This is a genomic window from Dietzia sp. IBK-p2-15D (genome assembly GCF_057773105.1).
On the sequence record NZ_JBYMTK010000002.1, the window covers coordinates 112,492 to 168,172 of the forward strand.

A 55,681-nucleotide genomic window follows, 5' to 3' on the forward strand; every position below is an offset into this window, starting at 1 on the left:
TCGACGTCCGAGGGCTGCAGCCCGGCGTCGGCGACGGCCGCCTGCACGGCCTCGGCGGCCAGCCGCAGCTCGGAGCGGCCGGAGTCCTTGGAGAAGTCGGTGGCGCCGATGCCGACGATCGCAGCCTTGTCTGCCAGGGTGCTCACTGCGGGTCTCCGTTCATGTAGAGGGTGGCCGTCGAGGTGACGTGCGCGCCCAGTGAGTCCGTGCCGACGATCTTCAGCGTGACCAGCCCGTCGTCGTCGACCCCGGTCACCTCGCCGGTGAGGGTGAGGGAGTCGTAGGCGTACCAGGGCACGCCCAGGCGCAGCTTGATGGACGTGATGCGCGCCCGCTGGCCCGCCCAGTCGGTGACGAACCGCTGCACCAGACCGGTGTCGGTGAGGATGTTGACGAAGATGTCCTTCGAGCCCTTCTGATGGGCCAGGTCGCGGTCGTGGTGGACGTCCTGGAAGTCCCGCGTCGCCAGGGCGGACGCCACGATGAACGTCGGCGTGCCCTCGATGGTCAGCTCGGGGAGCCGGTCCCCCACCGCCACGGCGGGCGGGGTGGCCGGACAGACGGTACGGTTCTCGCTCACTTGACGGCCCCTTCGGTTCTTGCGGGTGACCCCGCGGATTCCTGACGGTCGACAGGGCGTGCCCCGGCCGGGCGCCAGGCGTACAGCGTCCACGGGTCGGTGCCGAACGCGGCGTCGGCGGAGGAGTCGCCGGGCATGTCGAGGAACTCCACCTCGACCTCCATGCCGATCCGGACCTCCGCCGGCTCGACGTCGCGCAGCTCGCCGAGCATGCGCACGCCCTCCTCCAGCTCCACCAGCGCGATCACGAACGGGAACCTGGTGCGGCCCGGCACGCGCGGGGCGTGATGGACCACGAAGCTGTACACGGTGCCGCGGCCCGAGGAGACCACGTAGTCGGTCTGCTCGGACCTGTCCTTCCACAGCGCCGGGACGGGCGGGTGCTGCAGCGAGCCGTCCTCGCGGGTCTGGATGCGCAGCTCGTGGGCGGCGACGCCGTCCCAGAAGAACTGCGTGTCGTGCGAGACCGAGGGGCGCAGGACCTTGCCCACCACCAGGTCGTCGGTGGCCGAGCCGGAGCTGGCCACGATCTGGTCGGCGGGCGCCGGCTCGGGCTCGGCGGGCTTCGCCGCGGGGCGGAACTTGAGGATGCGGAAGTCCATCTCCGCGACGACCTCGTCACCGACGCGCCAGTAGTTGCGGGTGGTGAAGAACCAGCCCTCCCCCAGGCCCGTGGTCTTGGGGCCGACCACGTCCACCAGGACGGACTCGATGGTCACCTCCTCGCCCGGGCGGGTGTACCGGTGGTAGGTGGAGTCGCAGTTGGTCGCGACGACCGAGGTGAAGCCCTCGGCGTCGAGGAGGTCGGTCATCCGACCCAGCGGGTCGTCGGCCTCACGGGTCTTACCGAGCCCGCGCATGGTCCACACCTGCGCCATGGCCGGCGGTGCGACCGGTCCGCCGTGTCCGGCCGCGCGTGCGGCCTCCTCGGAGGAGTAGATGGGGTTGGTGTCACCGATCGCCTCGGTCCAGTTGCGGATCATCGGCGTGTTGATCGGGTCGCGGCCCGCACGGCGGGCGCTGCCGCCGGAGGCGCGGACCTCCTCGGCGGCGGCGAGGATACGGGCGGCCTGCTCGTCACTCATGGGTACCTTCTCGGTGGATCAGGGGGATGGTCTCTAGCGGGCGGTGCGGGGCATGCCGAGGCCACCCATGCAGGTCAGTTCCCGCATGACCTCGTTGACACCGCCGCCGAAGGTGATCACCACGTTGCGCTTGTTCATCATGTCGAACCAGCGCTGCAGCGCGGCGGTGTCGGGATCGGTGGGGTCGCCGAAACGGCCGAGCAGCTCCTCGACGATCCGGCCGACGTGCTGGATCTCCTCCGTGGAGAACACCTTCGAGGCCGCGGAGTCGCCCATCGACGGGTTCTCACCCATCGAGGAGACCTTCCAGTTGAGCAGCTCGTTGAGCCGGACGATCGCGAAGATCTCCGCGAGTCCGCGCCGCACCTCGGGCCGGTCCAGGTGGCGGACCCCGTCCGGGCCCGTGCCGCGGGCCCAGGCGGCCAGCTCGTCGTAGTACCCGCCCGGACGCCCGGACGGCGCGAGCATGACGCGCTCGTGGTTGAGCTGGGTGGTGAGCATCTTCCAGCCGCCGTCGACCTCGCCGACCACCATGTCCGCCGGGACGCGCACGTCGGAGTAGTAGGTGGCGTTGACGTGGTGGGCACCGTCGCAGGTGATGATCGGGGTGAACGAGAAGCCCGGGTCGGTGGTGTCGACGATGAAGATCGTCAGGCCGCGGTGCCGCGAGTCCGGGGTCCCGGTGCGGGCGGCCAACCAGATGTAGTCGGCGTGGTGACCGCCGGTGGTCCACATCTTCTGGCCGTTGATGACCCAGTCGCCGGTGGCCTCGTCGCGCTTGGCGGTGGTGCGCAGGGCGGCCAGGTCGGTGCCGGCGTCGGGCTCGGAGTAGCCGATCGCGAAGTGGATCGACCCGTCGAGGATGCCGGGGAGGAACTTCGCCTTCTGCGCCTCGCTGCCGTACTTCTGCAGGGTCGGACCCACGGTCTGCAGCGTCACCGACGGCAGCGGCACGTCCGCGCGCGTGGCCTCGTTGGTGAAGATCTGCTGCTCGATGTGGCCGAAGCCCTTCCCTCCGTACTCGGCGGGCCAGCCCACGCCCAGCCAGCCGTCGCGGCCCATGCGCTTGATGATCTCGGCGTACGTGTCGCCGTGGCGGGTGGTGGCGATGTCCGCCGCCTCCTCCGGCGAGATGAGCGTCGAGAAGTACTCGCGCAGCTCGGCCTGCAGTGCGCGCTGTTCGGGCGTGAGGTCGATGAACGCGCCGTCCCCCGCGGCAGCCGCGTCGGTGGCGGCGGGGGCCACACCGCCTGTCTCGATACTGTCGACCGGGTCCGCGGCGACCGCGGCACCGAGCGCGTCGAGGTGCAGCTGCGGGCCGCCGACGAACCGTGCCAGGTCCTTGACCGCCGAGGAGTACCGGAACATCGGGTAGGTGACGTCCACGCCCACCCCGCCGTGCAGGTGGTGCAGGATCTGGACGGCCCGCGGGCCCTCTGCCGCCAGCCAGTAGGCGCCGATCGTCGGGTCGGACTCGTAGCGGTCCCCGGACCCGGCCAGGCCCTCCGAGATCCGCCAGGACACGGACTGCGCGATCACGTGGAGCGTCTGCGAGACGATGTACACGTCCGCGAGCTCCTGTTGGACCGCCTGGAACGACCCCAGCGCCTTGCCGAACTGCTGGCGCTCCTTGAGGTAGCCGGCGGTCATGTCCAGCGCGCCGCCGACGAGACCGTCCCCGTGCGCGATACAGGCGGACAGGACGAGACGTCGGAACACCTCGAGGACGGGCTCCGATCCCGAGCCGCGCAGGACGTCGTCGTCGTCGACCTCGGTGGCCTCGAACCGCATCGCGTACTCGGGCACCCCCAGGGAGCCGAGGGTGGGCGTCAGGGTGACGCCCGGGGCGTCGGGGGCGACGACGACGAGTGCGGCGCCCTCGGACGTGGACACCGGCACGAGTACCGAACGGGCCTGGGCCGCATACCGCACCGACGTGGCGGTCCCGGTGAGCTTCCCACCGTCGAGTCGCACGGTGGGCTCGAGCGGCAGTGGGCGTCCGGGCTCGGCGACGGCGGCGGTGAGGATGCGGCCGTCCTCGATGCCCTCGAGAAGCCGGGCCTGCTGGTCGGGGGTGCCCAGCGCGACGATCGGAGCCACGCCGAAGCCCAGGGTCTCCAGGACGGGGATCACCACTCCGGCGCGGCCGACCTCCTCGAGCACCACCGCGATGTCGGCGGGCGTGAGGTCGTCCCCGCCGAGGGCGGAGGGCAGGCCCAGGGAGAGCAGACCGGACTCGGCGAACGCGGCCCACAGCCGCTCGTCGAAGCCGGCGTCGTCCACGCCCCGGCTGGGTAGCGCGGTGAGCAGTTCCTCGGCCGGGGCGGCCGTCGACAGTGCGCCGGCCACCGCCTCGGCGACGGCGGCCTGGGTCTCGGTACGGGTGAAGTCCACTGGGTCAGTCCTTAATCGGGAGGGGGTCGGTCACGTGCTCGAACTAGTCCCTGGGCAGGCCGAGGATGCGCTCGCCGACGACGTTGAGCAGGACCTGCTCGGTGCCACCGGCGATCGACAGGCAGCGGACCATGAGGAACTTGCGTCCCTGCTCGGTGAACTCGACGCCGCCGGTGCCGGTGAGCTGCAGGCCGAACTCGGCGATGTCCTGACGGTGGCGCACGCCCACGATCTTGCGGACCGAGGACTCGGCGCCCGGGCCCGAGCCTGCGAGGCTGCGCAGCGCGGTGCGCAGGTCGAGGAGGTTTCCGACGACGCCGTCGGCGACGTGCTTGCCGAACTCGTCGAGCACGAGAGCGTCGTCGGCCACACCGGCGGCGTTGATCAGCCCGATGATCTCCTCCGCCGCGTCGCCGAGCGACGAGCCACCGCCCATGGCCACGCGCTCGTTGGCCAGGGTGGTGCGGGCGATCTTCCACCCGTCGTTGACCGTGCCCACCTGGAACTCGTCGGGGACGAAGAGGTCCTCGAGGTAGACCTCGTTGAACAGCGCCTCACCGGTGATCTCGCGCAGGGGTCGCGTGCGGATGCCCTCGGAGCGCATGTCCACGAGGAAGTAGGTGATGCCCTTGTGCTTGGGGGCGTCCTTGTCCGTCCGGGCCAGGCACATCGCCCAGTCGGCCTCGCGGGCCAGGGAGGTCCACACCTTCTGTCCGTTGAGCTTCCAGCCGCCGTCGACCTTCTCGGCGGTGGTGCGCAGGGCGGCCAGGTCGGAGCCGGCGCCGGGCTCGGAGAACAGCTGACACCACCTGATCGCCCCGGCCATGGTGTCGCGCACGAGCAGGTCGGCGTGCTCGGGGGCCGCCTGGAGGATGGTCGGCACCGCCCAGCCACCGATGGTGATGTCGTGGCGGGTCACGCCGGCGGCCCCGAGCTCCTCGTCGATGAGGAGCTGCACGGCCGGGCTGGCACCGAGGCCCCACGGCTCGGGCAGGTGGGGCATGAACAGGCCCGTGTCGGCGAGGGCACGCTTGCGCTCGTCACCCTCGACCGCCGCGACCTTCGCCACCAACGCGCGGATGTCCTCCCGCTTGGCGTCGAGGCCCTCGATCTCCGACAGGTCGATGTCCAGGTGACGACGCTTACCCGCCAGCGTGAGCTCGGCCAGGGATCGCCGCCAGCGGGCGGAGCCGCCGATCGCCTGGCGCAGTGCGCCCGCCCGGCGCATGTAGAAGTGGGCGTCGTGCTCGAAGGTGAAGCCGATGCCGCCGAGGATCTGGATACAGTCCTGGGAGTTGCGCACGGCGTTGTCGAAGGCCAGGGCGCCGGCCACGGCCGCTGCGACGGGCAGCTCAGAGTCGCCGGCGAGCAGGTCCTCCGCGGCCGCGGCGGCGTCCCACGCCAGCGCACGGACCTGCTCGGTGCGGCACAGCATGTCGGCGGCGAGGTGCTTGATGGACTGGAACGAGCCGATCGTGCGCCCGAACTGCTCGCGGATCTTGGCGTAGTCGACCGCGGTGGCGAGCGTGTAGTCGGCGACGCCCGCGGCCTCGGCGGCGGCCAGGGTGACGAACAGCTGGTGGACGTGCTCGGTGGTGACGCCCGCGAGGACGCGGTCGGCCGGGATCGTCACGCCCTGCAGGCTGACGTGGCCGATCGACGCCGAGATGTCGTACGGGGTCGCCGGGGTGACGGTGAGCCCCGGCGTGCCCGCCTCGAGAAGCGCCCAGCGGGTGGCGCCGTCCACCTCGACGGGCAGCAGCAGCCCTCCGCCGGAGGTGCCGCCGTAGGCGACGCCGGGATCGCCGGTGATCTCCCCCGACCCGTCCAGGGTCGCGGTGCCGATGCCCAGGCACACCCCCACGGGCAGGCCGCCCTCGGCGATCGTCTCACCCAGCGCGCGGGCGACGGCTCCGCCTGCGCGCGAGACCAGGACACCGGTCAGCGCGGTGGACAGGACCGGGCCCGGCGCCATCCTCGCGGCGGCCTCCTCGAGCATGCACGCCAGGTCGACGATCTCGGCGCCGGCGCCACCGTGCTCCTCCGCGATCGCGACGCCGAACAGTCCGAGTTCGGCGAGCTGGGGCCACAAGGCCGTCCAGGCTTCCGGATCGTCTTCCTGGGCGCGTACCGTGGCCACGGGATCGGCGGACCTGGCCCAGGCCTTGATCGAGTTCTGGATCTCGGTCTGATCCGGGGTGGTGGCGATACTCACTGCTGGGCTCCTCGGGCGCTACGGGGGATCCGTACTCGTCGCGGGCCCGCTGACCCGCGCACTGCACGCCATAATAGAACGTGTTCTAGGTAACGTGTTCTAGAATGCACCAGCGGGGTCCCGAACGCACACCCGGGTCCCGCCCCAGACCGCCGGAATGCCCCGCCGACCCGATCCGACCAGCGCAGAAGGTGCCGCTTCCATGACCAAGAGCTCAGCCGAGACCGGTTCCGCCGCAGCCGCGTCGGATCCCGCCCCCCGGAGTGACGAGCCCAGCACGTCGTCGCAACGCGAGCGCCGTCGGCGGATCCTGGACGCGACCCTCGCCCTGGCCGCCAAGGGCGGCTACGAGGCCGTGCAGATGCGTGCCGTCGCCGAGAAGGCGGAGGTCGCGGTGGGCACCCTCTACCGGTATTTCCCGTCCAAGGTGCACCTGCTGGTCTCGGCGCTCGCCCGCGAGTTCCGTCGGCTCGACCAGCGCACCGAGCGGTCCGCCCCGCCCGGCGACACCGCGCAGGAGCGGATGAAGGTCGTGGTGGAGATGATCACCAAGTCCATGCAGCGCGACCCGAACCTCACCGAGGCGATGACGCGCGCCTTCATGTTCGCCGACGCCTCTGTGGCCAACGAGGTCGAGGAGGTCGGCTTCTACATGGACCGGATCCTCGCCCGCGCGATGGCCCAGGGCACCCCGGACGAGGTGCAGCTCTCGATCGCCCGGGTCGTCTCCGATGTGTGGATGTCCAACCTCGTGTCGTGGCTGACCCGCAGGTCGTCGGCCGCCGAGGTCGCCACCAGGCTCGGTCTCACCATTGATCTGCTGCTGGGCAGCGACGACTCTCCCCGCCGGGCCCGGATGCACACCGCGATCGGCAACGGCCACGACACAGACTCGGACTCCGACCCCGACGAGATCGGCGAGGGCAGAGACTCAGCCGTCTGACAGCCCGCCCAGAGCGGCACCGCAACCGCTCCCGCGGCTGGCGTCCCGCTCCCGCGCCTGACCGCCAAGACGGCCGCCGCTCCCGACGATGGCGTCTCGCCTGCCCATCGGGGCACGCGAGACGCCATGTCGAGGGGCGACGGGCCCGGGCGGTTGCGTCAGGGGCGGTCAGGGCACGACGACCGGCGGCACCGTCCGGACCGGCCCGGAGACGTCGGCGATCCACCGCAGCGGGCCCCGGCTCGGGTCCCAGCCGGTGAGCAGGTCGGCGACCTTGGCGGTCATCTCGCGGCCCAGGCGGAGGAACGAGCTCTCGGGCTGGTCGTCGACCTCCCCGAGGATCAGCCACCACGCCCAGGCCACCGCCCCGGCGTTGGCGACGAAGTCCGGCAGCACCGCGATCCCGCGGGCCGTGAGGTCGAGTTCCGCGTCGGCCGTGGTGGCGGCGTTGGCCGCCTCGACCACGATCGGTGCGGTGACCTCGGTGCAGTTGTCCGCGGTGATGGCGTACGAGACGGCGGCGGGCACGAGCACGTCCACGTCCATGCCGAGGATCCGGTCGCGGTCCAGCCGCTGCACCCGGGCGGGGACGGCCGAGCGGTCGATCTCCCCGAAGCGGTCGCGGGTCGCCAGCAGCGCCGGGACGTCGAGTCCCGCCGGGTCGTAGAGGGTGCCGGCGGCGTCGGCCAGTGCGACGACGCGCATGCCGGCCTCGTGGAGGTACCACGCGGCGCCGCCCCCCATCGTGCCCACGCCCTGGACGGCCACCGAGGTGCGCTCGATGTCCCAGCCCCGGACGTACGCCGCCGCGAGGCACGCCTGCGCGACCCCGTAGCCACCGATCACATCGCCGAGCAGCCCGCCCGGAACCCCGGCGTTCAGCCCGCGGAAGATCCGGTCGGCGGTGGCGGCGGGATCGGCCGACCGCTCGATCGCCGCGTGGTAGGACTGCCGCATCCCCAGTCGGGCGAACACCTCGTCGATCAGGTGCTGCGGGACGCCCAGATCCTCGGCGGTGACCCAGTGTCGGTCGAGGAACGGCCGCATGGCCTCGCAGAACCGGCCGAGCACGTCGATGGCGCGGGGGTCCTTGGGGTCGAAGTCGATGCCGCCCTTGGCCCCGCCGATGGGCAGGTCGAACGCCGCTGTCTTGCGGGTCATTCCGCGGGCCAGGTCCTCGACCTCGCGGAGGGTGCACCCGGCGCGCATACGGGTCCCGCCGGTGGCCAGACCGCCGACGAGGGTGTCGACCACGAGGTAACCCCGCGCCCCGGTCTCGTCGTCCTCCCAGTGCAGTCGCAGGTAGGGCTCACGGCTCGGCCGGGTGGCCCTCTCCGGAGCGGCGGGCACGGTCTGGGGGGCTGACCCGGTATGACCGGTGGTGCCCGGGATCTCGATGGACGTCATGGTGCTCGCCTCCTCGGCGACCTCGTCCGCCGGCGGGTCCGGCGGGGATGTCCCCAGCATGCGAGCAGGCGCCCCGGGGGTCCAGCGAGACTTCGTGGACCTGACCGTTCACTTTTCCTGCACGATGCGTCCGCGCGCTCCTACGCTCGGGGAATGGAGCCGTCACTGCACCGGCTACGGCTGCTCGCCGAGTTGGAGCGCCGCAGCACCGTCACCGCGGTCGCGGCCGCGCTGGGGTACACCGTCTCGGCCGTGTCGCAGCAACTCTCGTTGCTCGAGCGGGAGGCGGGGACCCCGCTGTTCGAGAAGCGGGGTCGCGGGCTCGCGCTGACCGAGGCGGGGCTCATACTGGCCGGGCACGCGCGGACGATCCTGTCCGCCGTGGAGGACGCCGGTCACGCCATGGAATCGGCCCGTGCGGGCGTCGGCACGAACCTCACCGCCGGGGTGTGGGCGTCGGTGGCCGTCACACTGCTGCCCGCCGGGATGCGGATCCTGGCCCGTGACCACCCGGGCATCGTGGTGCGGACCCGGGAGCTCGCCCCGGAGGACACCACCGGCGCGGTCCGGGACGGCTCGCTCGATCTGTCGTTCGTGCTGGACTACTCCAGCTACGTGATGGCGGACGTGACCGACCTGGTGCGGGTGCCCATCGCGAGGGAGGCACTGCACGCGGTCGTCCCCCGCGGCTTCGTGGACTCGACCCGCCTGTCGCTGGCCGACCTCGCCGACGCGCCGTGGGTCGTCGCGCACCCGCGGTCGCACTTCGGTCGCGCGGTGCGGATCGCCTGTCGCGAGGCGGGGTTCGAACCCGACGTGCGGCACGAGGCGGGCGAGCAGTCCACGGCGCTGTCCCTGGTCGCCGCGGGCCTCGGGGTCACCCTGGCCTCCGACCTCGGGCTGAGCACCTTCGGCGCGGACGTGGAGGTGATCCCCCTGACCGACGAGCTCACCAGGACGGTGTCGATCACCTATCGCCGTCGGGACGCCCGGCGGCGACCGCTGCAGGCGTTCGTCGAGGCGTTCACCGAAGGGGCGCGCGAGGTCGGCCTGGACCCCGCCTGACTCCGGCGCACCGATGCCGGGCCCCGCGCCCGCGGGACCCGGCATCAGTGCCCGGCTCAGGGCCGGCGCGCGAGGAAGTCCGGCCGCGGCGGGGTGCCCGCGAACGGCTCGGTCAACTCGTTCTCGACACTGTTGAACACGATGAACACATTCGCCCGGGGCAGCGGCGTGATGTTGCCGCCCGAGGCGTGCAGGGCGTTGCAGTCGAACATCGTCATCGACCCCGCCCCGCCCGTGAGCACGTCGAGACCGTGGCGCTCGTACATCTCGGAGATGTGCTCCTCGGACGGAACGCCGATCTTCGGCGACGTCGAGACGAGCGATTCCTTGTAGTAGTCCTCCGGCGTCTCCCCAGCGCACTGCACGTAGTACTTGTGCGTGCCCGGCATGATCATCAGGGGACCGTTGTAGGTCTCGTTGGGTGTGAGCGCCAGGGAGGCGCTGCACGCACGCGGCCGCGGCATCCCGTCCTCGGCGTGCCAGGTCTCGAAGTCCGAGTGCCAGTAGAAGGCGCCGCCGGCGAATCCGGGCTTGTAGTTGAGCCGGCTCTGGTGGACGTAGACGTCCGAGCCGAGGATCTGCCGGGCCAGGTCGATCGCGCCGGATCGCTCGACCGCCTCCCACACGACCTCACTCAGGTCGTGGACGTCGAAGATCGAACGGACGGCCTCGCTGCCGGCCTCGCGGATGATCCGGGGGTCGCCGGCCATCTGTGGATCGGATCCGATGCGGTCGATCTCGGCCAGGCAGGCGTCGATCCGCTGCCGGTCGAGTGCGCCCTCACGCTGGATGTAGCCGCGCTCGCCGAACTGGAGGACCTCGGGATCCTCGCTGCGTCCCCACAGGACGGGGTCACGGCGCTCGACGATCTCCGGTCGCCCGCTCACGCGGGACTGGTAGTCATCTACGGCAATGGTCATTACGACTCCTTTCTCTCCTCAGCCTGAAAACCCCGGCTGACTCGGGAAAAGCGAGGGGTGCCACCCCTCGCGGAGCCGACCGTATCCGTCGAGATGACCCCGGACAACCGCTCAGCCGCTGACGTATCCTCGACCTTTATCCACAATCGGGCCGGGGGTCCCGCCGCCGACCCACGTGCGCAGGTGGTCGAGGAACTGCCCGGACAGTGTGTCCCGCCACCCCACGACGTCGCCGGACATGTGGGGACTGATGTGCGCGCCGTCGAGGGTCCAGAGCACGTCACCGTCGGGGAGGGGTTCGACGACGAGGACGTCCAGGTGCGCCGAGAGCCTGCCCGTCCCGATCTCGCGCGTGAGGGCCTCCTGATCGACCAGCTCTCCGCGACCGACGTTCACCACGTGGGCGCCGTCGGGCAGGGCGGCCAGTTCCGCGGGGCCGAGCAGCCCCCGTGTGGCGTCGGTCAGCGGCGCCACCATGACGAGATGGTCCACGTCGCCGAGATGCTCGGACAGGTGCGCGGAATCCAGGACGCGGCCGAAGTCCTCGTCGTCGTCGCGCGGTCGACGTCCGGCCCCGCTGACGTCGAGCCCGACCGCCCGCAGTAGCCGCGCGGTGGCCCGTCCGATGCCGCCGGTGCCCACCACCAGGGCGCGCCGGCCGGCCACCCGGGTGGTCTCGCGGTGGCGCCACTGACCCGCGCGCTGCAGCGCCTCGGTCTCGTGGAGCCGTTTGTCGTGGGCCAGGACGCAGGCCAGGACGTACTCGGCGATCGGCCCGTCGAAGACCCCGCGGGCGTTGGTGACCAGCACGTCGGAGTCGCGCAGCTCGTCGAAGAGGAGCTTGTCCACCCCGGCGGCGGCCACGTGGACCCACCGCAGCGCGTCGGCGGCGTGCCAGGCGGAGGCCAGGGCGTCGGAGAAGATGTCCCACACCAGCAGGATCTCGGCCCCGGGCAGAGCCTGCGCGAGGGTGTCGGCCGTGCACTCGCGCACGTCGGCGAGCTCGCGGATCAGCGCGAGGGTGGTGGGGGGCTCGACGCCGTCCGCGGTGAGGACGACGACGGTCGGCCGGGTGCCCGGGTCGTGGTTGCCCGGAACATGGTGCGGCTGCGTCATGGCCCCACCGTAACGCGCCGACCCTCACGCGAACCAGGATCGTCGGATTGTTGACAATCGACCGTGGCGCGCCACACACTGGCACCCATGACCGCGCACCTGTCGCCCCATCTCAAGCAGGCCACGCCCGTCGTGGTGGACCACGCCCTCGGCTCGTGGATCCACGGCACCGACGGCCGCGACTACCTGGACTTCACGACCGGCATCGGCGTGACCAGCACCGGCCACTGCCACCCCGCCGTGGTCGCCGCGGCACGCGAGCAGTGCGGGAAGATCATCCACGCGCAGTACACGACCGTCATGCACCAGCCGCTGTTGGAGCTCACCGAGAAGCTGGGCGAGCACCTGCCCGAGGGGATCGACTCGGTCTTCTACGCCAACTCCGGATCCGAGGCAGTCGAGGCCGCGGTCCGGCTGGCCCGCATGGCCACCGGCCGGCCCAACATCGTCACCGTCCAGGGCGGCTTCCACGGCCGCACCGTCGCCGCCGCCAGCCTCACCACCGCGGGCACCCGCTTCTCCGCCGGGTTCTCCCCGCTCATGGGTGGAGTCGTGATGACCCCGTTCCCGCACGCCCTGCGCCACGGGTGGACGGAGGACGACGCGATCGACTTCGCGCTGGCCGAGCTCGACTACCTCATGGCCACCCGGGTCGACGCCCGCGAGATCGCGGCCTTCCTCATCGAACCCGTGCTGGGCGACGGCGGGTACATGGCCACTCCCCCGCGCTACCTGGAGGGACTGCGCGAGCGCGCCGACCGGACCGGCGCGCTGCTGATCCTCGACGAGGTCCAGGCCGGCATCGGGCGCACCGGCCGGTTCTGGGGTCACCAGCACACCGACGGGCTCGTGCCGGACATCATCATCACCGCCAAGGGCATCGCCTCGGGCTTCCCCATCTCCGCGATCGCCGCACCCTCCGCCCTCATGGCCAAGGCCTGGCCGGGGTCGCAGGGCGGCACCTACGGCGGCAACGCGGTCGCCGCGGCGGCCGGGGTCGCCACCCTCGGCGTGGTCGAGCGCGAAGGCCTGGTGGACAACGCCGCCGCCCGCGGAACCCAGCTTCTCGACGGGCTCCGGCGTACCCTCGGCGACGTGGGCGAGATCTGCGACATCCGCGGGACCGGGCTCATGCTGGGCGTCGAGTTCGGCGACGCAGGCGCGCCCGCCGGCAGCTCCGGTGCGCTCGAGGCCGCCCGCCTGGCCGCGGCGGTGCAGCAGGCGTGCATCGACGAGGACCTGCTCACCCTGACCTGCGGCCCGACCGGTTCGGTCGTGCGCCTCATCCCCGCGCTGGTGGTGACCGCCGACGAGGTGGACGCTGGTGTCGAGCGCTTCACCCGCGCCGTGCACCGGGTGTGCTACGGGGCGGCGTGACCTCCCACGTCGCACCGGACGCCCCCGGGCGGGCGCTCGTCGGCGCGCTCGTGGACGCGGGTCTGGCGCCCGAGTCGGACCCCCGCCGGATCGCCGAGTACTCCTACGACGCCTCGAACTACCGGGTCGTGCCCGCCGCCGTGCTGTTCCCGCGGTCGGAGAGCGAGGTCGCCGCCGCCCTGGCCGTGTGTCACCGGCTCGGGGTGCCCGCGACCGCACGCGGCGGCGGCACGTCGATGGCCGGGAACGCGATCGGCACGGGCCTGGTGCTGGACCTGTCCCGGAACATGAACCGGGTCCTCGAGGTGGACGAGACGGCGGGGACCGTCACCGCCGAGGCCGGCACCGTGCTCACGGCCCTGCGCGCGGCCGTCCACGCCGCCACCGGCGACCGGCTGACCTTCGCCCCCGACCCCTCGAGCCAGTCCCGCGCCTGCCTGGGCGGCGCGATCGGCAACGACGCCTGCGGCAACCACTCCGTACGCCACGGCCGGACCACCGACCACGTCGAGGCGCTCCGGATCGTCACCGCCGACGGCCTGCGCCTCACCGCCACCCGCACCGGCGTCGAGGCGACCGACCCGGCCGACCCGGCCGCCACCGCACGCGCCGAGCACCTCACCACGCACCTGCGGGACCTGGCCTCCGACCACCTGGCCGCCATCCGCACCGAACTCGGCCGCCTCCCTCGCCAGGTGTCCGGCTACCACCTGCGACACCTGCTGCCCGAGGAGGGCTTCGACGTGGCGCGGTCCCTCGTGGGCTCCGAGGGCACGTGCGCGATCGTCACCGCCGCGACCGTGCGGGCCGTCCCCCGTTCCGCGCGCACCGGGCTGGCGGTCGTGGGGTACGCCGACGTGGTGGACGCTGCGCGGGACGTGCCGGCGATCCTGAGACACCGCCCGACAGCCGTAGAGGGTATCGACGAGGTGATCGTCGCGACGATGCGGGAGCGGCGCGGCGCGGACTCGGTCGCCGAGCTGCCGCGCGGCCACGCGTGGCTGTTCGTGGAACTCGATGACGACGGGAATGACGACGACGAGGGTGACGACGACGAGGCCGGCGCCGGTCGTCGTGGGCTCGACGCCCGGGTGGCCGAACTGGCCGACGAGCTGACGCGGGACGGCCACGCCCTCGAGGTCCTCGTCGTGACCGATCCCGTGGCCCGCGCGGACCTGTGGCGCGTGCGTGAGGACGGCGCGGGGTTGAGCTCGAGACTGACCGATCCGGCGACGGGCGCGACCATCGAGTCCTGGCCCGGCTGGGAGGACTCCGCCGTCGCCCCCGAGCGCCTCGCCGACTACCTCGCCGACTTCCGGGAACTCCTGGCCCGGCACGAGCTCACCGGCGTCATGTACGGGCACTTCGGGGCGGGCTGTATGCACATCCGGATCAGCTTCGACCTGCGCTCGGACGCGGGCCGGGCCGTCATGCGCGCGTTCTGCACCGACGCCGCCCACCTCGTGGTGCGGCACGGCGGGTCGCTGTCCGGGGAGCACGGCGACGGCCGCGCCCGCTCCGAGCTGCTGCCGGTGATGTACTCCCCCGAGATGCTCGGCGCGTTCGCCCGCTTCGCCCGCGTCTGGGACCCCGCGGGACTACTGGCTCCCGGCGGGCTCACCGACACCCGTCCGCTCGATGCGGACCTGGCCCTGGCCGGGGTGGGCAGGCGCGACCTGGGCCTGCTCACGTCGCCGGACGGTGCCCACCCGGTCCAGGCCTGCATCGGCGTGGGCCGCTGCCGCACCACCTCCGGTGGCGTGATGTGCCCCTCCTTCCGGGCCACCGGGGACGAGAAGGACTCCACCCGCGGTCGGTCCCGCGTCCTGCAGGAGGTGGTCCGGGGCACCCTGCCGATCGACGACCCGGCGGTGGAGGAGTCGCTCGAACTGTGCCTCGCGTGCAAGGCGTGCTCCTCGGACTGCCCCACCGGCGTCGACATGGCCACCTTCAAGTCCGAGGCCCTCCACCGCCGCTACAGGCGTCGAGTCCGGCCGACGGCCCACTACTCACTAGGCCTGCTCCCCCTGTGGCTGCGCGGCACCGTCCGCGCGGCCGGGCCGATCAACGCCCTGCTGGGGACCCGCGCCGGCCGCGCCGCGGCACGGATGGGCGGCCTGAGCACCGAGCGCACCCTGCCCCGCTTCGCGTCCGCCCGTCAGCTGCGCGACGAGCTCGCCCGGGTCCCGGAGAGCGTGTGGACCGTCCGCGAACCGGCACCGGGGCGCACCTCCGCGGAGGTCGTGCTGTTCCTCGACTCGTTCACCCGCGGACTGCGCCCCGCGGTCGCCGGCGCCGCCGCCCGCGTGCTGGGCGGCACGCACACCTCCGTCGCCTGCACAGCCGACCAGTGCTGCGGGCTGACCCACGTCACCACCGGCCGACTCGACGCCGCACGCCGCACCATGACCTCGACCGCGCGCCGCCTCGACGCGATCCGCGGGCCGGGCGGGGAGGAGGTCCCCGTCGTCGTCGTCGAACCCTCCTGCGCCGCCACCCTGCGCGAGGACCTCCCCCGCCTGCTCGCCGACACCCCCCACGCTGCCGCCGCCCGCCGCGTGGCCGCCCGTGTCCGGTCCTCCGCCGACCACCTCGGCCGGCTCGCCGCCGAGGGCCGCGCCCCCGCGTGGCCCGGCGGCGCGCCCCCGGACCGCGTCACCGTCCAGACCCACTGTCACGAGTACGCGACCTTCGGCAACCGCGTCCAACGCGCCACGCTCACCGCCCTCGGCGTGGGCTCGGTCCGCGAGGCGACCGGCTGCTGCGGCGTCGCCGGCGACTTCGGCTTCACCGCCGGCCACGAGACCGTCACCGCGGCCGTCGCCGAACTAGCCCTCGCCCCCGCCCTGCGCGCCGACACCGACGCCCCCGTCCTCACCGACGGGTTCTCGTGCGCCACCCAGGTCGACCACCTCGGCGCCGGCGACCCCACCACGGGACCCGGCCGCACCGGCCGCCACCTGTTCGAACTGCTCGACCCCGACCCCCGTCCCGACCCCCGCCCCGCACCCACCAGGAGGCCCACATGACCCGCTCCGCAGCCGACATCATCAGTGCCCTCGGGACCGGCATCCACGTCGACGGGGCCTGGCGCGACGCCGCCTCCGGCGCGACGTTCGACGTGGTCAACCCCGCGACCGGTGAGGCGATCGCGACCATCGCCGACGGCGGGGCCGGTGATGCCGCCGCCGCGATCGAGGCCGCCGGTCGCGCCCAGCCGTCGTGGGCGGCGGTCCCCGCCCGCGAGCGGGCCGAGATCCTGCGCCGGGCCTACGAGCTGATCGTCGAGCGCGCCGACGAGCTGGCGCTGCTCATGACCACCGAGATGGGCAAGCCACTGGCCGAGGCGAAGGGCGAGGTGACCTACGGCGCCGAGTTCTTCCGCTGGTTCTCCGAGGAGGCCTGCCGCATCCGCGGCGACGCCCGCCGTTCCCCCGACGGCAAGACCCGGCTCATGGTCACCCACGAGCCCGTGGGACCGTGCATCCTCATCACCCCGTGGAACTTCCCGCTCGCCATGGCCACCCGCAAGATCGGACCCGCCATCGCCGCCGGCTGCACCATGGTCTTCAAGCCCGCCAACCTCACGCCGCTGACCTCGCTCTACGTGGTGGACCTCCTGCGCGAGGCGGGGCTGCCCGACGGCGTCCTCAACGTGGTGTGCACGACCGACGCCGGGGGCGTGGTGGAGCCGTGGATCGACTCCGGCATCGCCCGCAAGCTGTCCTTCACCGGATCCACGCCCGTCGGCCGCATGCTCCTCGAGCAGTGCGCGCGCGGGGTGCTGCGCACCTCCATGGAGCTCGGCGGCAACGCGCCGTTCGTGGTCTGCGAGGACGCGGACATGGACACCGCCGTCGCCGCGGCGATGGCCGCCAAGATGCGCAACATGGGCGAGGCCTGCACGTCCGCCAACCGGATCCTCGTGCACCGCTCGGTGCTGGACGAGTTCGGTCGGCGCCTGACCGAGAAGATGTCCGCCCTGACCGTGGGCGACGGCACCACCGAGGGCACCGACGTGGGCCCGCTGGTCGAGGAGAAGGCCGTCACCAAGGTCGTGGACCTGGTCGACGACGCCGTCGAGCGCGGGGCCGAGGTGCTGACCGGCGGCTCGCGCCTCGAGGGTCCCGGCTACTTCTACCCGCCCACCGTGCTCACCGGTGTCACCCCGGACGCCGAGCTGATGTCGACCGAGATCTTCGGCCCCGTCGCCGCCCTCGTACCGTTCGACACCGACGACGAGGCCGTCGCACTGGCCAACGACACCGAGTTCGGACTGGTCTCCTACGTCATGACCGAGAACCTCGACCGCGCCATGACCATGTCCGAGCGGCTCCAGGCCGGCATGGTCGGCATCAACGTCGGCGTGGTGTCCAACCCGGCCGCCCCGTTCGGCGGCATCAAGCAGTCCGGGCTGGGGCGCGAGGGCGGGCTCAGCGGGATCGAGGAGTTCGTCGAGACCAAGCTGGTCGCGATCCCCGTGCGCTGAGCCGATTCACACTGAGCCGACCCGCGCCGGGCCGGCCCTCCTGCTCCCCTAGCCGGTGCGGACGCGGCCGGCCCGGCGGTGACGCTCGGCCTCGGTCATCCCGCCCCAGACGCCGTACAACTCACGCTGGGCCATCGCGTGCTGACGGCACGCGTCGATGACGGGACACTGCCCGCAGAGCTTCTTGGCGGCGGCCTCCTTGCGGCGCCGCGTCGACTTGGCCTCGTCCTCCGAGTTGTAGAAGAGGTCCGGGATCTCGCGGCACATCCCGGAGTCGGCCCACGCCCACCGATCGTCGAGTCTGGTCATCGCTGTCTGCATCATGGTTCCCCTCGCCGTCCGGTCCAGCTTCCGATGTCCCCGGGGGATTCGGCACACCCCCAGGGGTGGGATGGGTCACAACTGCTAATGTCCCTTCATGAAGGTCCGGGTCTCGGTGGTCAACGACTACTCGCTGGTCGTCGCCGGTGTGGAGGCCCTGCTGGGTCCGTACGCCGACCGGGTGCACGTGGTGCCGACCCATCACGCGACCGACGTCGCCACGCCGGTCGACGTCGCCCTGTTCGACACCTTCGGCTCCGGCCCCGGGTGGCAGCAGCGGTGCGCCGAACTCGCCCGTGACCCGCAGATCGGCGCGGTGGCGGTCTACTCGTTCATCACCGATCCGAAGGCCGTCGACGAGGCGCTGGCGGCCGGGGCCCGGGGTTTTCTCGCCAAGTCCCTGATCGGGGACGAGCTGGTCAGCGGGATCGAACGCATCGCGGCCGGTGAGCGCGTCACGGTGATCGACCGGGAGGACTCCGGGCCGGCCGCGCCGTGGCCCACTGGCGGTGTGGGCCTGACCCCCCGGGAGGCGGAGATGTTGGCGCTCATCACCCAGGGTCGGTCGAACGAGGAGATCACCGCGGCCTGCTACCTGTCGATCAACACCGTGAAGTCCTACATCCGGGACGCCTACCGCAAGATCGGGGTGACGACCCGGCCGCAGGCCGTGGCGTGGGCACTGCGCAACGGCCTCGGGTCGAGCCACTGACCGCCGTGCCCTGACCGCCCTCCCCTGAGCTACGCGCCCTCGCTGACCCTGGCCAGCCCGTCCCGCATGTGGTCGACGAGCAACGACCGGGCCCGGAGCCGATCACCGGAGCGCACCGCGTCCGCGATCGCCCGGTGCTCCGCGAGCCTGGACGCGGCGTCGGTATAGGTGCTGCGCATCGCGTGGAGGCACATGCTCGTCTCCACCACCACGGTCTCGTGCACCCGCGACAACCGCGGGCTCCGCGCGGCCTCCACCAGCGCGTGGTGGAAGTCCAGATCCGCCGCCACCATGGCCGCGGACCGGGGTTCGTCGGCCAGCGCCGCCATCGCGTCGACGGCCGCGTCGAGGGCGTCGGCCGTGGCCTCCCCCAGACCCAGTTCGAGCACCCGCTCCAGAGCGCCGGTCTCGATGGTCGTCCGCAGCAGGTACATGTCCTCGACGGCGTCGGGCGTCAGGTCGGCGACGAACAGTCCGCGGTTGCGGTGCGAGACGAGCAACCCCTCCTGGGTGAGCCGCTGCATCGCCTCGCGCAGCGGGCCGCGACTCACGCCGAGCGAGCGTGCGAGAGCGGCCTCGCCGAGCTGCGTCCCGGGGGCCAGGGAGCCGTCCGCGATGCCCCTCCGGAGAGCGCGTGCGATGAGGGACGGCGTCGACTCCTGGACGACGGGTTCCAGTCCCGCGGTCGAGTCGATCACGGCCGACCGTCCCCCGGACGCCCCGCCGCGTGGACCCGCGGGGTGGGCACGACCTGACCGAGCGCGGCTTCGAGTGCGGCACCGACCCGGACCACCAGTCGGTCCTCGAACCGCGCACCCACCACCTGCAGCCCCACCGGGAGGCCCGCGTCGGTCGTCCCGCAGGGGACGCTCAGCGCCGGCTGCTGGGTCATGTTGAACGGATAGGTGTACGGCGTCCACGACGTCCAGTCGGGACTGTCCCAGCCCGGCGGCACGTCCGATCCCACGGCGAAGGCGGCGATCGGCGTGGTGGGCGTGATGAGGATGTCGTGGGCTTGGTGGAAGTCGGCCATCCGCGCGCCCAGGGCCATCCGCACCGCCACGGCGTCGAGATAGTCGGCGGCGGAGTAGTCGTGGTACCGCCCCAGCGCCTCGCGCATCGACGGGTCGACGTGGTCGACGGCGCCCGGCCCGTGGGGCGCGAGGACCGCGGCGAGTCCGGCGAACCACAGGACGTGGAACGCGTCGACCGGATCGGTGATCCCGGGGTCGACAGTCTCGACCCGCGCCCCCAGCGATTCCAGCACGGCGACCGCGCGTCCGACCTCCCGCTCGACCTCCGGGTCGGTGGTACCGAAACCGAGGTCGGGGCTGTACGCGACGCGCAGGCCCTCGAGTGGGCGGTCCCCGCGCGAGCCGTCGACGGCCGCGGCGAGGTACCCGCCCGGACCGGGGGTCGTCGCGCGCGCCGGCACCGCCGACCAGTCGCGGGGGTCCGGACGCAGCAGGGTGTCCATGAACGCCGCCGTGTCGGCGACCGTGCGGGTCATCGGCCCGGCGTGCGCGAGCGTGCCGAACGGGCTGGACGGGAACATGGGGATCACGCCGTAGGTGGGCTTGAGCGCCACGATCCCGCAGAACGCGGCGGGGATGCGTACCGACCCGCCACCGTCGGTGCCCAGCGCGAGCTGGCCGAGCCCGGCGGCGACCGCGGCCGCCGCCCCGCCGCTGGATCCGCCCGGGGTGAGGCCCGGGTCGTGCGGATTACGGGTGATCCCGGTGAGCGTGTTGTCCGTGACCCCCTTCCACGCGAACTCCGGGGTGGTGGTCTTGCCGATCACCACGCACCCGGCCTCGCCGACCGCCGACGTGACGGGGGCGTCGTCGGGCCACGAGGCGGGATCGGACGCACCGGGCTTGTCGGCCAGGAGGCGGGAACCCCGGAGCGTCGGGACGCCGCGGGTGTAGAAGATGTCCTTGATCGTGGTGGGGACGCCGTCGAGCGGGCTGAGCGGTTCACCTCGGCGGTACCGCTCCTCGGACGACCGCGCGGCCGTCAGCGTCGCGTCACGGTCGACGTGACAGAAGGCGTTGATCTCGCCGTCGACCCGATAGATCGCGGTGAGCACCTCCTCGGCGGCATCAACCGGGGAGAGTTCGCCCCGGCGGTAGCCGTCGGCCAGTTCGAGGGCCGTGTGCGACAGGGTCATCGGCGCGCCTTCCATGGAACCGTCTGATTGTCGACAATCCTACAGGCGACCGGGGCACGGTCAAGCGTCTCGCCACACGGCGCGGGTCACCGTTCGAGGACGGCCTTGAGGAACGTGCGTGTCCGGTCCTGCTTGGGATCGGTGAAGATGGCCTCGGGGGTGCCCTCCTCCACGATCTTGCCCTGATCGAACACCAGCACGCGGTCGGCCACGTCGCGGGCGAACCCCATCTCGTGGGTCACGATGAGCATCGTGATGTCGGTGGACTCGGCGATCATCCGCAACACGCCGAGCACGTCGGCGACCAGCTCGGGATCGAGAGCCGAGGTGACCTCGTCGAGGAGCAGGATATCGGGATCCATCGCCAGCGCCCGGGCGATGGCGACCCGCTGCTGCTGCCCGCCCGACAGCGTGGTCGGGTGGGCGTTCTCCTTGTCCGCGAGACCGACCGTGTCGAGGAGCTCACGTGCCCGCTCCACCGCCTCCCCCTTGGACCGCCCCAGGACGTGGATCTGCGCCTCGGTGATGTTCTCGAGCACCGTCATGTTGGGGAACAGGTTGAACTGCTGGAACACCATCCCGATCTTCGAGCGGACGGCGCGCAGGTGCTTCTGGGAGGCCTTGACCAGCTTGTCGCCCTTGAACTGGTGGGTCAGGGGTTCGCCCTCCACCCAGATCACGCCGTCGTTCGCCTCCTCGAGGGTCATCAGCAGGCGCAGGATCGTCGTCTTGCCCGACCCGCTGGGGCCGATCAGCGCGACCCGCTCGCCCCGCTGCACGGTGAAGTCGAGGTGGTCGAGGACCACGTGGTCGCCGAACTGCTTGACCACCTTCTCGAACACCACCATCGGCGACTCGCCGCCTGTCGGCGTGCTCGGCCGCGTCGGCGTGCTGGGGTCAGTAGACAAGGGACTTCTCCAGTCTCCGGATGAGGATCGAGGTCGGGTAGCTCGCGAGCAGGAAGATCACCCCGGCGAGGGTGATGGGCTCGAGGTACTGGAAGTTGCGGGCGCCGTACTGCTGCGCGGCGGTCACCATCTCCACCACCGTGATCGCGAACAGGAACGGGGTGTCCTTGAACAGGGAGATCGCGTAGTTGCCGAGCGCCGGGACCGTGTTGCGGATCGCCTGGGGCAGGACGACGGCACGCCACGTGCGCCCCGCGGGGAGTGACAGCGCCCGGGCGGCCTCCCACTGCCCGGTCGGGACCGCGTCGATGCCCGCGCGGTACACCTCCGCCATGTAGGTCGCGTAGTGCACGCCGATCACGGCTATGCCGATCTGCAGCGCGGTGAACTGCGGGAGCAGGAAGTACGCGAACAACAGTTGGACGACGAGCGGGGTCAGGCGGATGAACTCGGTGACCAGGCGCAGGGGCACGGTGATCACGGCGGGCGCGGCGCGACGCACCATCGCGACGAGCAGTCCCAGCACCGCGGCGATGAGGAAGCCGACGACGGTGGCCAGCAGCGTGATCCGGAACCCCTCCAGCAGGATCGGGATGCTCTCGATGGCGCGTTCCCAGCTCCAGTCGACGCTCATCGGCCCACCCCCACTGCCTCGTTGACCCGTTCGGGTCGCAAGCTGAGCACCTCACGGAGCGACGGCCCCGCCCCCAGTCGGGACTTCGCCCGGACCTCGAGGAGATTCATGAACAGGGTGAGGACGTACGCGATGACGAAGTAGAGGATCAGCCCGACGCCGAAGGCGAACACCGTGTCGCCGGTCACGCGGCGCAGCTCCCCGATGTGGAAGGTCAGGTCCTGCAGCAGGATGAAGCTGGCCAGGGCGCTCCCCTTGAGGAGCTGGACCAGGAGGTTGTTCAGCGGCGGGATCATCTGCACCCACGCCTGCGGGAAGACGACCTTGGACATGCGATGCCAGGGCGAGAAGTTCAGGGCGACCGCGGCCTCCTTCTGCGGGGTCGGGACGGCGGCCAGCGAGCCACGGACCACCTCGGCGGCGTACGCGCCGTAGTTGAGTCCCAGCGCCAGGATTCCGCAGAAGAGCGGATCGAGTTCGTAGCCGAGCAGCGGCAGCACGAAGAACAGCCAGAACAGTTGCACCAGCAACGAGGTGCCCCGGAAGAACTCGACGATCGTCCTCGACACCCCGCGGATCACCATGAGGCGGGACCCGGCCGCCACGCCGAGGACCAGCGCCATGGCGAAGCCCAGCGCCGCACCGCCCAGTGTCAGATAGATGGTGGTGACGATGCCTTCCTGGAAGCGGGGCCACGCCTCCAGGAAGGCCTCGATGTTACTTTCCACGGTCGTTCGTCACCGGACTCCGTGCACCGTCACTCGCCGGCGCAGAGGTCGGCGGTCGTCAGCGCGGGGTCGGGGAGCTCCCCCTCGGTGAACCCGAACTCACCCACGATGGAGAGGTACTTCTCCGGATCGGAGGTGATCTTGGCCAGTTCCTCGTTGTAGGCGTCGAGGAGCTCCTGGTCGTCAGTGCGGAACACGGTACCGCCCGCGCCGACCTGCGGCTCGCCGTTGATCTCCGCGACGAACGACTCGGTCACCTCGACGGGGGCGTCGGGGTTGTTGTTCTTCATCCAGTTCAGCGAGATGCCGGTCAGGGCGAAGACGTCGGCGCGCCCGGAGGTGACGGCGTCCATCCCGTCCTGGGGGGTGGCGACCTGCATGCTGTCGATACCCAGCTCGGAGGCGTAGTCGGACTCGATCGCGCCCGTCATCGTCGCGAGCCGCGCACCGCTCTCGGCGACGGACTGCATGTCCGTGAGGTTCATCGGGTTGCCCTCCTCGACCATGAGGGCGGTGGTGTAGTTGAACTCGGGCTCGCTGAACGCGGCCTGCTCGCAGCGCTCCGGGAGGATCGACATGCCCGCGCTGACCACATCGAAGCGGTTGGCCTGGAGACCGGGGATGAGGGCACCGAAGTCCGCGTTCACGCCCTCGACGGTGTCGATGCCCAGATTCCCGAAGATCTCGCGGTGGAGCGCCACCGTGGCGCCGGTCAGCTCGCCGTTCTCCTCGAAGGAGTAGGGCGCCTCACCGGCGAAGCCGACCGTCACGCTGCCGCGGTCCTGCAGGGTCTCCAGCAGGCTCGAGTCGTCGTCGGAATTGGTTGATGTACAGCCCGTGAGCCCCAGGCCGACCACCGCGGCGGCGGCGATCACGCTCATCGAACGACGGCGTACGGATGTCCTCAACACTGATGGTGCCATGGTCTTCTCACCTTCCGGTCGCGGTCGGACACTGGGCGCACCCGGTGCCCGATCCTCTGCGCTCACCGGTACGTCCTTCCGACGCCCGACCTAAGCCTTTGAGTCTCCTTAACGTAACACGCGTCACATGACGGGCCGGGCGCTTTCGCGCTGCCCGGGTCCGGCCGGCGCGCCTATCCTGACGTCCATGACCACCGCCGAGACCCTGGACGAGGCGCTGCGCCGCGCCGCCGACGCCCCCACCCTCGTGGTGGCGTGCGACTACGACGGCACGCTCGCCCCGTTCGTCGACGACCCCACGAAGGCCGTGCCCGCCCCCGGTGCCGCGGACGCCCTGGCGAGACTGGCGGGGCTGCCCCGGACCACCGTCGCCCTGCTGTCCGGCCGAAACCGCGCGGCCCTGGCGGAGGTGAGCGGCGCCGACGCCCCGGTGGTCCTGGTGGGCAGCCACGGGTCGGAGTGGGAGGGTGGTTTCGACTCCCCCCTCGACGACGACGAGGTGGCGCTGCTGTCCCGGGTGCGGTCCGCCCTCGAGGAGATCGTCTCCCGCACCCCCGGGGCGCACGTCGAGACCAAGCCGACGGCCGCCGTCCTGCACGTCCGCCCGGTGGCCGATCCCGCGGAGCGGGAACGTGCGCAGGCCGAGGCGATGGCCGGGCCGGCCACACTCGACGGGGTGTTCGTCACCGAGGGCAAGAACGTCGTGGAGATCGCCGTGCGGGAGGCGAGCAAGGGCGCGGCCATCGAGACGATGGTCGAGCAAACCGGAGCGGAGGTGGCGCTGTTCATCGGCGACGACGTCACCGATGAGCGCGGCTTCGCGCGCCTGCGACCGCAGGACGTCGGCGTCAAGGTCGGCGAGGGCGAGACGGCGGCCGCGCACCGTGTCGCGGACATCCCCGCCGTCGTGGCGCTGCTCGACACTCTCGCCGATCTGCGGGGCTGACACCCCCGGATGTACACGCTCGCCGTGTCGCGGATCTACACTTAATGACAACGGTTCCCATTACTACGAGAGTGGTCCACGTGATGTCGTCCTCCTCACCCGCCCGCACCTCCCCCGCCCGCACGCCCCGTGCGCTGGCCCTCGCCGCGGCCGCCCTCCTGGGCGGGGGCGTGCTCACCGCCTGCGGCACCGACGGCGACGCCGGCACGGGCGACGACGGGCCGACCGTCGTCGCCTCGACGACCGTCTACGCGGACATCGCCGAGCAGGTCGCCGGCGACAACGCCTCGGTGGAGTCGGTGATCTCCGACCCGACCGCCGACCCGCACTCCTACGAGGCCAGCCCTGCCGATGCCGCCGCGGTCGCGGGCGCCGACCTGGTCGTCTACAACGGCGCCGGTTACGACGCGTTCGTGGACATGGCGCTGGACAACGCCGGGGATGTGCCCGTCGTGCGGGGGGTCGACGAGTTCGAGCGGGTCACCGGCGCCTCGGTGGACGGGCAAGACCACGCGGAGGAGGACCACGCGGACCATGCCCAGGAGGCCGCCGGCAACGAGCACGTGTGGTTCAGCCTGCCCACCGCCGCCGCCGTAGCCGAGCGTGTGGCCGAGGAACTCGCCGCGATCGACTCCGGCAACGCCGAGCGATACCGCGACAACGCCCGCGCCTTCGCCGACGCCCTGACCCCCCTCGAGGCGCAGCTCGACGAGATCCACGACCGCGGCCACTTCCCCTACGCCCAGACCGAGCGGGTCGGCGCGCACCTGTTCGAGGCCGCGCATCTGACCGACCTGACGCCGCGCGGGTTCCTCGCCTCCGTCGAGGACGACACCGACCCGTCCGCCGCCGACCTCGCCGCCATGCTCGACCTGCTGGCCGAGAGACGGGTCGCGTTCCTGGCCTTCAACACCCAGACCGAGACCTCCGTGACCGCCCGCGTCCGCGACGCGGCCGAGGACGCCGACCTCGTCGTCGTCGACCTCACCGAGACCCTCCCCGAGGGCGCCGACTACATCGGCTGGATGACGGGGATCGTCGACGGCGTCTCCGGCGCACTGGCCGACGCGACCCCGGTGGGCGACGGTGGCCACTGAACCGGCGGGGGGTCACGTCCGCGGCGCCCCCGGTCCCGGCCCGATCGTCTCGCTGCAGGGCGTGACGGTCTCCCGCGGCGGCCGCACCCTCATCCGCGACCTCGACCTGGAGATCGCCCCCGGCGAGTTCGTCGCCGTGCTCGGACCCAACGGTGCCGGCAAGTCCACCCTGCTCAAGGTGCTGCTCGGCGAACACCTGCCCGACTCCGGCACCGTCCTCGTCGACGGCCGCGCCCCCGGCGACCGCGGCACCCACCTCGGGTACGTGCCACAACAGCGCGCCTTCGACCCCGGCATCACCCTGCGCGGACGCGACCTCGTGTCCCTGGGCATCGACGGCACGCGCTGGGGCCCCGGCTGGCCGTCACGTCGCGCCGGGAAACGCGACATCGTCGACGACGCCCTCGAGAGGCTCGAGGCCGGAAACCTCGCCGACAAGCCCCTGGGCCGGATGTCCGGCGGCGAGCAACAACGCGTGCGTGTCGCCCAGGCCATCGCGTGCGACCCGTGCGTCATGCTCTGTGACGAACCGCTGCTCAGCCTCGACCTCACCGGTCAACGCACCGTCGCCTCCGTACTCGACCACCGACGCCGCGAGCACGACACCGCTGTCGTGTTCGTCACCCACGAGATCAACCCGGTGCTGCCGATGGTCGACCGGATCGTCTACCTGGTCGACGGGCGGCACCGCATCGGCACCCCGGACGAGGTCTTCACCACCGAGGTCATGTCCGAGCTGTACTCCTCCCCCGTCGAGGTCCTGCGCGTGCGCGGACAGATCGTCGTGGTGGGCGACACCCAGCACCTCGTCGCCGAACCCTGGTCGAGCGGGCACCACCACCACGAGGACGCCGCAGGCGGCCACGACCACGGACACGGACACGGAGCGCACTGATGGCCCGACTGCTCGAGATCCTCGGGTCCATCGCCGACACCGAGACCACCGCGTACCTGCTGGAGCAGGACTTCGTGCTCTTCGGCCTCGCCGCGATCGCGCTGCTCGGCCTGCTCTCCGGGGCGATCGGGCCGTTCATCGTGATGCGGCAGATGTCGTTCTCCGTGCACGGCGCCAGCGAGCTCGCCCTCACCGGCGCCGCCGCCGCCCTGTTGTTCGGGCTCAACCTGGGGCTCGGTGCGATCGTGGGGTCGGTGATCGCCGCCCTCATGTTCGGCCTCATGGGCTCGCGTGCCTCCCAGCGCGACAGTTCCATCGGCGTCGTGCTGGCGTTCGGACTCGGCCTGGCCGTGCTGTTCATCCATCTCTACCCCGGCCGCTCGGGGACGAGCTTCTCCCTGCTCACCGGGCAGATCGTGGGCGTGTCCGAGCACGGGCTGGTGCAGATGGCGGTGGTCGCGGCCATCATCGTGGGCGCGCTGATCGTGCTGTACCGGCCACTGGTGTTCTCGTCGGCCGACCCCGAGGTCGCCGAGGCGCGGGGCGTCCCGGTGCGGGCCATCAACATGGTCTTCGCCGTGCTCGTGGGACTGGCCGCCGCGCAGGCCGTGCAGGTCGTCGGCGCGCTGCTGGTCCTGTCCCTGCTCATCACGCCCGCCGCCGCCGCAGCCGCCGTCACCTCCAGCCCGTTGCGGGCGATCGGGCTGACGATCCTGTTCGCCGAGATCGCGGCCGTCGGGGGGATGCTGCTCTCCCTCGCGCCGGGCGTGCCGGTCTCGGTGTTCGTCACCACCATCTCGTTCGTCATCTACCTGGCGTGCCGCGGTCTCGCGGCGGTGCGGCGATGACCGGGGGTGCCGGGGGTGCCGGGGCGGACGGTGCTGGGCCGGACGGTGCTGCCGGAGGGCACGACGATGCCGCCGAACTCGAGGCCATCCGGGCCACCTATCCGACCCTGAACTGGGACTCCGCCGAGCGGATCGACGAGGGCTGGGACCACGTCGTGATGATCTGCCGCGGGTGCTCCGGGGCGGATGGGCACGGCCACCGCGACCTGGTGTTCCGGTTCCCCGCCGACGACCAGGCCCTCGCGCAGCTGCCGACCGAGATCGCGGTCCTCGATCACCTGGCGGGACGCGTCGACGCCGCCCTCCCCCACTACTCTCACGTACCCGCGCACGGCCGCTTCGCCGGGTACCCGCTGGTGCGCGGGCAGCGCCTCACCCCGGAGCTGTTCGTCGGCCTGCCCGCCACCGAGAGAACGACACTCGCCGCCCAACTCGGCGCGCTGCTGGCCGCGCTGCACATCCAGGACACCTCGGCGCCCCCGATCGACCGGGTGCCCCACTCCTACCAGCCGGAGAACCTGGACTTCGTCCGCGGGATCGTGGAGAACAACCTTCCGGCGGTGTTCAACGATGCCGAGATGGCCACGGCCAGGAAGATCTGCGACGAGGTCGGGGCGCTGCAGTCCACCCTCCTACCGCGGGTGCTGCTGCACAACGACGTCTACGTCCGACACCTGTACTGGGACCGCGGTCAGGCGGCCGGCGGGGCCGGCGGGGTCAGTGGGCCCGGGAGGCTCGGCCTCATCGACTTCACCGACATGTGCCTGGGCGACCCGGCCGTCGACTTCGCCGAGCTGTACGAATACGGCCCGCGCTTCGTCGAGGACGTGCTGGCCCACTACACCGGGCGGGCCGACGAGACCTTCCTCGACCGGGCGTGGACCTACCAGCGGTTCGCCGCGCTCTACATGATCGCCGGCCACCTGTACTACGGGGTGGAGTCCTGGGAGCACGCCCGGTCGGCGTTCGACCGGTGCCGCTCCCCGCGCCGGCCGCGGGCCTGACACCCTCCGCGGGACGGCCCCTGCGCCCGCATCCACAGCCGCTCCAGCGCCTGGCGTCTCGCTCACGCGCCTGCTCGGCCAGCCCACAGCCGCTCGTCGGCATGGCGTCTCGCGCGCGCACCGGGGCAGGCCAGACGCCATGCCGGCGAGCGAACGTTCAGGCGCGCGTGCGAGACGCCAGGCGCGGTAGCGGATGCCGCGGACCAGCGGGCCGGGCGGGCCGGGCGGACCAGCGGGCCAGCGGGCCTGACCCGCCTCGGCGGGTCAGCGCTTGACGCGCCGCTGGCGGGCGAACTCCGAGAGCACGACGCCCGCCGCCACCGAGGCGTTGAGGCTCTCGACCTCGGACGCGATCGGGATGGACAGGATCGAGTCGCAGTTCTCGCGGACGAGGCGGGACAGGCCCTTGCCCTCGGAGCCCACGACGATGACCGTGGGGCCGGTGCCGTCGTAGTCGTCCAGCGAGACGTCGCCCCCGGCGTCCAGGCCGACGAGCTGCGCGCCCTGCTTGGCCCAGTCGAGCAGCGTCCGGTTGAGGTTGGTCGCCTTGGCCACGGGTAGGCGGGCCGCGGCGCCGGCCGAGGTGCGCCAGGCCACCGCGGTGATGGACGCGCTGCGCCGCTCGGGGATCAGCACGCCGTGCCCACCGAAGGCCGCGACTGAGCGGATGACGGCGCCGAGGTTGCGCGTGTCGGTGATGTTGTCCAGTGCCACCAGCAGGGCCGGCTTCGAGGAGTGCATGGCGCTCTGGATGAGGTCGTCCGGGTCGGCGTACTCGTAGGGAGGCACCTGGAGACCGATCCCCTGGTGCATGCCGTTGGAGGTCATCCGGTCGAGATCGTGGCGGGGCACCTCGAGGATCGAGATCCCCTTGTCCGCGGCGAACCGCACGGCCTCGGTGAGCCGCTCGTCGTTGTCGGCCCCCACGGCCACAAACAGTGCCGTCGCCGGGACTCCGGCGCGCAGGCACTCCACGACCGGGTTGCGGCCCACCACGAGTTCGGGCCCGTCGGCCTTCTTCTGGGCGTACTGGCGGCGCTGCTGGGCACCGTCCGACTTGCGCGAGGCGGCCTTGGCCTTGCGGTGCGCCGGGTGGTAGGTCCGGTCCTCGGCCTTGGGGGTGGCGCCGCGCGCCTCGAGCCCGCGACGGCGCTGGCCGCCGGAGCCGACGACCTGTCCCTTCTTGGTGCCGGATTTGCGGATCGCTCCGCGCCGGCTCGAATTGCCCGCCATGTCAGTCCTTCCGGTTGGCGAGCGACCACTTCTGGCCGTCCGCTGTGTCGGCCACCTCGATACCCGCCGTGACCAGTCGGTCACGAATGGCGTCGGCGGTGGCGAAGTCCTTGTTCGCCCGCGCGTCGGCGCGGGCCTCGAGTTCCGCGCGCACGAGGAGATCGAGCGCTGTCATCGCGGCGTCCTCCGCACCCGCGGTGGAGGTCCACTGCGGGTCCAGCGGGTCGACGCCCAGCACCGCGGCCATCGCCCGGACGGACGAGGCCGCCGCGAGCGCCGCGTGGAGATCCCCCGACGACAGCGCGGTGTTGCCGGCGCGGACCCGGCCGTGGATCTCCGCCAGCGCGGCGGGGACCCCGAGATCGTCGTCCATCGCGGCGGCGAACCCGTCGGTCCACTCGCCGACCGGGACGTCGCCCCCCGGTGCCAGGCCCGACCTGACGGTCTCGTTCACCCGGTGCACGAGCGCCTCGATCCGGCGATAGGCCGCGGCCGCCTCCTGCAGTGCCTCGGGAGAGTATTCCAGCATCGACCGGTAATGCGCACTTCCGAGGTAGTAGCGCAGTTCCACGGGGCGGACGGCGGTGAGGATATTGGGCACGCTGAGCACGTTGCCCAGTGACTTGCTCATCTTCTCGCCGGCCATCGTCACCCAGCCGTTGTGCAGCCAGAAGCGGGCGAACCCGTCGCCGGCGGCATGGGACTGGGCCGCCTCGTTCTCGTGGTGCGGGAACTGCAGGTCGAGGCCGCCGCCGTGGATGTCGAAGGTGTGGCCGAGATACCAGGTGGCCATGGCCGAGCACTCGAGGTGCCACCCGGGCCGACCGTCGCCCCACGGGGTGGGCCAGGCGGGCTCGCCGGGCTTGGCGGCCTTCCAGAGGGCGAAGTCCCGCGTGTCGCGCTTACCGCGCAGGTCGGCGGACTCGCCCTGGTCGACCTCGTCGAGTCGGTGTCCGGACAGGTGCCCGTAGTCGCCCTCGGGCGCGGCCGACCAGGCGGCGACGTCGAAGTAGACGCTGCCCTCGGCCGGATACGCGAAACCCCGCTCGATGAGCCTCTCCATGTAGTCGATCATCTGGGTCACGTGCCCGGTCGCGCGTGGCTCGGTGGACGGCGGCAGCACGCCGAGCGCGTCGTAGGCGCGGGTGAACTCGCGCTCGTGGGTGGCCGCCCATTCCCACCACGGGCGCCCGTTCTCGGCGGCCTTGGTGAGGATCTTGTCGTCGATGTCGGTGACGTTGCGCACGAACGCCACGTCGTAGCCGTTGGCGAGCAGCCAGCGGCGCAGGATGTCGAACGCGACGCCGGAGCGGACGTGGCCGATGTGCGGGACCGACTGGGGGGTGGCTCCACAGAGGTAGACGGACGCGTGCCCTTCCCGGACGGGGGTGAACTCCCTCAGGGAGCGGGCGGCGGTGTCGTACAGATGGAGCGTCACGGGTGCCGAGTCTACCGGTGTCGGGCCGTCAGGCCCGGTACACCAGTGCCGTGGCCACGGCGGAGACCCCCTCACCGCGGCCGGTGAAGCCCATGCCGTCGGTGGTGGTGGCGGAGACGGAGACCGGGGCGCCGATGATCTCGGACAATCGCTGCTCGGCCTCGGTTCGGCGCGGCCCCATCTTGGGCCGGTTGCCCACCATCTGTACGGCGGCGTTACCGATCGCCCAGCCGTGCTCGGCGAGTTCGGCGACCGCCTCCCGCAGGAGTCGCTCGCCGGAGACGTCGTCGTACTCGCTGCGCCCGGTGCCGACCAGCGTCCCGAGGTCGCCGAGCCCCGCCGCGGAGAGCAGCGCGTCGACCAACGCGTGGGCCACCACGTCGCCGTCGGAGTGCCCCTCGCAGCCGCTCTCGTCCGGGAAATGCAGGCAGGCCATCATGCAGGGCTTGCCGGGCTCCACGCGGTGGGCGTCGGTGCCGATCCCCACGCGGGGGATGACGGGTCCGGTCACGAGTCCTCCTGGATGCGGCCCGCGGGGGCGGGGGGCGGGGGGCGCCGAGCCGGGACGCGGTCCGGCGAGTTCCGTCAGCGCGCGGGCGTGGTCGGTGGCGGTGGTGATCTTGAACGCGAGCGCGTCGCCCTCGACGGTCGCGACCCGCTGCCCGATCCGTTCGACCAGGCCGGCGTCGTCGGTGGCGACGTCCCCGGCCGCGTCGTAGGCGGCGAGCAGGACGTCGGGAGCGAAACCCTGGGGCGTCTGGACGGCGCGCAGCCCGGAACGGTCGGGGGTGCCCACGACGTAGCCGTCGACGTCGACCTGTTTGACGGTGTCGACGACCGGGAGCACCGGAACCACGGCGACCTCGCCGGAGCGCACGGCCTCGACGACGCGCCGCGTCGGTGCGGCAGGGGTGAGGCACCGCGCCGCGTCGTGCACCAGCAGGACGTCGTACACCGCCGCGCCGGCATCACCGTGGGTGGCGGTCAGCGCCGCGAGCCCGTTGCGCACGGAGTCGGTGCGCTCCGCGCCGCCGGTGGCGACGACGACGAGGTGGTCATCGTTCCGGAGTCGGGCGAGCATCGACTCGGCTTCCCGGACGCGGGCCGACGGGACCACCACCACCACATCGTCGACGGCCCCCGAGTCCAGCAGGCCGGCGACGGACCGCTCCAGCATCGTCCGGCCGTGGAGTTCGACGAAGGCCTTGGGCAGTCCCGCGCCGAGCCGGAGCCCGGAACCGGCCGCGGGAACGACGGCGGCCACCCTGCCCGTGGGGGCGGGGTGGCCGTCCGGACCGTGTCCGATCACTCCGACGGTCGCGTCACGCCGGTGCGGCGGAGCCCAGGACCTCGCCGAGGAGGGCGTCAGCGCGTTCCTCGTCCGAGCGCTCGGCGAGCGCGAGCTCGCCGACGAGCACCTGGCGCGCCTTGGCGAGCATGCGCTTCTCGCCCGCGGACAGGCCACGATCGAGATCGCGGCGCCAGAGGTCGCGCACGACCTCGGCGACCTTGTTGACGTCACCGGAGGCGAGCTTCTCGCCGTTGGCCTTGTAACGACGCGACCAGTTGGTGGGCTCCTCCGCGTGCTCGGTGCGCAGGACCTCGAAGACCTTGTCCAGGCCCGCCTGGTCCACCACGTCGCGCACGCCCACGTACTCGGCGTTCTCGGCCGGTACCTTCACCGTGAGGTCGCCCTGTGAAACCTTGAGGACGAGGTATTCCTTCTCGGTGCCCTTGACCGTCCGCATCTCGATCGCCTGGATGGTGGCGGCGCCGTGATGCGGGTAGACGACGGTGTCGCCGACCTTGAACTCCATGAGTGGCTTTCCCCTTTCGACCGCCCTATCTTAGCACGCCCTCAGTGCAGGCGTTTTCCGTTTGCGCAGGTCAGCAACGTGTACAGGCGGACGAGGGAATCCCACGGGTGTGAGGGGGCCACTCTGACGCCGGTCTGGACGGGCCGTGGACTACGATGAGACCGGCCTGAGAGACGACCATCCCCGAGGAGCCTGACGTGACTTCACCGAACACCGGCCTGCGCCGCACCGCGCTCGTAGTCCTGGCCGTGGGCGCCGCCCTCGGGGCGTCGGCCTGCAGCGCCGGCCAGGTCTCCCAGACCGCCAACCAGGTCGCCGCGGTCGACGGTGGACGGGGTTCCGCGGGCGACCTGCACGTCAACGACCTGCAGGTGGTCGTCCCCGAGAACGGTGGCGAGGCCCGCGTCGGATTCGTCGCCTCGTTCACCGGCTACGGCCTCGGCGAGGCCGTCTCCCTCGATCAGGTCGAGATCGACGGCACCCCGGTCCAGCTCGGCGAGACCCGGCCGCTGCAGCGTGGCTGCACGATCGTCGTCGACGCGACCGAAGGCGCAGAGCCCGCCCCCGCACCGGAGGGCGTCTGCGTCGAGCAGACCACCGCGACCCTCCCCTCGGCCGACGACCTCGACGTCGGGGTCTCCGTGCCCGCCACCGTGAGCTTCTCCAACGGCGACCGGATCGAGACCGAGGCCGCCGTCGTGGGCGAGCTCGTCGAGGCCGGCGAGTACACCCGTCCGACGGAGTACGCCGGCGAGTCCGAGGAGCACTGACACGTCCGCCCTCTCCGCCCGCTCGGCCGACGGTTCACCGGTCGACCCCGACATGCGGGCCGTCCTCCGGCGACTCGCCCCGGGCACCCCGCTGCGTGACGCACTCGACCGGATCCGCCGTAGCGGCACCGGGGGGCTCGTGGTGCTCGGTGACGATCCCGCCGTCCGGGCCATCTGTGACGGCGGCGTCGACCTCGACGTCGAGTTCGCGCCCGCCCGACTGCGGGAACTGAGCAAGATGGACGGCGCCGTCGTGCTGTCCACCGATGGCTCCCGGATCACCCGCGCCAACGTCCACCTGGTCCCCGACCCGTCGCTGCCGGCCGTCGAGACGGGCACCCGTCATCGCGCCGCCGAGCGCACGGCGCTGCACACCGGCGTCCCCACGGTGGCCGTGTCGGCGTCGATGACCACGGTGACCGTCTACGCCGGCGGACTGGCCCGGGTGCTGGCCGACCCGGTGGTCCTGCTGGCCCGGGCCGACCAGACGGTCGCCACGATGGAGCGGCACGGCGCCCGCACCGCCCGTGCCCGCGCCCGGCTCGACCGGGCGGAGATGGGCGACTACGCCTCGGTGCGCGACGTCGTGACCATGGCCCAGCGCCTGCTCAGGCTCGAACGCCTGGGCGCCGAACTCGCCGAGCTCACGGTGGAGATGGGCGAATACGGGCGCCAGACAACCCTGCAGCTCGAGGAGCTGCTCTCCGACACCCCTGATGAACTGTGGGGCCTGGTCGCGGACCACCTCCGCGTGGAGGCCGTCGACGGCGATGCACGCCCGATACCGACACCGGAGCAGGTCACCGCCGGGCTCGAGCGACTGGCCGCGTTGACCGACGCCGACCTGCTCCTGCCCGCGCCCGTCGCCCGCTGCCTGGGGCTACCGGCCGAGCCCGAGGACCTGGACGAGCACGTCACCGCCCGCGGACACCGCATGCTCGCGCACATCCCTCGTCTGCGGCCGGTGCAGATCACGGCGCTGGTCGAACGTTTCGGATCGGTGCCCGCACTGCTGGCGGCCGAGCAGTCGGACTTCGCCGACGTCGAGGGCGTCGGCGCGCTGTGGGCCCGCCACGTCCGGCAGCGCCTCACCGGCCTGGGCACCGGCTGACGACCACCGCGGCGCCCCACCGCTCGGCGCGGGCCCGGTCAGGACCCGGTCAGGACTCGGGGGCCTCGACCACGTTGAAGGTGGAGGCCGGGCTGAAGACGTTCCCGACCAGTGCGTACACCTGGTAGGCGCCGACCTCGACCGGCGTCCGGTCCGACTCGGAACACGCGCCCTCGGCGGACCGTCGGCCGGTCCAGTCGATCTGACGCGGCTCCGGCTCATCGGGGCGCAGCTCGACCTGGTCCTCCTCGCGCGGCGTGGTGCAGTCGATGCTCGACCACACCTTGGAGTTGTCGTCGAGCCGGTAGACCTCGAACGACAGCGGCGCCTCCGACAGGTCCCGGTCGCACGTGGTGTCCGAGACGTTGACGATGTTGACGAAGAAGCGCACGTCGGAGCCCACGGGCACGTTGGGCTCGGCCGGCCACACGTCCAGACGGAGATCCTCGTCGGCGCACCGGCCCCGCGAGGCGCCTCCGTCGTCGTCCCGCTCGGTGGTCGCGGAGGTGGACGTCTCCGAGGTCTCGACGGCCCCGGTCGTGCCGTCCTCCCCGCCCGCGGCGGTCTCCTGGGTGTCGGTCCCGCTGTCGCGGGAGGCGAGGAACAGCGCGAGCACCACCACGACCACGGCGATGACGGCGACGACGACCGCGGCGACGCGGCGACGCACATAGACTTCGCGCGGTAGGGGGCCCTGGGGTTCCTGCACGGGTCCAACTCTAGAGCCGCGCGGGTGCCCCACCTGCCCGTCGGCGCGGCGTGTCCCTCAGACCGGGTGGCCGCCGGGCCGCCGGGCCGCCGGAGGGCGTCAGATGGCGACCATCTCCTCGCCGGGACCGCGCGCGACGTCCTCCACGTCGCCGAGGATGCTGCGGAGGTAGGCGCGACCGTCGGAGAGCTTGTAGGTCACCCCGACGATCGCGAGCTCGCCGCTGTCGATCCGGTCGCTGATGATCTTGGAACGCTGCTGCAGCAGCTCGCCGGTCTCGAGCACGTGGCGTGCCTCGAAGTCGTCGATGCTGCTGAGCCCCTCGCGACGCCCGTTGAGGATCGACGGGGACACCTTCTCCACCACGTCCCGGAGGAAACCGGGCGGGATCTCCCCGGTCGCCAGCGCGTCCACCGTCGCCTTGACGGCGCCGCAGCTGTCATGGCCGAGCACCACGATCAGCGGCGTGTCCAGCACGTGGACGGCGTACTCGATCGACCCGAGCACCGCGGTGTCGATGATGTGGCCGGCCGTGCGGATGACGAAGAGGTCACCGAGCCCCTGATCGAAGATGATCTCGGCCGCCACCCGGGAGTCCGAACACCCGAACAGGACCGCCTTCGGGTGCTGCGCGGCGACGAGCTGCTCGCGACGCTGGGTATTCTGGCTGGGATGACGCATCTCGCAATCGACGAAGCGGTGGTTGCCGTCACGGAGCGAGGCCCATGCGCTGATCGGGTTGGTATGAGGCATGGCTCATATTGTGCCCCGCCGACCCAGGAAGACTCGCGTTGACCTCTCTCGACACCTCCGCACTCCTCTCCTGGTTCGCCCGCGCCGGCCGCCCACTGCCGTGGCGCGGTGGGCAGGTCGGCGCATGGGAGATCCTGCTCTGCGAGGTCATGAGTCAGCAGACCCCCGTCGCCCGGGCCGAGCCCGTCTGGCGGGCCTGGCTCGACCGCTGGCCCGGCCCCGCGGAACTCGCCGCCGCCGCCCCGGCCGACGTGATCCGCATGTGGGGCAAGCTCGGCTACCCCCGCCGCGCGCTACGGCTCCGCGAGTGCGCCCTCGCCGTCGTCGACCTCCACGACGGTCGGGTCCCCCACGACGTCGACCAACTGCTCGCGCTGCCGGGCGTCGGCGACTACACCGCGCGCGCGGTCGCCTGCTTCGCGTACGGGCGGCGCGTCCCCGTGGTCGACACCAACGTCCGGCGGGTCGTCGCGCGCGCCGTGCACGGCGCCGCGGAGGCCGGGCCCCCGTCGACGCGACGCGATCTGGCCGCCGTCGAGGCGCTGTTGCCGGAGGACCGCGAGCGGGCCGTGGCGTTCTCCGTGGCGGTCATGGAGCTCGGTGCGCTCGTGTGCACGGCCCGGGCCCCCCGCTGCGACGACTGCCCCCTCGCCCCCACCTGCGCGTGGCTGGCCGCGGGCCGACCCGAGTGGGACGGCCCGCGCCGCAAGGTGCAGACGTTCGCCGGCACCGACCGCCAGGTGCGGGGGCTGCTGCTGGACGTCCTGCGCGACGGCGACGGTACCGCCGCCCGCAGCGCACTGGACGCGGTGTGGCCCGACGCGACCCAGCGCGACCGGGCACTGGAGTCGCTGCTCGGCGACGGGCTCGTCGTCCGCGTCGGCGAGCACTACTCACTTCCCGCGTAGGCCCGCCTGGGTAGGCTCGGCCCATGGCCGTCGTGAAGATCAATGCCCTGAACGTCCCGCCGCAGGCCGGCGCCGAGCTCGAGCGCCGCTTCTCCGAGCGGGCCCACACCGTCGAGAACTCGCCCGGGTTCCTCGGTTTCCAGCTGCTGCGCCCCACCGGCGGCGAGACCCGCTACTTCGTGGTGACGACCTGGGAGGACGAGGAGTCCTTCGCCGCGTGGCGTGACGGTGACGCCCGGGCCGCCCACGCCGGCGAGCACGGCAAGCCCGTCGCCGAGGGCGCGAACCTGCTGGAGTTCGACGTCGTGATGGACGTCAAGCCCTCCGCCTGACACCCTCCACCTGACACCCTCCGCCCGACACCCTCCGCCCGACACCGCCGCCCCGTTCCCGAGCGGGGGAGAACGAGAACGACCCCCGCCTCATGGCGGGGGTCGTTCTCTGCGTCACCCGCTCGGGCTCTGCGTCAGCCGCTCGGGGCGGATCGGCGTCCGGTCAGGTGGTGGCGGGAGCCGCCCCGCCGCCCGAGCCCGAGGGCCCGCCGGTGGAGCCGCCACCGAAGCCACCGGACGTCGGCGGCAGCGAGTCACCCGGGCCGGCCTCGCCGGTGGGCGCGACACTGGCCGTGATCTCCTCGCCCTCACGGTCCGTGGGGGCGTCGGGACGCGGGGCGCCCGAGAAGGTGAACTTCGCGTCCTCGGTCTTGTCGGACTCACCGTCCCAGCCCTCGACGTCGACCGTGACCAGCTCGCCGGCCGCGACCTCGCCGAAGAGGATCTTCTCCGAGAGCGTGTCCTCGATCTCGCGCTGGATGGTGCGACGCAGCGGCCGCGCACCCAGGACCGGGTCGAAGCCCCGCTTGGCCAGCAGCTGCTTGGCCCGGTCGGTGACCTCGATGGTCATGTCCTTGGCCTTGAGCGCCACGCCCACACGGCTGACCATGAGGTCGACCATCTGGACGATCTGCTCCTGCGTGAGCTGGTGGAACACGACGATCTCGTCGATACGGTTGAGGAACTCCGGGCGGAAGTGCTTCTTCAGCTCGTCGTTGACCTTCTGCTTCATCCGCTCGTAGGCGTCCTCGGTGTTGTCGGAGGACTGGAAGCCCATCCCGACGGCCTTGGAGATGTCCCTGGTCCCGAGGTTCGAGGTGAAGATCAGCACGGTGTTCTTGAAGTCCACCATGCGTCCCTGACCGTCGGTGAGACGGCCGTCCTCCAGCACCTGGAGAAGGGTGTTGTAGATCTCGGAGTGGGCCTTCTCGATCTCGTCGAACAGGACCACCGAGAACGGCTTGCGCCGCACCTTCTCCGTGAGCTGGCCACCCTCCTCGTAACCGACGTACCCGGGGGGCGCGCCGAAGAGCCGCGAGGCGGTGAAGCGGTCGTGGTACTCACCCATGTCGATCTGGATGAGCGCGTCGTCCTCGCCGAACAGGAAGTTCGCCAGGGCCTTGGACAGCTCCGTCTTACCGACACCGGACGGGCCGGCGAAGATGAACGAGCCCGAGGGGCGCTTGGGGTCCTTGAGCCCCGCACGCGTGCGGCGGATCGCCCGCGAGACCGCCTTGATGGCGTCCTCCTGGCCGATGATCCGCTTGTGCAGCTCGTCCTCCATGCGGAGCAGACGGGTGGTCTCCTCCTCGGTGAGCTTGAAGACGGGGATACCGGTCCAGTTGCCCAGGATCTCGGCGATCTGCTCCTCGTCGACCACGGCGGCCACGTCCATGTCGCCCGCGCGCCACTGCTTCTCGCGCTCGGCACGCTCGGCGATGAGCTTCTTCTCCGTGTCCCGCAGTCCGGCGGCCTTCTCGAAGTCCTGCGCGTCGATCGCGGACTCCTTCTCACGGCGCGCGTCGGCGATCTTCTCGTCGAACTCCCGCAGGTCCGGCGGCGCGGTCATCCGCTTGATGCGCATGCGAGCACCGGCCTCGTCGATGAGGTCGATGGCCTTGTCCGGCAGGAAGCGGTCGTTGATGTAGCGATCCGCCAGCTGGGCCGCCGCGGCCAGGGCCGAATCCGTGATGGTGACCCGGTGGTGGGCCTCGTAGCGGTCCCGGAGTCCCTTGAGGATCTCGATGGACAGCTCGACGCTCGGCTCGGGCACCTGCACCGGCTGAAAACGACGCTCGAGCGCCGCGTCCTTCTCGATGTGCTTGCGGTACTCCTCGAGCGTGGTGGCACCGATGGTCTGCAGCTCACCGCGGGCCAGCTTGGGCTTGAGGATCGACGCCGCGTCGATCGCGCCCTCGGCGGCACCGGCCCCGACGAGGGTGTGGATCTCGTCGATGAACAGGATGATGTCGCCGCGCTGGTTGATCTCCTTGAGGACCTTCTTCAGGCGTTCCTCGAAGTCACCGCGGTAACGGGACCCGGCCACGAGCGAGCCCAGGTCAAGCGAGTACAGCTGCTTGTCCTTGAGGGTCTCGGGGACCTCGTTGTTGACGATGGCCTGCGCCAGGCCCTCGACGACGGCGGTCTTGCCCACGCCGGGCTCACCGATGAGCACCGGGTTGTTCTTGGTGCGCCGGGAGAGCACCTGCATGATGCGCTCCACCTCCTTGGCGCGACCGACGACCGGGTCGAGCTTGCCCTCCATGGCGGCCTGGGTGAGGTTGCGACCGAACTGGTCCAGGACCGTCGACGACGACGGGGTCCCGGCCTCGCGGCCACCGGAGCCCGCGGGCGTGCCCGAGGCCTCGGCCTCCTTGCCCTGGTACCCGGACAGCAGCTGGATGACCTGCTGGCGCACCCGCGTGAGGTCCGCGCCGAGCTTGACCAGCACCTGGGCGGCGACGCCCTCGCCCTCACGGATGAGGCCGAGCAGGATGTGCTCGGTGCCGATGTAGTTGTGGCCGAGCTGCAGCGCCTCGCGCAGGCTCAGCTCCAGGACCTTCTTGGCCCGCGGCGTGAACGGGATGTGCCCGCTGGGCGCCTGCTGGCCCTGGCCGATGATCTCCTCGACCTGACTCCGCACCGCTTCCAGCGAGATCCCGAGGGACTCGAGGGCCTTGGCGGCCACTCCCTCGCCCTCATGGATGAGACCCAGCAGGATGTGCTCGGTGCCGATGTAATTGTGGTTGAGCATCCTGGCCTCTTCCTGGGCCAGGACGACGACGCGACGCGCGCGGTCGGTAAACCGTTCGAACATCGTGCTACCTCACATTCCTCGGTTTTTCACCACTGTAGTGGCCGGTTCTGACGCTCTGCACCGCAGGAGCAGCACGAGGCCCGTCACCAGTGTTCAACGCGGCAGGTCGGGGATCGATTGCATGATCGTGTACGCCGTCAGCGAACGCCCCGCAACGGGCCGGATCCCCGGCCACTAGGGTCGTCGCCATGAGCTACGCGATCGGCGGCCGGGCGCCGTGAGCGCGTTCGATCTCGACCGCATCGGCCGCGGGCTGCCGTTCGCCCGGGCCCTGCCCGCCCTGCGGGACGCCCTCGCCACGGCGGGCACCGCGGTGGTCCAGGCACCGCCCGGCACCGGCAAGACGACACTCGTCCCGCCCGCGGTCGCCGACGCGGTGTCGGGGCGGGTCGTCGTCACCCAGCCCCGTCGGGTCGCCGCCCGTTCGGCCGCCCGGCGGCTGGCCGCGCTCACGGGGACCGGGACCGGTGACGTGGCGGGCTACACCGTCCGTGGGGACTCGCGTGTCGGCAGCGACACCCTCGTCGAGTTCGTGACGCCGGGGGTGCTGGTGCGCCGACTGCTCGCCGATCCCGACCTGCCCGGTGTCGGGGCCGTGGTGCTCGACGAGGTCCACGAACGCGACGTCGAGTCCGACCTGGCCTTCGCACTGCTGTGTGAGGTGCGGCAACTGCGCGACGATCTGCCGGTGGTGGCGATGTCCGCGACGGTGGAGGCCGGGCGCTTCGCCCGGCTGCTCGGCGGCGGGGCCGGGGCCCCGGACACCGCGGCGCCGGTCGTCGACGTCCCTGCGGAACTGCACCCACTGGAGATCCGGTACGCCCCGCCGCCGGCGGCCCGCCTGGACGCCCGCGGGGTCACCGACGCCTTCCTGGACCATGTGGCCGCGGTGACGGCGCGCGAGGTCGCCGCGAGTGGCGTCGACGCACTGGTGTTCCTGCCGGGTGTGCGCGAGATCGAGCGGGTCGTGCGCGCGCTGTCGGGGAGGTCGGGCGACGCGGTCGAGGTCCTGCCGCTGCACGGCGGGCTGGACGCCGCTGCGCAGGACCGGGCGGTGTCGGGTTCCGGGAGACGGACCGGGCCGGGCGACGCGGTGCTGCCGCGGATCGTGGTGTCGACCGACCTGGCGGAGTCCTCGCTGACGGTGCCCGGGGTGCGGCTGGTGGTGGACGCGTGCCTCAGCCGCGAACCGCGCCGGGACACCGCGCGGGACATGACCGGGCTGGTGACGGTCTCGGCGTCGCGGGACTCGTGCGTCCAGCGCTCGGGGCGGGCCGCCCGGCTCGGCCCCGGTGTGGCGGTGCGCTGCCTGACGGAGCAGGAGTACTCACACCTGCCCGACCACCGCACCCCGGCGATCGCGACGTCCGACCTGACGACGTTCGCGCTCGATGTGGCCTGCTGGGGTGCTCCCCGCGGCGAGGGGCTGGCGCTGCCCGATCCGCCGCCGTCGGGGGAGATCGCCCGCGCCGAGGCGGTGCTGCACGGCCTGGGCGGGGTCGACGACGACGGCCGCGTGACCGACCGCGGGCGCGACCTGGCACGGGTGCCGGCCGATCCGCGTCACGCCCGGGCGCTGCTCGACGGCGCGGGGCTCGTCGGGGCGACGACGGCCGCCGAGGTGGTCGCGATGCTGGCCTCGGGTCGGCGCTCGCCCGGCGGTGACCTGGTCGCGGACCTGCGGGCACTGCGGTCGGGACGCGCGCCGGACGCCTCGTCGTGGGAGCGGGAGGTCCGCCGCCTCGAGCGGATCGCGCGGGGCGGCCGCGGTGACGGGCGTAGCGGGCGCGGCCAGCCGGGTGGAGGGATCCCGCTGGCGGACGCCGTCGGGACGGTCGTGGCGCTCGCCCACCCGGACCGCGTCGCGCGCCGACGCGGCGACCAGTACACCTTCGCCTCCGGGACCGGCGCGGTGGTGCCGCCGGGTTCCGCACTGGCGGGCCACGAATGGCTCGCGGTCGCCGAGGTGGGTCGCGCCTCCGGGCGTGCGGCGGGAGAGGCCGGCGCGGTGATCCGCGCGGGCGCCGCCGTGGACCGGCCGACCGCGGAACGTGCGGCGTCACACCTCCTCGACGACGACGAGACGGCCGTCTTCGACAGTGGTTCGGTGGCGGGGCGACGCATCCGGCGGCTCGGCGCGATCGAGCTCTCCTCCACACCGGTCCGGCCCTCCCCCGCGGCCGCCGGACGGGCGGTGGCGGCGGTGGTCCGGGCCGGCGGACTCGCCGCGCTGGGTCCCGACGACGACGCGGTCCGGCTGTGGCGCCGTCTCGGGCTCGCACACCGGGAGCTCGGCCCGCCGTGGCCGGACGTGTCCGCCGACGGGCTGGCGGAGCGGCTGGACGACTGGCTCGGTCCGGAGATCGACGCCCTCGCCCACGGCTCCCGGCTGGCGGGACGGGACCTCGGACCGGCGCTGCGCCGACTGCTGCCCTGGCCCGAGGCCGGTCGGTTCGACGAGCTGGTGCCCGACCGCCTGCAGGTGCCCTCCTCGTCGTCGTACCGCGTCGACTACCCGGAGGTCGGGTCCGATGACCCGCCGGTGCTGGCGGTGAAGTTGCAGGAGTGCTTCGGCTGGACCACCTCCCCCCGCGTCTGCGACGGCCGGGTGCCCGTGACCGTCCACCTGCTCTCGCCCGCCGGCCGGCCGCTCGCGGTGACACGGGACCTGGCGTTCTTCTGGCGCGAGGCCTATCCCGGGGTGCGCGCGGAGATGCGGGGGCGGTACCCCAGGCACCCGTGGCCGGAGGATCCCATGTCCGCCGAGCCGACCCGCCGGACGAACCGGCGGCGGTGACCGACGGCGGTGACCGGCGGTGGATCGCCGGGCGATCCGGGACTAGGATGTGACGTACACCACAAGTGCACGTCCGTGCCGGAAGGGTGATCGACATGACCGCGTACACGCCTCGCGCGCCCCACCGCGAGGACCGCTCCGAGACGTCCCCCTCCCACGACGGGCTCATCCCGCACGTGCGGAACCGGATCGGCGCCCTCATCGCGGTGGCGGGCCTCGGAGCGGCGCTGCTCAGCCTCTACCTCCCCTGGCTCTCCGCCGACGGGGGCGGACAGATCACGGCGATCGGCATCACCGAGATCATCGACGTCCGCGGCGTCGCCCCGGCCCTCTTCCTCGGGCTGGTCCTGATGTCCTTCCTGGTGGCGGTGACCACGGTGACCCGGCTCGGCGCCTTCGCCTACGCGAGCGCGATCGTGGCGCTGGCCGTGCTCGCCGCTCACCTCGCATTCGTGTGGACGCTCGGTTCCTCCACCGGCAGCGCGGACCCGATCCTGGCGGGGCTGCCGTCCGACGCATCCGTGACGTTCGGCCCCTACGTGGCCGCGCTGGGGTTCGTCCTCGTGGCTGCCGGGTCCGTATGGGCGGCCCGCGCCGCCGACTACCTCTTCCCGGACGTCGAGGCGGGGCGACACCTCCGGAGCTGAACGACACCGGCCGACGCGGGCCCGCCGCATCGGGTGGATGCACTGACGGTTCGGGCATATCATCAGGTCAGGACCACACAGGCGGCCCGGCGTCGCCGAAAGGCGATCCTCATGGCCGCGTACACACCTCCCCCACCCCACCGGATCCCCCTTCCCACGAGGACCCCCACCCGGACCAAGGTCATATCCCGCGGACGGAGTCGGCTCTGCGCACTGGTGGAGGTCGGAGGCCTGGCCGTGGCCCTGCTCAGCCTCTATCTGCCCTGGTTGAGCACCGGGCGGGGAGAGCAGATCACCGCGCTGGGGATCACCGACCTCATCGACGTCCGCAGCGTGGCACCCGTGCTCTACCTGGGCCTGGTGGGAATGCTCCTGTTGGTGGCGGCGACCGCGGTGACGCGACTGGGCGCGTTCGCACTGGCCGCCGCGGTGGTGGCGGCGGGCGCCCTGGTCGGACACCTCGCGTTCGTGTGGATCCTCATCGCCTCCACGGGGGAGGCGGAACCCATGCTGTCCGGCCTGCCGGCGGACGCGTCGGTCACCTTCGGGCCCTACGTGGCGGCCCTGGGCTTCGTCACGGTGGCGGCGGTGTCGGCGTGGGCCGCCTTCACCGCCGAGTACGTCCACCCCGACCCCGGTTCGGGCCACCGGACGATGGACGCGCGGGTGATCTAGTGCGGGTGATCTAGAAGACCACCACCGTGTCGCCGACCTGCAGCCGATCGAAGAAGGTGGCGGCCGCGGGCTGGTCCAGGCGGATGCAGCCGTGCGACTCGACCGTGGGGTCGCCCTCGTGGAACGCGATCCCCCCGACGAAGTACACCGCGTAGGGCATGGGCGCGTTGTCGAACAACCGGCTCACCTCGTGCCGCACCTTTCGCGTGACCTGATAGGTCCCCCTGGGGGTCTCCCAACCGGCCATGCCGTGGGACATCCGCACCGGCCCGTAGCTCAGACGCTCCCCGGACTGCAGCCACGTCCGGTTGCCGTCCAGGTCCACACACGCCGCGGCGGTGCGCGGGCACGGGCTCTGCGGGGTCGGGTCCGGAGGCGGAAGCGGGGCGGGCTGCGGTGAGCGGGCCTGGGACGGGGCGAGACCGGGTGGCGGGGCGAGGCCGGGTGGCGGGGTGATGCCGGCGGCGGCGAGCGAGCCGCCCACCGAGGTCCGCACCTGCTCCTCCGCCTGCGCCGAGCCCGCCTGTGCCTGGTCCACCACCTGCTGCACCTCAGCCGGGAGGGCGACCGGTAACTGCGCGGACGCCACCGGGGCCGCCCCTCCGACGGCGATCAGCGCGGCGGCCACCACCGCTCCCGCGCGCGATAAGAGTGTGTCCATCCCCGGATTATCGCCCACCCGGATCACCTGGACGGGCGACTCGCAATCACGTTCCGGTCTCGTCCCCACGGACGGGCCCGCGGCGGGAGGGTGCCGAGCGGGGCCCGGGAGTTCGCGGGCCGGCTGACCCGCGGGCGGGGAATGGATAGGGTCGCGACATGGCCTCTCGGAGTAGTACCACCGGCCGGGTCCGCCTGCTGGCCCTCGGCGCCGCCGCGCTGCTCGGCGCCTCCGCCGCCGGGACCGCGTCCGGGGTGTCGCCCTCGGCCACCCCGCCCGCCGACGCCGCCGGTGTCACGGAGACGGACACCCGGATCGTGACCGATGCGCCCCCGCAGCCGGTGGCCGTCGACGAGCAGATGGTCCGCTCGGTCGCCCACCGGGTCCTGGAGGAACAGGGGCGGCCGGCCCACCTGACCGACGTGGACCTCGTCGCCCGCGACGTGCTGGCCGGCGGCCCCGTCGAGGCCGGAGAGGTGGACGAACTGACGCGTCAGACCCTGCTCGGGAACGGTCCCGGCGCCCCGGACGCCGTCGGCGAACCCGCGCCATCCCGGTGCCCACCGACCGCCCGGGCGTGCGTCGACGTCGACGGCAAGCGGGCCTGGATGGTCGACGACGGGGAGATCACCTACGGTCCCGTCCCCGTGACCACCGGCATGCCCGGCTACGAGACCGCGCGGGGCGCGCACCGGATCCTGCGGCACGTGCGCCACGACCACAGCCGGGTCTTCGACTCCCCGATGCCGTACTCGACCTACTTCACCGTGGACGGCATGGCATTCCACCAGGGTCGGCTGGACGAACCGTCCCACGGGTGCGTCCACCTGGGCCAGCAGGCGGCCGCACACTTCTTCGAGCAACTGAGGGTCGGAGACGAGATCGTCGCATTCTGACCACGGGGCGGGGCGATCGTTGTGCACCTGAGCCTGGCCCGGCCGTGCGTGTCGGTCTAGCGTCGTGGGCATGACAGGTCCCCCGCTGCCGCTGCCACGGCTCTCGGCCCCGGCGACGCGCGCCCTGGCCACCGCGGGAATCACCGACCTGCGGCACCTCGACGGCACCCCGGAGAAGGACGTCCTCGCGCTCCACGGGGTGGGACCGTCCCAGCTCGGCGTCCTGCGCGAGGCGCTGACCGCCGCCGGGCTCGCGTTCTCCGCCCCCGTGTCCCGGCCCGCGGCCACCGGCCGCAACGACAACACCGCGCTACTACCCACCGGGGCGCCGCCGAGGCAATGGATCGAGGGCCTTCCCACCGCTCGGCGCGTCGACGACGGCCTGCGACTGCTCGCGATGTTCGACGAGATCACCGGGGAGCCGGCCTCGATGTGGGCCGGTTCGATCGTCGGATACGGACACAGCCACTACGTCTACGACAGCGGCCGGGAGGGCGACACCTTCGTGGTGGGCTTCAGCCCGAGGTCGTCGGCGACATCCCTCTACGGGCTCCTGGGCGGGCCGGACGAGGAGGAGCAACTGGCCCGACTCGGCCCCCACAAGAGCGGAAAGGGCTGCCTCTACGTGACCAGGCTCGACCGGATCGACGCCCGCGCGCTGCGCGACATGGTCGCGTCCGCGTGGGGCCGACGCGTCACCGACCGCGACACCGACCGCGGCACCGACCCGGGGGCGCCCTGACAGACGGCCGCCGCCGTCAGTCGCGCGGCAGCGGCTTGACCATCGGGAACAGGATGGTCTCGCGGATGCCCAGGCCGGTCAGCGCCATGAGCAGTCGATCGATCCCCATCCCGAGCCCGGTGGTCGGCGGCATGCCCTGCTCCATCGCGGCGAGGAACTCCTCGTCGAGCACCATCGCCTCGTCGTCACCCGCCGCCGCGAGCCGTGCCTGGTCCTCGAAGCGCTGACGCTGGATGACGGGATCGACGAGCTCCGAGTAGCCGGTCGCCAGCTCGAAGCCGCGGACGTACAGGTCCCACTTCTCCGTGACCCCGCGGTCGGTGCGGTGATCGCGGGTCAACGGCGAGGTCTCCACGGGGAAGTCCCGCACGAAGACCGGTCCGTCGAGCTGATCGCCGCACAGGTGCTCCCAGAGCTCCTCGACGAGCTTGCCGTGCAGCCACCCCTGGCCACTGGGGACCTCGAGACCGACCTTCCCCGCCAGTTCGGTGAGCTCGTCGACCGTCGAGTCGACCGTGACGGGGTCCTCGTCGTCGTCCCCCACCACCCCGGGGTGCTTGGCGCGCAGCGCCTCGTTGAGGGACGGGTACATCCGCATCTCGCGCCACTGCCCGCCGAGGTCGTACTCGGTGCCGTCGGCGAGCGTGACCGTCGTGGAGCCGAACACCGCGTGCGCGACCTCCTGGATGACCTCGCGGATCATCGTGGCCGAGGTGTCGTAGTCCCCGTAGGCCTGATAGGTCTCGAGCATCGCGAACTCGGGACTGTGGGAGGAGTCCACGCCCTCGTTGCGGAAGTTGCGGTTGATCTCGAAGACCCGCTCGATCCCGCCCACCACGCACCGCTTGAGGAACAGCTCGGGGGCGATGCGCAGGTACAAGTCCAGATCGAGCGCGTTGGAATGGGTGATGAACGGCCGGGCCGCCGCGCCGCCGTGCAGCGTCTGCAGCATCGGCGTCTCCACCTCGAGGAAGCCGCGCTTCTCCAGCGCGTCTCGCAGGGCGCGGACCACCTTGATGCGGGTGATGGCGTTGCGGCGGGCGGCGTCCCGCATGATCAGGTCGGTGTAGCGCTGGCGGACCCGGGTGTCCTCGCTCAGCTCCTTGTGCGCCACCGGCAGCGGGCGCAGCGACTTGGCCGCCAGCACCCAGGAATCGGCCATGACGGACAGCTCACCGCGCTTGGACCGGACGACCCGGCCGGTCACCGAGACGTGGTCACCCAGGTCAACGTCCTGCTTCCACGCGTCGAGCCGCTCCTGGCCCACGTTGGCGAGCGAGAGCATCACCTGCAGCTGCGGCGTGAGCGGTCCCACCTCCCCCTCCGCCACCGGGGCGGACAGGTCCGCCGACGGGTCGAGACCGTCCTGCAGGCGCACGAAGCACAGCTTGCCGGTGTTGCGGATGAACAGGACCCGGCCCGCCACCGAGACCCGGGCGTCGGTCTCCTCACCCGGCTCCAGCGCGGTGAAGCGGGGGTCCGAGGTGATCTCGGCGAGCCCGTGGGTACGGGGGACCTCCACCGGGTAGGCCTGCGCCCCGGAGTCGAGGATACGCTGCCTCTTGTCGCGGCGGATGCGCAGCTGCTCAGGGGTGTCGTCGGCGGGCTCACCGGTGGCGGCCCCGGGCGCGGCGGGAGTCGAATCGGTCACGACTGTCGAGGATAGTCGTGACCGGCCCGGGGACCGAACCCGTGGGCTGCGACCCGTCGGCCTCAGGCCATGTCGAGGACGTGCAGCTCCAGTCGGTCGGACAGCGCCTCGATCGCGGCGGCGGCGCGCACACTGTTGCCGTGCTCGTCCAACCGGGGCGAGTACGCGGCCACCCCGAGCCGGCCGGGCACCACCGCGAACAGGCACCCCGAGACGCCGCTCTTGGCGGGCAGACCCACCTGGTAGACCCAGTCCCCGGCCGCGTCGTACATGCCGCACGTGAACATCACACTGTTGGCGTAGCGCACCGCCCGTCGACCCAGGACCTGCTCACCGTCACCCGGCAGCCGCCCGCCGCCCGCGAACATCGCGGCCATGTGCGCCAGCTCGCGGGTGTCCACCCGGATCGCGCACTGCCGGCCGTACCCGGACACCACCTGGTGGGGGTCGTCGGCCAGGGTGCCCTCCTCCGCCAGCAGATGCGCGAGCGCCTGGTTCCGGTGGGCGCTCCGGGACTCGATGTCGATGATCTGCTGGTCGACCTCGACCTCCCGGCCCACGAGGCGGGAGAACATCACGCGGATCTGTTCGAAACGGGTGTCCTCGTCGTCGTCCTCCTCCCCCACCAGCGCGTGCGCGGCCAGCGCGCCGGCGTTGACGAGGGCGTTGGGGGCGCGGCCCGTGCCGGCCTCGAGGGAGATCTCGTTGAACGGGTCCCCGGAGGGTTCCACCCCGATCCGCTTCGCGACCACGTCGACGCCCTTCTGGTCCAGCGCGAGCGCGTAGACGAACGGTTTGGACGCGGACTGCAGGTCGAAGAGCGTCTCGTCATCGCCGGCCGAGACGACGTGGCCGTCCAGGTCGCAGACCGCCAGCGCGAGGGCGTCGGGGTGGGGGTGCTCGTAATCGCCGAGGTGGGGGACGACGTCGCCGGAGGCGTCCTCCCGCACCTCGTCGAGGATCTCGGCCAGCAGGTCCGCGGAGATGTCCGTCATGGTGCGACCGTACCGGCGCCGGCGTGCCGACGCCCCCGGTCGACCGGGCTCAGTGTGCCGAGATGGCCGAGCGCTCCCGCAGCAGGTGGTCGGCCCCGGAGAGCAGGGCCAGCGCCCGGGCGGCCCGGAGTGCGTCGTGGCCGCCGTCCACCGCGCGGACCCCGCGGACGCCGCGCGAATGGAGCTCCAGGGCGAACAATTCGGCATCGAGGCCGTCATCGCTGACGAGGACGACCGCCCTGCCGTCGGTGACGGCGGCGAGCGGCGCGGCCGATCGGGGGTCGAGGAGGTCGACGACGGGCCGGGCCTCCACCGCGACGGCGCCCGCGAGCACTCCCTGGCGCTCACGCTGGGCCCGGGACCGGATGTCGACGACGAGGGCGCCCGCACGGACCGCCGCGGGGTAGTCGCCGGCGGCGAGGCTGGTCGCGGCGCCCGTGCTGGACGACGTCGCCGTGGCGGGGGTTCCCGCCGTGGCGGAGGTGGTGCTGAAGCTGGTGGTCATGCGGTGCTCCCGGGAGAGGTGAGGGCGGCTGGGGTGTGGCGGGGGCCTGCCGGTCGGGGACACCTGTGCTGGACGCGCGCGGAGGCCACCGGACCGGCCGGGGGCATTCGTCGCGTTGTCATGCGGCCATAGTAGACAGACCGGTCTATCTGCCGCAAGGGCCGCTCGCGCGCGGGGCCGGCGCACGGGGCCGGCGCACGGGGCCGGCGTGGCGGTCGACACTGGCGCCCGGCCGGGTAGTTGATGCATCATGTATATGAGAGAAGGAGAACCATGACCGCCTCGTCCCCCTCGACCGCCCGTCAACCCGCCGTCTTCATCGGCCACGGCGTTCCCCTCAACGCCCTCGAGGAGAACGAGTGGACCCGCCAGTGGGCCGCCCTCGGCGCATCCCTGCCCGAGCGGCCGCGGGCCGTACTGGCCGTGTCCGCGCACTGGTACATAGGCGCCACCGCCGTCACCGCGATGTCGGCGCCGCGCACCATCCACGACTTCTACGGCTTCCCCCGCGAGCTCAACGAGTTCGAGTACCCCGCCGCGGGCGCCCCGGAGCTCGTGGACGAGGTGGCCGAAGCCGTCAAGCCCACCTGGGTCGGCGCCGACCAGGACTCCTGGGGCCTCGACCACGGGACGTGGTCCGTCCTCACGCACGTGTTCCCCGACGCGGACGTGCCGGTGGCCCAGTTGTCGGTGGACGCGTCCAAGCCGGCGGGTTACCACTTCGACCTGGGCACCCGGCTGGCCGCCCTGCGGGATTCGGGCGTCCTCGTGCTGGCCAGCGGCAACGTGGTGCACAACCTCGCGGCGGTGGACCCGTCGCTCGGCGACACGGGCACCGACTGGGCCCACCGGTTCGACGACCACGCCCGGGAGTTGCTCACCACGCGCCCCGAGGATGCCCTCGCGCTGACCGAGCACCCGGACGCCCGGCTGGCCGTGCCCACGGCGGACCACTTCCTGCCGCTGCTGTACACGGCGGGAATGGCGGCGGGCTCCGGCGAGACGCTCGACGCGTTCACCAGGGGCTACGCCTGGGGTTCGGTCTCCATGACCAGCTACCGCTCGGCGGCCTGAGCCACGGCCCCGGCATCCGCTCGGGCGCCTGCTCGCCCCCGACAGTCGCCTCTCTCGATGGCGTCTCGCGCGCCCCGCGGTGCAGGCCAGACGCCATCGCCGCGGGCGGCTGCGTTTCCGGCGGACAGGGGCGCGAGCGGGAGTCCATGCGCGGGAGCCCCTGCGTGCGAGGCAGGACCTGCGTGTGCGGGAGCCCCTGCGTGTGAGGGAGAACCTCGGCGAGCTGCTCAGCTCAGGAATTGCGCTCGAACACCAACCGCAGGCCCTCCAGCGCCAGTTCGGGCTCGACGTCGGTGATGGTCCGGGATTCCTCCGCCACGACGTCCGCGCGCAGCCCCGTGAGGACGACGGAGGCGTCGGCGAGCTCGGGGACGTCGGTGCGCAGCCGGTCGACGAGTGCGTCGATCTGGCCGGCGAACCCGATCACGATGCCGGCCTGGAGTGCCGCGACGGTGTTCTTGCCCAGGGCCCCCTTGGGTCGCACGACCTCGATCTTGCGCAGGGCGGCGGCGCGCTCGGCGAGGGCGTCGACGGAGATGTCGATGCCGGGCGCGATCGCCCCACCGAGCAGCTCGCCGCGGGCGGAGACGGCGTCGACGGTGGTCGCCGTGTCGACGTCGACGACGACGACGGGCCCCTCGAACAGCGTGTGGGCGGCCAACGCGTTGACCACGCGGTCCGAGCCCACCTCCCGCGGGTTGTCGACCTTGAGCGGCACCCCGGTCTTCACCCCGGGCGCGACGACGACGGCCGGAAGTCCCGGCCAGTAGTCGACGGCCATCCGGCGCAGTTCCCCGGTGACAGACGGGACCACGGACATCGCGGAGATACCGGTGAGCTGCTGCGCGCAGTCCCCCAGCAGGCCGCGGATCGTCAGGGCGAGTTCGTCCGAGGTCACCGCCGGTGACGTGCGCATACTCCAGGTGCGCTCGAGCGGCCCGCCGCCCGGGGGGAAGATGCCGAGCCGGATGTGGGTGTTGCCGACGTCGACGGTGAGCAGCATCTTCTGTCCGCGCTGCCTAGACGGCGGCGGGCTCCGGCACGCGGGGGTTCTTCAGACCCGAGCCCTCGGGCACGTCCGCGGGGTCGGTGCCCTCGGTGAGCATGCGGTTGTCGCCGTCGACGAACACCACGCGGGGGGAGTAGGCCCGCGCCTCGGCGTCGGACATCTGGGCGTAGGCGATGATGATGACCAGGTCGCCGGGGTGCACGAGGTGGGCGGCGGCACCGTTGATGCTGATCACGCCGGAGCCGCGCTCGCCGGTGATGGCGTAGGTGGTCAGGCGGGCGCCGTTGTCGATGTCGACGATGTCGATCTGCTGGCCCTCGAGCAGGTCGGCGGCGTCCATGAGGTCGGCGTCGATCGTGCAGGAACCGACGTAGTGCAGGTCGGCCTGGGTGACGGTGGCACGGTGGATCTTGGAGTGGAGCATGGTGCGCTGCATCTACTGGCCTTCCTCGAGGTCACGGGCCATCTCGGCCTGTTGGGCGGCGACGGTGGCCTCGGCGGCGGCGACGAAGCCGGTGCCGATCGCCACGCCGACGTTGTCGATGAGTCTGGTGGTCCCGATGCGGGCCGCGACGAGGAGCCTGCCGGGACCCTCCTCCGGCGGTTCCCCGAGGTCCCCGGCGCGCAGCTCGAGGTAGTCGATCGTGATCTGCGGCCGCTCGTCCAGGACCGCGCGGGCGGCGTCGACGACGGCCCGGCGCCCGCCCTTCGCGGCGAACGTCCCCGCCACGAGGGCGGCGTTGAGGACGGTGGCCAGTTCCCGCTCCTCGGCGGACAGGTAGCGGTTGCGGGAGCTCATCGCCAGCCCGTCCGACTCCCGGATGGTCGGGACGCCGACCACACGCACGTCCATGTCCAAGTCCGCCACCATCTGGCGGATGAGCACCAACTGCTGGTAGTCCTTCTCCCCGAAGAACGCCTGGTGGGGGGAGACGATGTTGAACAACTTGTTCACCACGGTGAGCATCCCGGCGAAGTGGCCGGGTCGCGCGGCCCCGTCGAGGATCTCACCGGTCGGGCCGGGCTGCACCGTCGTGCGGGGTCCGTCCGGGTACATGGTGGCCGCGCTGGGCGCGAAGACGAGTTCCACGCCGGCGTCGGCGAGCCGGGCCACGTCCTCGTCGAGGGTGCGCGGGTAGGCGTCGAGGTCCTCGCCGGGCCCGAACTGCAGAGGGTTGACGAAGATCGACACCACCACGACCGACCCCGGGGTGCGGCGGGCGGCCTCGACCAGCGCGAGATGCCCCTCGTGGAGGGCGCCCATGGTGGGGACGAACGTGATCTGCTTGCCGACCTTGCGCAGCGACTCGGTGACCGCGCGCAGCGAGGACGGGTCGTGGTGAATGGTCAGCTCACCCCGGTTGTATCCGGTGTTCGGGCGACCGGGGACCGCGGTCCGGACCGCGAAGGTGGTGGGGGTCATCGAAGCTGCTCCGTGAGGTCGGGGGCCAGGAGGTCGGTCACGTCGGCTCCGGCCCCGACGCGGTCGGCGGTGCGCAACGCGAGCGCCCGGTAGCCGGCGGCGATGCCCCCGTCGACGTCCTCGAGGGCATCGAGGTGGCGGGAGACCGTGACGGCGTCACCGCGCATCACCGGACCGGTCAGGGCCGAGTCCCCGGAGGCCAGGACGTTGTCGAGGGCGGCCCGCAGGAGCGGCTCCAGGGTGCGGCGCGCGAGCGCCTCCGCGTCCTGCCCGAGCATGCCGTCGGGATCGCCCTCGACTCCGCCCCCGGGCAGGACGGCGAACGACGCGGCGAGCGCCTCGGCGGCGTCGTTGACGAGGGTGACGAGGTGGTTGGCGCCGTGCGCGAGGGCCGCGTGGTAGAGGGCCCGATGGGATTCGGCGACGGTGACGGGCAGGCCACCGGTCTCCATGACCAGCATCTGGCCGACGACCAGTCCGATCTCGTCCGGGGAGGTGAGCGCCCACGAGCACCCCTCCATGCGGTCGATATCGGCCGCTCCCCCGGTGAAGGTCATGGCCGGGTGCGCGGCGACGACCACGGCACCGGCGTCGGCGGCGGGGCGCAGGACTTCCGCGCCCACCGCGCCGGCCACGTGGACGACGATGTGGCCCGGCCGGAAGGCGTTCACGTCGGCGAGCTCGGCCACGACCCCGGGTAGGGCCGAGTCCGGCACCGCGAGGATGAGGAGTTCGCCCGCCGCCGCCGCGTCGGCGGGATCGGTGATGCGGGCCTCGGGGAGGCGGCGGGCAGCGAGGTCCCGCGACTGCGACGAGCGTGCGACGAGGGCGGAGACGACGTGTCCCCGCCGCTCGAGCGCGGCGCCCACAGCGGTGCCCACGCGACCCGCGGACACGAGGCCGATGGACAGGCGGGCAGGGGGTGTTCCGGTGACGCCGTGGTCGGACATCTCAGGGTGCTCCAGTGCTCGATCCGTTCCAGGCCCACTCACTGATGGTGGGTCCCGGACATCTCGCAGGCGAGAGTAGTCGCGGCTGCGGCCACGAGCAGCATCGAGTGGCGTACTTCACACAACCGATGCGAGGGGCGGCGCCACCGTCGGCGCGGCTCAGTCCTCCGCGCGACGGCGGCGGCGGCCCGATGTGGATTCGGACCCCTCCCCCAGCCGCGCCATGAGTTCTGCCACCGACAGACCCGAGCCCTCGCCGTGGCGACTCGGCGAAGCCGACTCGGTGGCCGGGGCCTGCGTCGACTGCGACCGCGGCTGCGCGGCCGTCTCGCCGGCGGTGGCGGGCGACTCGTGTTTGCCGGCCTTCTCGGAGGGGGACGACTCGTGCTTGCCTGCCTTCTCCGAGGAGCCGGACGCGGCCGCGCCCCCGGACGCCACCGGGGATCCCGACGCGGCGGTCTTGTCCGACGTGGCGCCCTCGACGGCCGACGCCGCGGGCCGGGAGCTCGTGCTCGTGCTCGTATTCGCGGGCGTACGCGCGGGCTCGGGCGAGCTGGCGGGCTCGGGCCGTGCCTGCGGTCGCGAGGTGGCGCCGGAGCCGAAGCCGGAGCTGCTGCCGGCGCTGCTGCCGGCAGCGGAACGCGCATCGCGCGCGCCGGACGTGGGGCGCACCGCCGGGCGACGGGGGTCCCCCGCCGGCGTGTCGGACCGGGACTCCCGATCGGAGACCGGGGTCAGTCGCTCGGTGCGCTCGGTGCTCGGGGTGACGTCCGGACCGACGCCGGAGGCCGATGATGCGGGGGACCGCGTCGCGCCGGAAGCGGAACGGGGACCCGCGACCGGGCCGGAGTCCGATCCCGGGGCACGCCGACGGGGCGCCACCCGCTCGGACGGGACGGACGGCAGCGACGATCCCGCACCCAGCTGCCCGGCGGGACCGAGCCCACCGACCGCGAAGCGGTCCTCGGGGAGACTGACGCCCAGTGCGCC

The 55,681-nt window shown here is 72.3% G+C and carries 52 protein-coding genes and 2 pseudogenes (2 of these 54 running past the window's edge); 21 read left to right on the top strand and 33 right to left on the bottom strand.

Features of this window, described 5'->3' with window-relative positions; translation table 11 throughout:
• The 6 genes and pseudogenes from AC3DEV_RS03415 to AC3DEV_RS03440 all read right to left on the bottom strand — a co-directional run.
• Positions 1-146, bottom strand: partial view of a lipid-transfer protein gene (locus tag AC3DEV_RS03415; protein ID WP_488371303.1) — the beginning only. Its footprint begins 1,027 nt before the window's first position; only the first 146 of its 1,173 coding nucleotides appear in the window; the start codon lies at positions 144-146; its stop codon lies off the left edge, out of view.
• Complete coding sequence (locus AC3DEV_RS03420; RefSeq protein WP_488371304.1) at positions 143-580, bottom strand: MaoC family dehydratase; 438 nt, start codon at positions 578-580, stop codon at positions 143-145. The genes AC3DEV_RS03415 and AC3DEV_RS03420 overlap by 4 nt, the downstream gene beginning before the upstream one ends.
• The gene (locus tag AC3DEV_RS03425) at positions 577-1,665 is read right to left on the bottom strand and encodes a bifunctional MaoC family dehydratase N-terminal/OB-fold nucleic acid binding domain-containing protein (protein ID WP_067711701.1); all 1,089 of its coding nucleotides are present in this window, start codon (positions 1,663-1,665) and stop codon (positions 577-579) included. The genes AC3DEV_RS03420 and AC3DEV_RS03425 overlap by 4 nt, the downstream gene beginning before the upstream one ends.
• 33 nt (positions 1,666-1,698) lie before the next feature.
• Positions 1,699-2,910: an acyl-CoA dehydrogenase family protein gene (locus AC3DEV_RS03430; RefSeq protein ID WP_396468144.1), complete on the bottom strand. Its 1,212-nt coding sequence runs from the start codon at positions 2,908-2,910 to the stop codon at positions 1,699-1,701.
• A 108-nt stretch (positions 2,911-3,018) separates the two neighbouring features.
• A pseudogene (locus tag AC3DEV_RS03435) lies at positions 3,019-4,059 on the bottom strand (acyl-CoA dehydrogenase family protein); the annotation flags it as partial.
• Between the two features lie 43 nt (positions 4,060-4,102).
• Positions 4,103-6,274, bottom strand: a complete 2,172-nt coding sequence (locus tag AC3DEV_RS03440) for an acyl-CoA dehydrogenase family protein (protein WP_488371305.1) — start codon at positions 6,272-6,274, stop codon at positions 4,103-4,105.
• A gap of 202 nt (positions 6,275-6,476) precedes the next feature.
• Between AC3DEV_RS03440 and kstR the strand changes: the two genes are divergently transcribed.
• Positions 6,477-7,217 (top strand): cholesterol catabolism transcriptional regulator KstR, encoded by a 741-nt coding sequence (gene kstR, locus AC3DEV_RS03445; protein WP_396467993.1) that lies wholly within the window; start codon positions 6,477-6,479, stop codon positions 7,215-7,217.
• Between the two features lie 168 nt (positions 7,218-7,385).
• Here the strand turns inward: kstR and AC3DEV_RS03450 are convergent, their stop codons facing one another.
• On the bottom strand, positions 7,386-8,624 hold the full coding sequence (locus tag AC3DEV_RS03450) for a Glu/Leu/Phe/Val dehydrogenase dimerization domain-containing protein (RefSeq protein ID WP_488371486.1): 1,239 nt from the start codon (positions 8,622-8,624) through the stop codon (positions 7,386-7,388).
• Positions 8,625-8,777: 153 nt separating this feature from the next.
• Here AC3DEV_RS03450 and AC3DEV_RS03455 point away from each other — a divergent pair, with 153 nt between their 5' ends.
• Positions 8,778-9,689: a LysR family transcriptional regulator gene (locus AC3DEV_RS03455; RefSeq protein WP_488371306.1), complete on the top strand. Its 912-nt coding sequence runs from the start codon at positions 8,778-8,780 to the stop codon at positions 9,687-9,689.
• A gap of 56 nt (positions 9,690-9,745) precedes the next feature.
• Here the strand turns inward: AC3DEV_RS03455 and thpD are convergent, their stop codons facing one another.
• Together thpD and AC3DEV_RS03465 are read right to left on the bottom strand one after the other, a co-directional pair.
• Positions 9,746-10,609, bottom strand: a complete 864-nt coding sequence (gene thpD / locus AC3DEV_RS03460; protein WP_182635158.1) for an ectoine hydroxylase — start codon at positions 10,607-10,609, stop codon at positions 9,746-9,748.
• A gap of 111 nt (positions 10,610-10,720) precedes the next feature.
• Positions 10,721-11,725, bottom strand: coding sequence for a D-2-hydroxyacid dehydrogenase (locus AC3DEV_RS03465; RefSeq protein WP_488371307.1), 1,005 nt, complete (start codon positions 11,723-11,725; stop codon positions 10,721-10,723).
• 87 nt (positions 11,726-11,812) lie between these two features.
• On the opposite strand from AC3DEV_RS03465, the gene AC3DEV_RS03470 reads away from it, so the two are divergent.
• The 3 genes from AC3DEV_RS03470 to AC3DEV_RS03480 are packed head-to-tail and all read left to right on the top strand — an operon-like array spanning position 11,813 to position 17,591.
• A complete protein-coding gene (locus AC3DEV_RS03470) occupies positions 11,813-13,102 on the top strand; it encodes an aspartate aminotransferase family protein (protein ID WP_488371308.1) in 1,290 nt (429 codons plus the stop codon).
• Positions 13,099-16,131, top strand: coding sequence for an FAD-binding and (Fe-S)-binding domain-containing protein (locus AC3DEV_RS03475; RefSeq protein WP_488371309.1), 3,033 nt, complete (start codon positions 13,099-13,101; stop codon positions 16,129-16,131). The genes AC3DEV_RS03470 and AC3DEV_RS03475 overlap by 4 nt, the downstream gene beginning before the upstream one ends.
• Positions 16,128-17,591: an NAD-dependent succinate-semialdehyde dehydrogenase gene (locus AC3DEV_RS03480; RefSeq protein WP_488371310.1), complete on the top strand. Its 1,464-nt coding sequence runs from the start codon at positions 16,128-16,130 to the stop codon at positions 17,589-17,591. The genes AC3DEV_RS03475 and AC3DEV_RS03480 overlap by 4 nt, the downstream gene beginning before the upstream one ends.
• Positions 17,592-17,639: 48 nt before the next feature.
• Here AC3DEV_RS03480 and AC3DEV_RS03485 read toward each other — a convergent pair whose 3' ends face one another.
• Entirely contained in the window at positions 17,640-17,912 is a 273-nt protein-coding gene (locus AC3DEV_RS03485; RefSeq protein ID WP_167507195.1) for a WhiB family transcriptional regulator, read from the bottom strand.
• Positions 17,913-18,009: 97 nt separating this feature from the next.
• Between AC3DEV_RS03485 and AC3DEV_RS03490 the strand changes: the two genes are divergently transcribed.
• On the top strand, positions 18,010-18,624 hold the full coding sequence (locus AC3DEV_RS03490) for a helix-turn-helix transcriptional regulator (protein WP_096906087.1): 615 nt from the start codon (positions 18,010-18,012) through the stop codon (positions 18,622-18,624).
• Between the two features lie 29 nt (positions 18,625-18,653).
• On the opposite strand, the gene AC3DEV_RS03495 is transcribed toward AC3DEV_RS03490, so the two are convergent.
• The 6 genes from AC3DEV_RS03495 to ehuB form a co-directional block, all read right to left on the bottom strand.
• Positions 18,654-19,322 (bottom strand): GntR family transcriptional regulator, encoded by a 669-nt coding sequence (locus AC3DEV_RS03495; RefSeq protein WP_067711672.1) that lies wholly within the window; start codon positions 19,320-19,322, stop codon positions 18,654-18,656.
• Entirely contained in the window at positions 19,319-20,794 is a 1,476-nt protein-coding gene (locus AC3DEV_RS03500) for an amidase (RefSeq protein WP_256820029.1), read from the bottom strand. Before AC3DEV_RS03500 ends, AC3DEV_RS03495 begins: the two co-directional genes overlap by 4 nt.
• 86 nt (positions 20,795-20,880) lie before the next feature.
• The gene (gene ehuA, locus AC3DEV_RS03505) at positions 20,881-21,642 is read right to left on the bottom strand and encodes an ectoine/hydroxyectoine ABC transporter ATP-binding protein EhuA (RefSeq protein ID WP_096906089.1); all 762 of its coding nucleotides are present in this window, start codon (positions 21,640-21,642) and stop codon (positions 20,881-20,883) included.
• 49 nt (positions 21,643-21,691) lie between these two features.
• On the bottom strand, positions 21,692-22,336 hold the full coding sequence (gene ehuD / locus AC3DEV_RS03510; RefSeq protein WP_182633759.1) for an ectoine/hydroxyectoine ABC transporter permease subunit EhuD: 645 nt from the start codon (positions 22,334-22,336) through the stop codon (positions 21,692-21,694).
• Positions 22,333-23,064, bottom strand: coding sequence for an ectoine/hydroxyectoine ABC transporter permease subunit EhuC (gene ehuC / locus AC3DEV_RS03515; RefSeq protein ID WP_067711660.1), 732 nt, complete (start codon positions 23,062-23,064; stop codon positions 22,333-22,335). The genes ehuD and ehuC overlap by 4 nt, the downstream gene beginning before the upstream one ends.
• 29 nt (positions 23,065-23,093) lie before the next feature.
• The gene (gene ehuB / locus AC3DEV_RS03520; protein WP_227022176.1) at positions 23,094-23,945 is read right to left on the bottom strand and encodes an ectoine/hydroxyectoine ABC transporter substrate-binding protein EhuB; all 852 of its coding nucleotides are present in this window, start codon (positions 23,943-23,945) and stop codon (positions 23,094-23,096) included.
• A 229-nt stretch (positions 23,946-24,174) separates the two neighbouring features.
• Here ehuB and otsB point away from each other — a divergent pair, with 229 nt between their 5' ends.
• The 5 genes from otsB (at position 24,175) to AC3DEV_RS03545 (ending at position 28,777) form a co-directional block, all read left to right on the top strand.
• Positions 24,175-24,933 carry a trehalose-phosphatase gene (gene otsB, locus AC3DEV_RS03525; protein WP_488371311.1) on the top strand — a complete coding sequence of 253 codons (759 nt, stop codon included), beginning with the start codon at positions 24,175-24,177 and terminating at the stop codon, positions 24,931-24,933.
• Positions 24,934-25,016: 83 nt separating this feature from the next.
• Complete coding sequence (locus AC3DEV_RS03530; protein WP_488371487.1) at positions 25,017-26,030, top strand: metal ABC transporter solute-binding protein, Zn/Mn family; 1,014 nt, start codon at positions 25,017-25,019, stop codon at positions 26,028-26,030.
• Entirely contained in the window at positions 26,020-26,925 is a 906-nt protein-coding gene (locus tag AC3DEV_RS03535) for a metal ABC transporter ATP-binding protein (protein ID WP_488371312.1), read from the top strand. The genes AC3DEV_RS03530 and AC3DEV_RS03535 overlap by 11 nt, the downstream gene beginning before the upstream one ends.
• On the top strand, positions 26,925-27,773 hold the full coding sequence (locus tag AC3DEV_RS03540; RefSeq protein ID WP_488371313.1) for a metal ABC transporter permease: 849 nt from the start codon (positions 26,925-26,927) through the stop codon (positions 27,771-27,773). The genes AC3DEV_RS03535 and AC3DEV_RS03540 overlap by 1 nt, the downstream gene beginning before the upstream one ends.
• Positions 27,770-28,777 carry an aminoglycoside phosphotransferase family protein gene (locus AC3DEV_RS03545; protein ID WP_488371314.1) on the top strand — a complete coding sequence of 336 codons (1,008 nt, stop codon included), beginning with the start codon at positions 27,770-27,772 and terminating at the stop codon, positions 28,775-28,777. Before AC3DEV_RS03540 ends, AC3DEV_RS03545 begins: the two co-directional genes overlap by 4 nt.
• 264 nt (positions 28,778-29,041) lie before the next feature.
• Here the strand turns inward: AC3DEV_RS03545 and rlmB are convergent, their stop codons facing one another.
• From rlmB to AC3DEV_RS03570, 5 genes and pseudogenes are all read right to left on the bottom strand, one after another.
• A complete protein-coding gene (gene rlmB, locus AC3DEV_RS03550; RefSeq protein ID WP_069390413.1) occupies positions 29,042-30,010 on the bottom strand; it encodes a 23S rRNA (guanosine(2251)-2'-O)-methyltransferase RlmB in 969 nt (322 codons plus the stop codon).
• A gap of 1 nt (position 30,011) precedes the next feature.
• Positions 30,012-31,448, bottom strand: coding sequence for a cysteine--tRNA ligase (cysS, locus tag AC3DEV_RS03555; protein WP_488371315.1), 1,437 nt, complete (start codon positions 31,446-31,448; stop codon positions 30,012-30,014).
• A gap of 28 nt (positions 31,449-31,476) precedes the next feature.
• Positions 31,477-31,959 carry a 2-C-methyl-D-erythritol 2,4-cyclodiphosphate synthase gene (gene ispF / locus AC3DEV_RS03560; protein WP_488371488.1) on the bottom strand — a complete coding sequence of 161 codons (483 nt, stop codon included), beginning with the start codon at positions 31,957-31,959 and terminating at the stop codon, positions 31,477-31,479.
• A gap of 75 nt (positions 31,960-32,034) precedes the next feature.
• A pseudogene (gene ispD, locus AC3DEV_RS03565) lies at positions 32,035-32,712 on the bottom strand (2-C-methyl-D-erythritol 4-phosphate cytidylyltransferase); the annotation flags it as partial.
• A gap of 58 nt (positions 32,713-32,770) precedes the next feature.
• Complete coding sequence (locus tag AC3DEV_RS03570) at positions 32,771-33,265, bottom strand: CarD family transcriptional regulator (protein ID WP_067711635.1); 495 nt, start codon at positions 33,263-33,265, stop codon at positions 32,771-32,773.
• A 197-nt stretch (positions 33,266-33,462) separates the two neighbouring features.
• Between AC3DEV_RS03570 and AC3DEV_RS03575 the strand changes: the two genes are divergently transcribed.
• Positions 33,463-34,035, top strand: coding sequence for a hypothetical protein (locus AC3DEV_RS03575; protein ID WP_067711632.1), 573 nt, complete (start codon positions 33,463-33,465; stop codon positions 34,033-34,035).
• 52 nt (positions 34,036-34,087) lie between these two features.
• Positions 34,088-35,146 carry a DNA integrity scanning diadenylate cyclase DisA gene (disA, locus tag AC3DEV_RS03580; protein WP_067711629.1) on the top strand — a complete coding sequence of 353 codons (1,059 nt, stop codon included), beginning with the start codon at positions 34,088-34,090 and terminating at the stop codon, positions 35,144-35,146.
• Positions 35,147-35,195: 49 nt separating this feature from the next.
• Here the strand turns inward: disA and AC3DEV_RS03585 are convergent, their stop codons facing one another.
• Both AC3DEV_RS03585 and AC3DEV_RS03590 read right to left on the bottom strand, forming a co-directional pair.
• Positions 35,196-35,855 (bottom strand): hypothetical protein, encoded by a 660-nt coding sequence (locus AC3DEV_RS03585; protein WP_488371316.1) that lies wholly within the window; start codon positions 35,853-35,855, stop codon positions 35,196-35,198.
• A gap of 99 nt (positions 35,856-35,954) precedes the next feature.
• Positions 35,955-36,608: a carbonic anhydrase gene (locus AC3DEV_RS03590; RefSeq protein ID WP_488371317.1), complete on the bottom strand. Its 654-nt coding sequence runs from the start codon at positions 36,606-36,608 to the stop codon at positions 35,955-35,957.
• Positions 36,609-36,646: 38 nt separating this feature from the next.
• On the opposite strand from AC3DEV_RS03590, the gene AC3DEV_RS03595 reads away from it, so the two are divergent.
• Both AC3DEV_RS03595 and AC3DEV_RS03600 read left to right on the top strand, forming a co-directional pair.
• On the top strand, positions 36,647-37,516 hold the full coding sequence (locus tag AC3DEV_RS03595; RefSeq protein WP_488371318.1) for an HhH-GPD family protein: 870 nt from the start codon (positions 36,647-36,649) through the stop codon (positions 37,514-37,516).
• A 23-nt stretch (positions 37,517-37,539) separates the two neighbouring features.
• Entirely contained in the window at positions 37,540-37,848 is a 309-nt protein-coding gene (locus AC3DEV_RS03600; RefSeq protein ID WP_067711618.1) for an antibiotic biosynthesis monooxygenase family protein, read from the top strand.
• A 163-nt stretch (positions 37,849-38,011) separates the two neighbouring features.
• Here the strand turns inward: AC3DEV_RS03600 and AC3DEV_RS03605 are convergent, their stop codons facing one another.
• Positions 38,012-40,666 carry an ATP-dependent Clp protease ATP-binding subunit gene (locus tag AC3DEV_RS03605; protein WP_067711615.1) on the bottom strand — a complete coding sequence of 885 codons (2,655 nt, stop codon included), beginning with the start codon at positions 40,664-40,666 and terminating at the stop codon, positions 38,012-38,014.
• Positions 40,667-40,883: 217 nt separating this feature from the next.
• On the opposite strand from AC3DEV_RS03605, the gene hrpB reads away from it, so the two are divergent.
• From hrpB to AC3DEV_RS03620, 3 genes are all read left to right on the top strand, one after another.
• Complete coding sequence (gene hrpB, locus AC3DEV_RS03610; protein WP_488371319.1) at positions 40,884-43,463, top strand: ATP-dependent helicase HrpB; 2,580 nt, start codon at positions 40,884-40,886, stop codon at positions 43,461-43,463.
• Between the two features lie 95 nt (positions 43,464-43,558).
• Entirely contained in the window at positions 43,559-44,110 is a 552-nt protein-coding gene (locus AC3DEV_RS03615; protein ID WP_488371320.1) for a hypothetical protein, read from the top strand.
• A 111-nt stretch (positions 44,111-44,221) separates the two neighbouring features.
• Entirely contained in the window at positions 44,222-44,785 is a 564-nt protein-coding gene (locus AC3DEV_RS03620) for a hypothetical protein (RefSeq protein ID WP_069389612.1), read from the top strand.
• Positions 44,786-44,795: 10 nt separating this feature from the next.
• Here AC3DEV_RS03620 and AC3DEV_RS03625 read toward each other — a convergent pair whose 3' ends face one another.
• Positions 44,796-45,446, bottom strand: coding sequence for a L,D-transpeptidase (locus AC3DEV_RS03625; RefSeq protein ID WP_154829050.1), 651 nt, complete (start codon positions 45,444-45,446; stop codon positions 44,796-44,798).
• A 158-nt stretch (positions 45,447-45,604) separates the two neighbouring features.
• On the opposite strand from AC3DEV_RS03625, the gene AC3DEV_RS03630 reads away from it, so the two are divergent.
• Together AC3DEV_RS03630 and AC3DEV_RS03635 are read left to right on the top strand one after the other, a co-directional pair.
• Entirely contained in the window at positions 45,605-46,342 is a 738-nt protein-coding gene (locus AC3DEV_RS03630) for a L,D-transpeptidase (RefSeq protein WP_154829051.1), read from the top strand.
• Between the two features lie 70 nt (positions 46,343-46,412).
• Positions 46,413-47,084, top strand: a complete 672-nt coding sequence (locus AC3DEV_RS03635) for a DUF1801 domain-containing protein (protein ID WP_488371321.1) — start codon at positions 46,413-46,415, stop codon at positions 47,082-47,084.
• 16 nt (positions 47,085-47,100) lie between these two features.
• Here the strand turns inward: AC3DEV_RS03635 and lysS are convergent, their stop codons facing one another.
• The 3 genes from lysS to AC3DEV_RS03650 form a co-directional block, all read right to left on the bottom strand.
• Positions 47,101-48,735, bottom strand: coding sequence for a lysine--tRNA ligase (gene lysS / locus AC3DEV_RS03640; protein WP_488371322.1), 1,635 nt, complete (start codon positions 48,733-48,735; stop codon positions 47,101-47,103).
• Between the two features lie 62 nt (positions 48,736-48,797).
• Positions 48,798-49,730 carry a glutaminase A gene (gene glsA, locus AC3DEV_RS03645; RefSeq protein WP_317470205.1) on the bottom strand — a complete coding sequence of 311 codons (933 nt, stop codon included), beginning with the start codon at positions 49,728-49,730 and terminating at the stop codon, positions 48,798-48,800.
• Positions 49,731-49,779: 49 nt separating this feature from the next.
• A complete protein-coding gene (locus AC3DEV_RS03650) occupies positions 49,780-50,235 on the bottom strand; it encodes a rhodanese-like domain-containing protein (RefSeq protein WP_259821977.1) in 456 nt (151 codons plus the stop codon).
• Between the two features lie 273 nt (positions 50,236-50,508).
• Here AC3DEV_RS03650 and ygiD point away from each other — a divergent pair, with 273 nt between their 5' ends.
• Complete coding sequence (gene ygiD / locus AC3DEV_RS03655; protein WP_488371323.1) at positions 50,509-51,309, top strand: 4,5-DOPA-extradiol-dioxygenase; 801 nt, start codon at positions 50,509-50,511, stop codon at positions 51,307-51,309.
• Positions 51,310-51,541: 232 nt separating this feature from the next.
• Here ygiD and AC3DEV_RS03660 read toward each other — a convergent pair whose 3' ends face one another.
• The 5 genes from AC3DEV_RS03660 to AC3DEV_RS03680 form a co-directional block, all read right to left on the bottom strand.
• Positions 51,542-52,312: a type III pantothenate kinase gene (locus tag AC3DEV_RS03660; RefSeq protein ID WP_488371324.1), complete on the bottom strand. Its 771-nt coding sequence runs from the start codon at positions 52,310-52,312 to the stop codon at positions 51,542-51,544.
• A gap of 16 nt (positions 52,313-52,328) precedes the next feature.
• Positions 52,329-52,754 (bottom strand): aspartate 1-decarboxylase, encoded by a 426-nt coding sequence (gene panD, locus AC3DEV_RS03665; protein WP_067711586.1) that lies wholly within the window; start codon positions 52,752-52,754, stop codon positions 52,329-52,331.
• Positions 52,755-53,741, bottom strand: a complete 987-nt coding sequence (panC, locus tag AC3DEV_RS03670; RefSeq protein ID WP_259821981.1) for a pantoate--beta-alanine ligase — start codon at positions 53,739-53,741, stop codon at positions 52,755-52,757.
• Positions 53,738-54,691 (bottom strand): Rossmann-like and DUF2520 domain-containing protein, encoded by a 954-nt coding sequence (locus AC3DEV_RS03675; RefSeq protein ID WP_185951154.1) that lies wholly within the window; start codon positions 54,689-54,691, stop codon positions 53,738-53,740. Before AC3DEV_RS03675 ends, panC begins: the two co-directional genes overlap by 4 nt.
• A 159-nt stretch (positions 54,692-54,850) precedes the next feature.
• A protein-coding gene (locus tag AC3DEV_RS03680; protein ID WP_488371325.1) for a DUF6779 domain-containing protein crosses the window boundary here: on the bottom strand, positions 54,851-55,681 show its 3' portion. The gene runs 414 nt beyond the window's last position; the window shows 831 of its 1,245 coding nt (coding positions 415-1,245); its start codon lies beyond the right edge, outside the window; the stop codon is at positions 54,851-54,853.

Bases quoted from the DNA above. Each gene is read 5' to 3' on its own strand.
- AC3DEV_RS03470 (WP_488371308.1), top strand. From the start codon at position 11,813: ATGACCGCGCACCTGTCGCCCCATCTCAAGCAGGCCACGCCCGTCGTG.
- AC3DEV_RS03675 (WP_185951154.1), bottom strand. From the start codon at position 54,691: ATGTCCGACCACGGCGTCACCGGAACACCCCCTGCCCGCCTGTCCATC.
- AC3DEV_RS03660 (WP_488371324.1), bottom strand. From the start codon at position 52,312: ATGCTGCTCACCGTCGACGTCGGCAACACCCACATCCGGCTCGGCATC.
- AC3DEV_RS03480 (WP_488371310.1), top strand. From the start codon at position 16,128: ATGACCCGCTCCGCAGCCGACATCATCAGTGCCCTCGGGACCGGCATC.
- AC3DEV_RS03600 (WP_067711618.1), top strand. From the start codon at position 37,540: ATGGCCGTCGTGAAGATCAATGCCCTGAACGTCCCGCCGCAGGCCGGC.
- AC3DEV_RS03530 (WP_488371487.1), top strand. From the start codon at position 25,017: ATGTCGTCCTCCTCACCCGCCCGCACCTCCCCCGCCCGCACGCCCCGT.
- AC3DEV_RS03455 (WP_488371306.1), top strand. From the start codon at position 8,778: ATGGAGCCGTCACTGCACCGGCTACGGCTGCTCGCCGAGTTGGAGCGC.
- AC3DEV_RS03485 (WP_167507195.1), bottom strand. From the start codon at position 17,912: ATGCAGACAGCGATGACCAGACTCGACGATCGGTGGGCGTGGGCCGAC.
- AC3DEV_RS03630 (WP_154829051.1), top strand. From the start codon at position 45,605: ATGGCCTCTCGGAGTAGTACCACCGGCCGGGTCCGCCTGCTGGCCCTC.
- ehuD (WP_182633759.1), bottom strand. From the start codon at position 22,336: ATGAGCGTCGACTGGAGCTGGGAACGCGCCATCGAGAGCATCCCGATC.
- thpD (WP_182635158.1), bottom strand. From the start codon at position 10,609: ATGACCATTGCCGTAGATGACTACCAGTCCCGCGTGAGCGGGCGACCG.
- AC3DEV_RS03635 (WP_488371321.1), top strand. From the start codon at position 46,413: ATGACAGGTCCCCCGCTGCCGCTGCCACGGCTCTCGGCCCCGGCGACG.
- otsB (WP_488371311.1), top strand. From the start codon at position 24,175: ATGACCACCGCCGAGACCCTGGACGAGGCGCTGCGCCGCGCCGCCGAC.
- ehuB (WP_227022176.1), bottom strand. From the start codon at position 23,945: ATGAGCGTGATCGCCGCCGCCGCGGTGGTCGGCCTGGGGCTCACGGGC.
- AC3DEV_RS03590 (WP_488371317.1), bottom strand. From the start codon at position 36,608: ATGCCTCATACCAACCCGATCAGCGCATGGGCCTCGCTCCGTGACGGC.
- AC3DEV_RS03625 (WP_154829050.1), bottom strand. From the start codon at position 45,446: ATGGACACACTCTTATCGCGCGCGGGAGCGGTGGTGGCCGCCGCGCTG.
- panD (WP_067711586.1), bottom strand. From the start codon at position 52,754: ATGCAGCGCACCATGCTCCACTCCAAGATCCACCGTGCCACCGTCACC.
- AC3DEV_RS03605 (WP_067711615.1), bottom strand. From the start codon at position 40,666: ATGTTCGAACGGTTTACCGACCGCGCGCGTCGCGTCGTCGTCCTGGCC.
- glsA (WP_317470205.1), bottom strand. From the start codon at position 49,730: ATGACGGACATCTCCGCGGACCTGCTGGCCGAGATCCTCGACGAGGTG.
- AC3DEV_RS03450 (WP_488371486.1), bottom strand. From the start codon at position 8,624: ATGACGTCCATCGAGATCCCGGGCACCACCGGTCATACCGGGTCAGCC.
- AC3DEV_RS03650 (WP_259821977.1), bottom strand. From the start codon at position 50,235: ATGACCACCAGCTTCAGCACCACCTCCGCCACGGCGGGAACCCCCGCC.
- AC3DEV_RS03570 (WP_067711635.1), bottom strand. From the start codon at position 33,265: ATGGAGTTCAAGGTCGGCGACACCGTCGTCTACCCGCATCACGGCGCC.
- AC3DEV_RS03465 (WP_488371307.1), bottom strand. From the start codon at position 11,725: ATGACGCAGCCGCACCATGTTCCGGGCAACCACGACCCGGGCACCCGG.
- AC3DEV_RS03490 (WP_096906087.1), top strand. From the start codon at position 18,010: ATGAAGGTCCGGGTCTCGGTGGTCAACGACTACTCGCTGGTCGTCGCC.
- AC3DEV_RS03620 (WP_069389612.1), top strand. From the start codon at position 44,222: ATGGCCGCGTACACACCTCCCCCACCCCACCGGATCCCCCTTCCCACG.
- AC3DEV_RS03500 (WP_256820029.1), bottom strand. From the start codon at position 20,794: ATGACCCTGTCGCACACGGCCCTCGAACTGGCCGACGGCTACCGCCGG.
- ygiD (WP_488371323.1), top strand. From the start codon at position 50,509: ATGACCGCCTCGTCCCCCTCGACCGCCCGTCAACCCGCCGTCTTCATC.
- AC3DEV_RS03615 (WP_488371320.1), top strand. From the start codon at position 43,559: ATGACCGCGTACACGCCTCGCGCGCCCCACCGCGAGGACCGCTCCGAG.
- ehuA (WP_096906089.1), bottom strand. From the start codon at position 21,642: ATGGTGGTGTTCGAGAAGGTGGTCAAGCAGTTCGGCGACCACGTGGTC.
- AC3DEV_RS03545 (WP_488371314.1), top strand. From the start codon at position 27,770: ATGACCGGGGGTGCCGGGGGTGCCGGGGCGGACGGTGCTGGGCCGGAC.
- rlmB (WP_069390413.1), bottom strand. From the start codon at position 30,010: ATGGCGGGCAATTCGAGCCGGCGCGGAGCGATCCGCAAATCCGGCACC.
- panC (WP_259821981.1), bottom strand. From the start codon at position 53,741: ATGACCCCCACCACCTTCGCGGTCCGGACCGCGGTCCCCGGTCGCCCG.
- AC3DEV_RS03540 (WP_488371313.1), top strand. From the start codon at position 26,925: ATGGCCCGACTGCTCGAGATCCTCGGGTCCATCGCCGACACCGAGACC.
- AC3DEV_RS03425 (WP_067711701.1), bottom strand. From the start codon at position 1,665: ATGAGTGACGAGCAGGCCGCCCGTATCCTCGCCGCCGCCGAGGAGGTC.
- kstR (WP_396467993.1), top strand. From the start codon at position 6,477: ATGACCAAGAGCTCAGCCGAGACCGGTTCCGCCGCAGCCGCGTCGGAT.
- disA (WP_067711629.1), top strand. From the start codon at position 34,088: ATGCGGGCCGTCCTCCGGCGACTCGCCCCGGGCACCCCGCTGCGTGAC.